This is a genomic window from Streptomyces sp. NPDC002838 (genome assembly GCF_040295365.1).
GTDB lineage: Bacteria > Actinomycetota > Actinomycetes > Streptomycetales > Streptomycetaceae > Streptomyces.
In genome coordinates, this window is the sequence record NZ_JBEOVF010000069.1 from 1 (window position 1) to 44553 (window position 44553).

The 44553-nt window shown below is 70.8% G+C and carries 43 protein-coding genes; 24 read left to right on the forward strand and 19 right to left on the reverse strand.

Features of this window, described 5'->3' with window-relative positions:
- From ABT063_RS45550 to ABT063_RS45570, 5 genes are all read right to left on the reverse strand, one after another.
- Window positions 1–959: nitrate- and nitrite sensing domain-containing protein (locus ABT063_RS45550; RefSeq protein WP_351067012.1), on the reverse strand; the 959-nt coding region annotated here is incomplete at its 3' end.
- 85 nt (window positions 960–1044) lie between these two features.
- Window positions 1045–2058: a sugar ABC transporter substrate-binding protein gene (locus ABT063_RS45555; protein WP_351067013.1), complete on the reverse strand. Its 1014-nt coding sequence runs from the start codon at window positions 2056–2058 to the stop codon at window positions 1045–1047.
- Window positions 2059–2333: 275 nt separating this feature from the next.
- Window positions 2334–3131 carry an SAM-dependent methyltransferase gene (locus ABT063_RS45560; RefSeq protein WP_351067015.1) on the reverse strand — a complete coding sequence of 266 codons (798 nt, stop codon included), beginning with the start codon at window positions 3129–3131 and terminating at the stop codon, window positions 2334–2336.
- Window positions 3132–3276: 145 nt separating this feature from the next.
- Window positions 3277–3741 carry a DUF6114 domain-containing protein gene (locus ABT063_RS45565; protein WP_351067017.1) on the reverse strand — a complete coding sequence of 155 codons (465 nt, stop codon included), beginning with the start codon at window positions 3739–3741 and terminating at the stop codon, window positions 3277–3279.
- Window positions 3741–4421, reverse strand: a complete 681-nt coding sequence (locus ABT063_RS45570; protein ID WP_351067019.1) for a DUF6230 family protein — start codon at window positions 4419–4421, stop codon at window positions 3741–3743. The genes ABT063_RS45565 and ABT063_RS45570 overlap by 1 nt, the downstream gene beginning before the upstream one ends.
- Window positions 4422–5039: 618 nt before the next feature.
- Here ABT063_RS45570 and ABT063_RS45575 point away from each other — a divergent pair.
- On the forward strand, window positions 5040–5693 hold the full coding sequence (locus ABT063_RS45575) for a Tat pathway signal sequence domain protein (RefSeq protein ID WP_351067020.1): 654 nt from the start codon (window positions 5040–5042) through the stop codon (window positions 5691–5693).
- A gap of 18 nt (window positions 5694–5711) precedes the next feature.
- Here the strand turns inward: ABT063_RS45575 and ABT063_RS45580 are convergent, their stop codons facing one another.
- Window positions 5712–6659, reverse strand: coding sequence for a lytic polysaccharide monooxygenase (locus ABT063_RS45580; protein WP_351067022.1), 948 nt, complete (start codon window positions 6657–6659; stop codon window positions 5712–5714).
- A 377-nt stretch (window positions 6660–7036) separates the two neighbouring features.
- On the opposite strand from ABT063_RS45580, the gene ABT063_RS45585 reads away from it, so the two are divergent.
- Window positions 7037–8845 (forward strand): S8 family peptidase, encoded by a 1809-nt coding sequence (locus ABT063_RS45585; RefSeq protein ID WP_351067023.1) that lies wholly within the window; start codon window positions 7037–7039, stop codon window positions 8843–8845.
- A 62-nt stretch (window positions 8846–8907) separates the two neighbouring features.
- Here ABT063_RS45585 and ABT063_RS45590 read toward each other — a convergent pair whose 3' ends face one another.
- Window positions 8908–9759, reverse strand: coding sequence for an NAD(P)H-binding protein (locus ABT063_RS45590; RefSeq protein ID WP_351067025.1), 852 nt, complete (start codon window positions 9757–9759; stop codon window positions 8908–8910).
- Window positions 9756–10397: a ScbR family autoregulator-binding transcription factor gene (locus tag ABT063_RS45595; protein ID WP_351067027.1), complete on the reverse strand. Its 642-nt coding sequence runs from the start codon at window positions 10395–10397 to the stop codon at window positions 9756–9758. Before ABT063_RS45595 ends, ABT063_RS45590 begins: the two co-directional genes overlap by 4 nt.
- Window positions 10398–10578: 181 nt before the next feature.
- Between ABT063_RS45595 and ABT063_RS45600 the strand changes: the two genes are divergently transcribed.
- The 3 genes from ABT063_RS45600 (at window position 10579) to ABT063_RS45610 (ending at window position 13396) form a co-directional block, all read left to right on the forward strand.
- Window positions 10579–11484 (forward strand): ScbA/BarX family gamma-butyrolactone biosynthesis protein, encoded by a 906-nt coding sequence (locus ABT063_RS45600; protein WP_351067028.1) that lies wholly within the window; start codon window positions 10579–10581, stop codon window positions 11482–11484.
- 71 nt (window positions 11485–11555) lie between these two features.
- Window positions 11556–12212 carry a ScbR family autoregulator-binding transcription factor gene (locus ABT063_RS45605; RefSeq protein WP_351067030.1) on the forward strand — a complete coding sequence of 219 codons (657 nt, stop codon included), beginning with the start codon at window positions 11556–11558 and terminating at the stop codon, window positions 12210–12212.
- A 5-nt stretch (window positions 12213–12217) separates the two neighbouring features.
- The gene (locus ABT063_RS45610) at window positions 12218–13396 is read left to right on the forward strand and encodes a damage-control phosphatase ARMT1 family protein (protein WP_351067032.1); all 1179 of its coding nucleotides are present in this window, start codon (window positions 12218–12220) and stop codon (window positions 13394–13396) included.
- Between the two features lie 37 nt (window positions 13397–13433).
- Here the strand turns inward: ABT063_RS45610 and ABT063_RS45615 are convergent, their stop codons facing one another.
- Window positions 13434–14684, reverse strand: a complete 1251-nt coding sequence (locus ABT063_RS45615) for an endonuclease/exonuclease/phosphatase family protein (protein ID WP_351067033.1) — start codon at window positions 14682–14684, stop codon at window positions 13434–13436.
- Between the two features lie 168 nt (window positions 14685–14852).
- Here ABT063_RS45615 and cyc2 point away from each other — a divergent pair, with 168 nt between their 5' ends.
- The gene (cyc2, locus tag ABT063_RS45620; RefSeq protein WP_351067034.1) at window positions 14853–17009 is read left to right on the forward strand and encodes a germacradienol/geosmin synthase Cyc2; all 2157 of its coding nucleotides are present in this window, start codon (window positions 14853–14855) and stop codon (window positions 17007–17009) included.
- Window positions 17010–17028: 19 nt separating this feature from the next.
- On the opposite strand, the gene ABT063_RS45625 is transcribed toward cyc2, so the two are convergent.
- Window positions 17029–17763, reverse strand: coding sequence for a CTP synthase C-terminal region-related (seleno)protein (locus ABT063_RS45625; RefSeq protein ID WP_351067036.1), 735 nt, complete (start codon window positions 17761–17763; stop codon window positions 17029–17031).
- An 87-nt stretch (window positions 17764–17850) separates the two neighbouring features.
- On the opposite strand from ABT063_RS45625, the gene ABT063_RS45630 reads away from it, so the two are divergent.
- From ABT063_RS45630 to ABT063_RS45650, 4 genes are all read left to right on the forward strand, one after another.
- Entirely contained in the window at window positions 17851–18717 is an 867-nt protein-coding gene (locus tag ABT063_RS45630) for a LysR family transcriptional regulator (RefSeq protein ID WP_351067038.1), read from the forward strand.
- Window positions 18718–18859: 142 nt separating this feature from the next.
- The gene (locus ABT063_RS45635; RefSeq protein WP_351067039.1) at window positions 18860–19441 is read left to right on the forward strand and encodes a PDZ domain-containing protein; all 582 of its coding nucleotides are present in this window, start codon (window positions 18860–18862) and stop codon (window positions 19439–19441) included.
- A 608-nt stretch (window positions 19442–20049) separates the two neighbouring features.
- Window positions 20050–21177, forward strand: coding sequence for an aminopeptidase P family protein (locus tag ABT063_RS45645; RefSeq protein WP_351067040.1), 1128 nt, complete (start codon window positions 20050–20052; stop codon window positions 21175–21177).
- 48 nt (window positions 21178–21225) lie between these two features.
- A complete protein-coding gene (locus ABT063_RS45650; protein WP_351067041.1) occupies window positions 21226–22188 on the forward strand; it encodes an aminoglycoside phosphotransferase family protein in 963 nt (320 codons plus the stop codon).
- Window positions 22189–22213: 25 nt separating this feature from the next.
- Here the strand turns inward: ABT063_RS45650 and treZ are convergent, their stop codons facing one another.
- A complete protein-coding gene (gene treZ / locus ABT063_RS45655) occupies window positions 22214–23959 on the reverse strand; it encodes a malto-oligosyltrehalose trehalohydrolase (protein ID WP_351067043.1) in 1746 nt (581 codons plus the stop codon).
- A gap of 173 nt (window positions 23960–24132) precedes the next feature.
- On the opposite strand from treZ, the gene ABT063_RS45660 reads away from it, so the two are divergent.
- The 3 genes from ABT063_RS45660 to ABT063_RS45670 all read left to right on the forward strand — a co-directional run bounded on the left by ABT063_RS45660 (window position 24133) and on the right by ABT063_RS45670 (window position 26648).
- Window positions 24133–24684, forward strand: coding sequence for an FHA domain-containing protein (locus ABT063_RS45660; RefSeq protein WP_351067044.1), 552 nt, complete (start codon window positions 24133–24135; stop codon window positions 24682–24684).
- Window positions 24685–24822: 138 nt separating this feature from the next.
- Window positions 24823–26187, forward strand: a complete 1365-nt coding sequence (locus ABT063_RS45665) for a M14 family zinc carboxypeptidase (RefSeq protein ID WP_351067072.1) — start codon at window positions 24823–24825, stop codon at window positions 26185–26187.
- The gene (locus tag ABT063_RS45670) at window positions 26184–26648 is read left to right on the forward strand and encodes an SSI family serine proteinase inhibitor (RefSeq protein WP_351067046.1); all 465 of its coding nucleotides are present in this window, start codon (window positions 26184–26186) and stop codon (window positions 26646–26648) included. Before ABT063_RS45665 ends, ABT063_RS45670 begins: the two co-directional genes overlap by 4 nt.
- A gap of 129 nt (window positions 26649–26777) precedes the next feature.
- Here ABT063_RS45670 and ABT063_RS45675 read toward each other — a convergent pair whose 3' ends face one another.
- The 3 genes from ABT063_RS45675 to ABT063_RS45685 form a co-directional block, all read right to left on the reverse strand.
- Complete coding sequence (locus ABT063_RS45675; RefSeq protein WP_351067048.1) at window positions 26778–28028, reverse strand: M14 family zinc carboxypeptidase; 1251 nt, start codon at window positions 28026–28028, stop codon at window positions 26778–26780.
- Window positions 28029–28343: 315 nt separating this feature from the next.
- Entirely contained in the window at window positions 28344–28526 is a 183-nt protein-coding gene (locus ABT063_RS45680) for a DUF397 domain-containing protein (RefSeq protein ID WP_351067049.1), read from the reverse strand.
- The gene (locus ABT063_RS45685; RefSeq protein ID WP_351067050.1) at window positions 28523–29365 is read right to left on the reverse strand and encodes a helix-turn-helix domain-containing protein; all 843 of its coding nucleotides are present in this window, start codon (window positions 29363–29365) and stop codon (window positions 28523–28525) included. The genes ABT063_RS45680 and ABT063_RS45685 overlap by 4 nt, the downstream gene beginning before the upstream one ends.
- Window positions 29366–29492: 127 nt before the next feature.
- Between ABT063_RS45685 and ABT063_RS45690 the strand changes: the two genes are divergently transcribed.
- Entirely contained in the window at window positions 29493–29972 is a 480-nt protein-coding gene (locus ABT063_RS45690) for an ATP-binding protein (protein WP_351067052.1), read from the forward strand.
- 177 nt (window positions 29973–30149) lie between these two features.
- Complete coding sequence (locus ABT063_RS45695; protein ID WP_351067053.1) at window positions 30150–30731, forward strand: hypothetical protein; 582 nt, start codon at window positions 30150–30152, stop codon at window positions 30729–30731.
- A 188-nt stretch (window positions 30732–30919) separates the two neighbouring features.
- Here ABT063_RS45695 and ABT063_RS45700 read toward each other — a convergent pair whose 3' ends face one another.
- The 3 genes from ABT063_RS45700 to ABT063_RS45710 form a co-directional block, all read right to left on the reverse strand.
- A complete protein-coding gene (locus ABT063_RS45700) occupies window positions 30920–31423 on the reverse strand; it encodes an SUKH-3 domain-containing protein (protein WP_351067054.1) in 504 nt (167 codons plus the stop codon).
- Window positions 31424–32233: 810 nt separating this feature from the next.
- On the reverse strand, window positions 32234–32521 hold the full coding sequence (locus tag ABT063_RS45705) for a DUF7848 domain-containing protein (RefSeq protein WP_351067055.1): 288 nt from the start codon (window positions 32519–32521) through the stop codon (window positions 32234–32236).
- Complete coding sequence (locus tag ABT063_RS45710) at window positions 32514–32855, reverse strand: hypothetical protein (RefSeq protein ID WP_351067057.1); 342 nt, start codon at window positions 32853–32855, stop codon at window positions 32514–32516. The genes ABT063_RS45705 and ABT063_RS45710 overlap by 8 nt, the downstream gene beginning before the upstream one ends.
- Before the next feature lie 109 nt (window positions 32856–32964).
- On the opposite strand from ABT063_RS45710, the gene ABT063_RS45715 reads away from it, so the two are divergent.
- Together ABT063_RS45715 and ABT063_RS45720 are read left to right on the forward strand one after the other, a co-directional pair.
- Window positions 32965–34167 carry an NsdA family TPR-like regulatory protein gene (locus ABT063_RS45715; protein WP_351067058.1) on the forward strand — a complete coding sequence of 401 codons (1203 nt, stop codon included), beginning with the start codon at window positions 32965–32967 and terminating at the stop codon, window positions 34165–34167.
- A 599-nt stretch (window positions 34168–34766) separates the two neighbouring features.
- Complete coding sequence (locus tag ABT063_RS45720; protein ID WP_502991023.1) at window positions 34767–36587, forward strand: IS481 family transposase; 1821 nt, start codon at window positions 34767–34769, stop codon at window positions 36585–36587.
- A gap of 107 nt (window positions 36588–36694) precedes the next feature.
- On the opposite strand, the gene ABT063_RS45725 is transcribed toward ABT063_RS45720, so the two are convergent.
- Window positions 36695–37561 carry a GntR family transcriptional regulator gene (locus ABT063_RS45725; protein ID WP_351067059.1) on the reverse strand — a complete coding sequence of 289 codons (867 nt, stop codon included), beginning with the start codon at window positions 37559–37561 and terminating at the stop codon, window positions 36695–36697.
- 170 nt (window positions 37562–37731) lie between these two features.
- Here ABT063_RS45725 and ABT063_RS45730 point away from each other — a divergent pair, with 170 nt between their 5' ends.
- The 7 genes from ABT063_RS45730 (at window position 37732) to ABT063_RS45760 (ending at window position 43623) form a co-directional block, all read left to right on the forward strand.
- Complete coding sequence (locus ABT063_RS45730) at window positions 37732–38085, forward strand: SCO3933 family regulatory protein (RefSeq protein ID WP_351067061.1); 354 nt, start codon at window positions 37732–37734, stop codon at window positions 38083–38085.
- On the forward strand, window positions 38082–38273 hold the full coding sequence (locus ABT063_RS45735; RefSeq protein ID WP_351067063.1) for a hypothetical protein: 192 nt from the start codon (window positions 38082–38084) through the stop codon (window positions 38271–38273). The genes ABT063_RS45730 and ABT063_RS45735 overlap by 4 nt, the downstream gene beginning before the upstream one ends.
- A 1-nt stretch (window position 38274) precedes the next feature.
- On the forward strand, window positions 38275–39693 hold the full coding sequence (locus ABT063_RS45740; protein ID WP_351067064.1) for an FtsK/SpoIIIE domain-containing protein: 1419 nt from the start codon (window positions 38275–38277) through the stop codon (window positions 39691–39693).
- A 36-nt stretch (window positions 39694–39729) separates the two neighbouring features.
- Window positions 39730–40497 carry a DUF2637 domain-containing protein gene (locus ABT063_RS45745; RefSeq protein WP_351067066.1) on the forward strand — a complete coding sequence of 256 codons (768 nt, stop codon included), beginning with the start codon at window positions 39730–39732 and terminating at the stop codon, window positions 40495–40497.
- A 149-nt stretch (window positions 40498–40646) separates the two neighbouring features.
- Complete coding sequence (locus ABT063_RS45750; protein WP_351067067.1) at window positions 40647–42092, forward strand: replication initiator; 1446 nt, start codon at window positions 40647–40649, stop codon at window positions 42090–42092.
- Window positions 42092–42316 carry a helix-turn-helix domain-containing protein gene (locus tag ABT063_RS45755; RefSeq protein ID WP_351067069.1) on the forward strand — a complete coding sequence of 75 codons (225 nt, stop codon included), beginning with the start codon at window positions 42092–42094 and terminating at the stop codon, window positions 42314–42316. Before ABT063_RS45750 ends, ABT063_RS45755 begins: the two co-directional genes overlap by 1 nt.
- Window positions 42316–43623: a tyrosine-type recombinase/integrase gene (locus ABT063_RS45760; RefSeq protein ID WP_351067070.1), complete on the forward strand. Its 1308-nt coding sequence runs from the start codon at window positions 42316–42318 to the stop codon at window positions 43621–43623. The genes ABT063_RS45755 and ABT063_RS45760 overlap by 1 nt, the downstream gene beginning before the upstream one ends.
- Before the next feature lie 435 nt (window positions 43624–44058).
- Here ABT063_RS45760 and ABT063_RS45765 read toward each other — a convergent pair.
- A partial coding sequence (locus ABT063_RS45765; protein WP_351067071.1) for a hypothetical protein occupies window positions 44059–44553 on the reverse strand: 495 nt, incomplete at its 5' end.

Consider the following 44553-nt stretch of genomic DNA (forward strand, 5'->3'; position numbering starts at 1 on the left):
TTCAGCCTCCGCCCGGCGGCCCCGTGGGCGCTGCGTGCGAGCAGCGCCGACGTCTGCTGCCGGATCAGGGCCGAGTACTGGGCGGAGACCTTGTCCAGCGCGGCGGTCCACTGCTTGCGGGCGTCGGGCAGGGTGACCCGTCCTGCGTTGCCGGCCGAACGGGCCGCAATCACCTGGTCCTCGATGCTCTGCAGGGTCTGCCAGTCCTTACCCTGCAGGATCCGCTCGGTCTGCGTCTTCACGCTGCCGCGCAGCGAGGGCATGACCTGGTCCTCGACGACCCAGCGTCGCGTGCTCACCATCTCGGCGAACTCTGTCCAGGCCTTCTCGTCGAGGCGCCCGGACGGCCACGCCAGGGTGAGGTGCGTGTCCTCCTGGGCGACCAGCTCCGCCGCGTGCTCCAGCGCGACGAGCGGACCGGCCTGTGAGGTGAGGTCGCCGTCGTCGACCTGGGAGAGCTCCTGGAAGGCGTGGATCTGGTCGTCGATGATCGAGGTGTACTGGTCCAGCGCCTGCTCGGCGGTGATGTCGGTGGGGTTGTCCACCTGGCCCCGGTAGTACTCCAGGCTGCTGACCGACCCGACGACCGAGTACAGCCGGTCCGCGATCCGGTCGGGAGCCTTCTGGATCGCATCGGAACGGCTCGCCAGTTTCGCGACCGCCTGGTCCGTCTCCTCGCGCGCCCGGTCCAGGGCGGCCCGGGAGCCGGGCACCGAGGCCAGCCAGGCCGCCGACAGCCCGCGTTCCTGCTGCAACGCGAGCGTGGCGTCGGTGCCCATGGCGCCGGTCGACTTGCTCAGCTCCGTCTGCGACTTGAGCCGCAGGCCCTCCGAGAACATCTGCGCCGTCGTCACACCCCACATGGCGGCGAGGGTGACGCTCGGGACCAGTGCCAGCAGGATGAGGGAGAGACGTATGGAGCCTAGGCGGCGACGCCGGGCGCGTGTCCGTGGAGACATGGTCGTCCTTGGGCGAGCGGGGGAGCGGGGAGGTTCTTCGAAGAGGTGGCCGGACGTCCGGCGGCGGGGCCCGCCGGAGCCCCGGTCAGCGGGTTCCGGCGGCGGCGAACCGCTCGACCGAGGCGACGTTCGACCGGGTGACGAACGCCGGACCGGTGAGTACGGGAGCCACACCGCCGCCGCTGATGTTGCCGTTGGTCTTGTACAGCCAGAGCGAGTCGACGGCGAGGTAACCCTGCAGATACGGCTGCTGGTCCACCGCGAACTGCACCTTTCCGCTCCGCACGGCGCTGACCATGTCCTTGTTGAGGTCGAAGGTGGCGACCCGGGCCCTGCTGCCCGCCTCCCGCACCGACTCGACGGCGTCGAGCGCGAACTGCGCGCCCAGCGTGACGACTTCGTCGATGGAGGGGTCCTGCCGGAGCCTGGCCGTGACGGCGGCGTGCACCGCGTTGGGGTCGGTGCCCTCCACATAGAGCAGGTCGGTCTGGCCGTCGAACGTCTTCTTCACGCCGGCGCAGCGCGCCTCCAGGCCGACGTTGCCCCGCTCGTGGATGACGCACAGGGTGTGCTTGGCCTTGAGGCCGTCCAGCCTGTCCCCGACGGCGCGGCCCGCGAGGCTCTCGTCCTGGCCGAAGTACTCCAGCAGGCCCTGGGAGCGCCAGGCGTCGATACCGGAGTTGAGCCCGACCACGGGTATGCCCGCCGCTCTGGCCTCGGCGACCGGGCCTTTCATGGCCGCCGGCTTGGCCAGGGTCACCGCGATGCCGTCGACCTTGTCGCTGATCGCGTCGCGGACCAGTGCCGCCTGCTTGGTCGGGTCGGAGTCGTTCCCGTATGTCAGCTCGATGTCGTCCTTGGCGGCCGCCGTCCGGGCGCCCTTCTGCACCAGGTCCCAGAAGGCGTCCCCCTCACCGCCGTGGGTGATCAGGGCGACCTTGATCCGGCCGGTGTCGGCCTTGCCCGCCGTGTCCGCGGCTGAGTCGAGCCGTGCGTCGCCGGAACCGGTGCAGCCGGCGAGAAGCAGACAGGCGGCGACGGCGAGAGCCGCGACGCGGACGGATATGGAGGAGGCCTGAGGTGGGAGGGAAGTGTTCATGAAGTGCGGCACCTCGCTGTGCGGCCGAGCAAGAGGAACGCGAAAGCGCGGCCGGAACATGTGCTGTGCTGCGCCGACCGGGTGACTTCCACTGGCTCGGAGCCAACCGTGTGTGACCGCCGGTAGTCAAGTGATCTGCCCCTGGTAGCCGGGTCTTGCTGCCGCATCGTGATGATCTTTCCGCTGGGAAGTACTTTTCCGGACGCGTACGGCGGCGGCCGCGGCGGACGACGTATTCCGCCGGGCCGTGTCGGATGCCGTATCGCGCCGGGCGGTCAGGGCTTGCGCGCCACCGCCCCGTACATCGCGATGTCCGTGTCCCGGACCACCTCGGTGCCCGTGCCGTCCGGATGCCACTTGTGCACCTGGACGATGCCCGGCTCGACGAGATCGAGCCCCGCGAAGAACTCCTCGGCCTCCCCGAGCGTGCGCAACCGCATCGGCATGCCCCGGGCCGCGTACTCGTGGGCGACCCGGCCGACCTCCTCCGGCGCGAACTCGGCGGTGCCGATGGACATCGCGAGGTAACTCCCCGGGGGGAGCGGGTCGAGGAGACGGCGGACGATGCCGACGGCGTCGTCCTCGTCCATCATGAAGTGCACGATCGCGATGACGGTGAGGGCGACCGGCTGCGCCAGATCGAGCGTCGCCCGCAGTTCGGGAGCGTCAAGGATGCTCGCCGGGTCGCGCATGTCCGCCTCGATGTACGCCGTCCGCCCCTCGGGTGTGCTGTTCAGCAGACCCTGGGAGAGCCTGAGGACGAGCGGGTCGTTGTCGACGTACACGACCCGGGCCCCCGGCGACGCCGACTGGGCGATCTCGTGGATGTTGGGGGAGGTGGGGATGCCGGTACCGATGTCGAGGAACTGGCGTATCCCCGCGCCCTCGGCGAGATGCCGCACCGCGCGGTTCATGAAGTCGCGGTTGGCCCGCATGTGGACGGGCAGCGCGGGCCACTCGCGGCACATGGCGTCGCCGGCCTCCCGGTCCGCCGGGTAGTGGTCCTTGCCGCCGATGATGTAGTCGTAGATCCGCGCCGAGTGCGCGCTCCCGGTGTCGATGTCTTGTTCCATGCACCTCCCTTCCCATGCTCAACTCACGTCTAATCACGTGCAGTTGAGGACGGTGCGGATTCCTTGCCCCGGGGGCCGGTGGCGGGGGCGCGCCCGGGTACGTCAAGGGCCGCCCGATGAGAGCAACGAGCGGCCCGGCCGCGATTCAGGCGGGTTCCCCGGCCTGTCGCTCGAAGGGCTGGGCGAGGGCCTGCCGCTGAACCGCCCTCGCCTCCTTCCGCCGCTGCCGCCGGCTCACCCGCGGATCCTGGTCGGGCAGCCACCCGAAGGCCAGGCAACTGCCCACGGCCCCGAGCACGAGACCGACGAAGAAGCCGCCCAGGTTCGAGGTGACCCAGGAGCCCAGGGACAGCAGGATGCCGACGATCGAGTAGAACAGCCGCTGGGCGGGGTTGAAGAGGATCAGCAGCCCGAGCAGCAGCATCACGGTCGGCACGAGGTAGCCGGCCAGGCCCTGCATGCCGACGTGCACGACGACCTTCATCGACGCCTTCAGGGTGAGCAGGATCTCCGCGCCGCCCAGGGCTAGCAGCAGCCCGCCCCAGAACGGCCGGGCGGCCCGCCAGCGCCGGAAGGCGGACCGCATGCCCTGACGTGGCCCGTCCGACATCAGCAGGCCTTGTCGCTGAAGCCGAGCTTCAGGCCCGGCAGCTTGAACACCCCTGCCGTGGTCGCGTAGTTGGTCTGCCGCAGATCGCCGATGTACACGGTGTCGGACTGCTGGCTGAAGACGCCGATGGGGCCCCGGCCCTTCGGGCCGGCCTTGTTCAGCTCGCTGGCGTCGTTGCCGATCTCGATGTTCGTGAAGGCGGCGTTGCCCGACAACTCGGTCGAGTCGGTGGTCAGGTCGCTCGCCTCGACCTTGTCCTTCCCGGCGCCCGCGGTGATGCGCAGGTTGATGCCGCCCAGATCCACGCTCTGGCACAGCTTGGTGAGCGTCGCGTCCTTGATCACGGAGGTGACGACCAGCACCTGACCGCCGGTGTCGCCCTCGTTGGGGCTGTCCGCGGCCATGTGGTCGAGGCCGCCGAACTGCTCGAATCCGGTGCCCTTCAGCTCGGTCGCGGTGACCGTGAACGGCATGCCGGAGATGGCGAACTGCACGCCCAGCGCCCCTTCGGCGGTCAGGACCAGGAGCCCCGCGGCGATCGCGGTGGCCGGCACCGCCATGATCGCGGCACGGCGCGCCCGGACCCGCCCGCGTCTTTCCGGGCCGTCGGAGATGTCGGGTACTTGGGTTACGGAACCGCTTTCCGGGTTCTCGGGGGTGTTGCCGGCGGACGAGGCCATGTGCTGCTCCCAGTGGGCATGGTCAAAATGCGGTTGGGCCACGTTGTCCTGGCGCGGACAGCGAACTGCGGCGCACGCCTCCTCGCAACTCCCGGCGGATGCAAGGGCTTTCTCGTTACGCATCAGTAGCCGTCGAGGAAGTTACCGGTGGTTACATTAGTGGTCAAGCAAGTTGTGGGAAAAGAGTGTTGATTGTGTGCCGCCTGTGCGTCAGGTGACTTCCCGGGTGCCGACACCACCCCAGTCCGCATACAACTCCCCTACAACACCTTGACGTTGACCGACCCTCAGGTCTACAACTCTCCCTGGCTTCCCCAGATCCGTGGCGCCGGATCCAGCCGCCTTCCCGGACGTTCTGTCCAGTGCGGGCACTTCACCGCCCGCAACCGAACCCTCAAGGCACCCCGCACGGTCGCTCTCCCCCCTGTGACCTTGCCGGGCAGCCCCTCCCGCCCGGCCCGGCCGGAGTCCCTCCCCCATGGGTCTCCGGCCGGTCACCGGCCCGCTGCCGTTGCCGGTCCGTCACGTACGGAGAAGGCGTCACGGGCCGGCGGCGGCGGACACCGAAGCGCCCCTTGGAAACCCCTCACAAACCCCCCTCAGGAAAGAGGCACCCGCATGCGTACGAGATCCCTCCTTGCCGTCGCCGGAGCCGTCGCCGCCCTCACCCTCCCCGCCGTCACCCCCGCGTCGGCGGCCGACAACGCCGTCCTCACCACCGGCAGCGCCGGCGGTACGGCCGTAGCGGTCGGCGACGTCCTCACCGCGCCGCTGGCCGACGGCACCGCCGCCACGCTCTACTCCAGCGCCACCGGCACCAGCGGCATCTCCTGCAAGACCTCGCAGTTCACCGCCACCGTCACCGACAATCCCGCGGCGCCCGGCACGGCCACCGAGTCGCTCGACGCGCACACCTTCGACAGCAGCAGCTGCTCCGCCAACGTCGTCGGCGTGCTCGGCGTCACCAGCATCACGGTCAACAACCTGCCGTACACCACCTCGGTGGCCTCCGACGGCACCGTCACGGTGACCGCCGCGAGCGGCTCCGCCATCCAGACCACGGTCGTGCTGCGCACCCTGCTCGGCAGCATCAACTGCGTCTACCAGACGCCCAGCCTGGTCGGTACCGCGAGCAACGACGACAACAGCATCACCTTCACCAACCAGCAGTTCACCCGGACGTCCGGCTCCTCGCTGTGCTTCGCCAACGGCTACTTCACCGCGAAGTACGCCCCGGTGACCGACGGCGACGCGCTGGTCTACGTCAACTGACGCTCGCGCGCCCGGCGTTCACCGCCGACGCAACCGCAGCGCCAGGGCGGCGCCCCCGGTGAGCACCAGCACCGCGGCGGCGCCGCCCGCGACCATGGGCGCGGACGCACTGGAGCCGCCGTCGGAGGCAGCGGCGACCGGGGTGCTGTCAGCGGCGTCCTGGCGGGGCTCGGCCGTGGACGCCCGTGCCACCGGCGACGGCGTGGCCTGCGGACGGCTGCGCTCCGCCGTCGGCGACGGGCTGCGGCTCGCGGGTTCCTTGCCGCTGCCCGCGCCGGCGTCGCTGTCCGCCGTGGCCGGAGCGGAGGTCTTGTCGCCGGCGCCCTCCGGCTCCGGGAACACCACGTCCGAACACGAGTAGTACGTGTCCGGCGTGCTGCTGTTCTGCCAGACCGTGTACAGCACATGCCGCCCCGTCCGGTCCGACGGCAGCGTCGCCCTGATCCGGTACGCCCCGTCCGTCAGCGCCGGGTCCTTCACCTCCGCGAACGGCCGCTCCGGCAGGTCGGCCCATGTCAACGGCTTCGCCGGGTCGTAGCCGGGCTTGGTGAGGAAGAGACGGAACGTGCCGGTGTGCGGGATCGTCGAGACGTACCGCATGGTCAGTGTCGCGCCCGGGGTCAGCCGGGTCGACGGCCAGTCGGAGCGGGCGAGGTCGAGGCCCCGGTAGGCGGGCAGGCCTGAGCTGCACAGCTTGCCGTCGGGGACAGTCTGCCGGTCCCGGCCGTTCACGTTCGCGATCCGCAGGTTGTCCCAGGCCGTGAAGGGCGCCCCGTTGGCGGCGACGGCCGCCCGGCAGGCCGCGGACCCGGTCGCACCCCCGTCGGGCGAGCAGGCGAACACCCGGCTGACGGGATCCGTCGGAGCACCGTGCGCCTGGGCGGGCGCCGCCGCCCACACGCCCAGCAGCAGAGGGCTCGCGGCGAGAGCCAGGGCGGCGATGCGGTGTGCGGTCATCCGGGGCATCCGGAACGTCTCCTCGGCCGGAACGGGAACGGTCAGTACCCATCCAGTACGGGACACCGGCCCGGTGCGTTCACCGGAACCCCGATGCCTGCAAAGCGGATCAATCCCGGTCAACTCCCTGACATCAAGGGTGGGTTCCCGGCCGGATCGAGGGTTTCCCCTGTATCCGGATGACCTGCTCTTTGCCTATCGTTCGACCACAGCTGACCCACAGGTAACCCCGAACGGGTCGCACCGCGCACCAGGCCGGCCACCGTGCGCCCTCTTCGCACCATCGCCATGCGCGCCTTCGGTTTCACCCCCCCCGCCGCTTCACCGACGAAGCGAATCGACCGCCGCTCCGCGCTGCCCGGAGCTCGGCCACGAAAGGCAAGCCCTTGCGTACCTCCCCTTCGCTCAGACGGAAGCTGATATCCGTCGCCGCCGTCTCCGCCGCCCTGCTGACCACCGGCACGGCCTCCGTCGCCGTCGCCCAGGAAACCGCGCCCCAGGAGACGGCCGCCGTCCCGGCCGCGCTCACCGAGGCCGCCCCCGGCACCCCGGCCGAGCGCCTCATCGTCGGCTACAAGTCCGGCGCCGCCGAGGCCAAGTCGAACGCGGCCGCCGAGGCGGACGCGACGGACAAGGGCAAGGACTCCGGCGAGGACCTCGACTTCCAGCGCCGCCTCGGCACCGGTGCCGCCCTGGTCGACCTGGGCGAGGACCTCACCAATGCCGATGTCGCCGACGTCGTCGCCGAGTTCAAGGCCGACCCGCAGGTCGCCTACGTCGTGCCGGACCGCCTGAACACGCGGAAGGCCGACCCGAACGACACCGAGTACGCCAAGCAGTGGGACCTGTTCGAGTCCACGGCCGGCATGAACGTGCCCGGCGCCTGGAACACCACGACCGGCACCGGCGTCACCGTCGCCGTCATCGACACCGGCTACGTCGCCCACTCCGACCTCGCCGCGAACATCGTCGGCGGCTACGACTTCATCGCCGACACCGCGGTCTCCGTCGACGGCAACGGCCGCGACAGCAACCCGGCCGACCCCGGCGACTGGTACAACGCCAACGAGTGCGGCCCGGGCATCCCGGCCAGCACCTCCTCCTGGCACGGCACCCACGTGGCCGGCACCATCGCCGCCGCCACGAACAACAGCAAGGGTGTCGCGGGCATCGCCTACGGTGCGAAGATCTCCCCGGTGCGCGTGCTCGGCAAGTGCGGCGGCTACGACTCCGACATCATCGACGCCATCACCTGGGCGTCCGGCGGCACCGTCTCCGGTGTGCCCGCCAACTCCAACGTCGCCAAGGTCATCAACATGAGCCTGGGCGGCGACGGCGCCTGCTCCTCGGCGACCCAGAGCGCGATCAACGCGGCCGTGAACCGGGGTACGACGGTCGTCGTGGCCGCGGGCAACGAGAGCGACAACGTCGCCAACCACAGCCCGGGCAACTGCAACAACGTCATCTCGGTCGCCGCGACCAACCGCTCCGGCGCCAAGGCCTCGTACTCCAACTTCGGCTCTCTGATCGACATCGCGGCCCCCGGCGGCCAGACCAGCACCGGCACCGCCAACGGCATCCTGTCCACGCTGAACTCCGGCACGAAGACGCCGACTTCGGAGTCGTACGCCTACTACCAGGGCACCAGCATGGCCACCCCGCACATCGCGGGCCTGGTCGCGCTGATGAAGTCGGCGAACTCCTCGCTGACCCCGGCGCAGATCGAGACCGCCATCAAGAACAACGCCCGTGCCCTGCCGGGCGCCTGCTCCGGCGGCTGTGGCGCGGGTCTGGCGGACGCGGCCAAGACCGTGGCGGCCGTGAGCGGCTCCGGCGGTTCGACCGGCGGCACCACCTTCTCCAGCACCACCGCCGTGTCCATCCCGGACAACGGCTCGGCCGTGGAGTCCTCCATCGCCGTCAGCGGCCGCAGCGGCAGCGCCCCCTCGGCCCTCCAGGTCGGTGTCGACATCACCCACACCTACCGCGGTGACCTGGTCATCGACCTGGTCGCTCCGGACGGTACGGCGTACCGCCTGAAGGCCGCGAGCAGCTCGGACTCCGCGGACAACGTCAGCACCACGTACACCGTGAACGCCTCCTCCGAGACGGCCAACGGCACCTGGAAGCTGCGCGTCCAGGACACCGCCGCCCAGGACACGGGCCGGATCAACGGCTGGAAGCTCACCTTCTGAGCCGACAGCTGAGACGGGCGGGCCGGCCGGTGCGGATGGGGCACCGGCCGGCCCGCCGTACGTCATGCGCGGAACACCGAGAGGTGGTCGACGGCCCAGTCCCGGTAGGTCCGCGCCGGCCGGCCCAGCACCTCGCCGACCGTCGGATCCACGTGTGCCTTCGCCCCGTCCCGCCCGCGTACGGCGCTCTCCACGAGGGCACGGGCCAGCGGCTCCGGATAGCGGGCCAGCAGCCCGGACAGTGCCTGGTCCTGACTCAGCTCGACGAGTTTCAGGGGACGTTCCAGCAACTCCCCGAGGATCTCCGTCTGGTGTACGGCGCTCAGGGCGGCGGGCCCGGTGAGCGCATACCCTCGCCCCACGTGTGCCCCCGGATCCGCCAGGACCCGCACCGCCACGTCGGCGATGTCCCGCGGATCGACGGTCGAGTTCCGTGAGGTGCCGTGGAGCGCCCGGACCACGCCCTCGTCCCGGACGGAGCGGGCCCAGCTCAGGGTGTTGGACATGAAGGCACGCGGCCGCAGGAACGTCCACGGCAGGCCCGACGCGCGCAGCAGTTCCTCGTTGTCGCGCTGCCACCGGGTGATCAGGTCGACGGCCCCGGGATCGGCCACGGCCTGGGCCGACAGTTTCACGACATGACGTACCCCCGCCGTACGGGCGGCCGTCAGGAAGTTCTCGTCCTGGCCGGGCGCCAGCGGGTTCGTGGTGACGAGCAGCGCGGACCGTACGCCGGTCAGCGCCTCGCGCAGGCTGCCGAGGTCGTCGAAGTCCCCGCCCACGGCCTCGGTTCCGGGGCCCGCGAGAGGGGCCCGGCGCGGGTCGCGGGTCAGCAGGCGGAGCGGCCCGGTGCCGGACAGACGCTCGGCCACCAGCCGCCCGACGGTACCGGTGGCCCCCGTCACCAGGATCACGGGACGGGGACCGAGGCGAGGATACGGACGCCGCGGTCTGCTTTGCTGTCCAGGCCGAGCAACAGCCCCGGCACCGCGATGCTGGGCAGAATGTGGGACCACAGGACGGAGATCCGGTACCCGAGGTCCGCCCGGTCGGTCAGCGCCCGCGACATCAGCTGGATGCCCGCGAAGCCCCCCACCAGTAGTTCCACCGTGTCCCGTGGCTTCACCGTGGGCAGCAACTCACCCTGGGCGCCCGCCTGTTCCATGAGCAGCGTCAGCCGCTCCGCCCACTGCCGGAACGGTCCGGTGTGATCGACCCCGGGGGGCGTCGCCTGGTCCACCGTCAGCCGCACGCTGCCCCGCAGCAGGGGATCGCTCAGCAGCCGCTGCCCCACCACGAAGGTCATGTCGATGATCTCCTGCAACTTGCAGGGCTGCGGCGGCACGGCCCCGAACGGCACCTGCTCGTCCAGCACCGCCTGGGCGAGCGACTCCTTGGAAGGGAAGTGGAAATACAGGGCGCCCTTGGTGACTTCGGCCCGCTCGAGGACCATGGCGATCGTCGTGGACGTATAGCCGTTCTCGTCGAAGACCGCGCCCGCCGCTTCCAGGATCGCGCTGCGCGTCCTGATGGCGCGCTCCTGTTGTGCCATAAGAGCCCTCCGCTGCGCCGAGTTGGCCGGTTCCCGCAAATCGTGTGCCGCGTGGGCTCGATCATATGGTGCTACCGACTGATCTCATTGAAAACAAACCGGTCGCCTCGTACTCTAACGCTCACCCGAGTGGGCATTTCACCGTCTGCCACTGGCCTTCGGGGGAACCGTAGGGAGAGACATGCCTCAACCGCGGCAGCTTGCCGAAACGCCGTCCATGACGGCGACCGTTCCCCGCCAACTCGTCCACCGCGCGGCGGTCGCGGAGACCTTCCTCACCGGCTGGAACCGGACCGCGGCCGACCGGTTCTCCGTGTCGGCCCAGTGGCCGCGCGCCCATGGATTACACGTGTCGGCGGACCGGTCCGCCTACGACCCCCTGCTCGTGGTGGAGACCGTGCGGCAGAGCGGAACGCTGATCGCGCACACCGAGTACGACGTCCCGCTGGACCATCACTTCGTGCTCAAGGAGTTCGAAGTCACCACCTCTCCCCAGCACTTGGCCGTGGGAGCGGTCCCGGCCGAGTTGGCCGTCGAGGTCGCCTTCGTCGACGTCCAGTACCGGGGCCGCCGCCCGGTGGGCGCCCGCTACACGGCGGACGTGCTGCGCGGCGGGGAACGCGTGGCCACGGCGTCGAACGTCGTGTTCACCTGCACCGGCGAGCCCGTCTACCGCCGACTGCGTGGCGGCCGTACCCCCGCCACCGTGTCCCCCCTGCCGCTGCCCCCCGCGCTGCCGGCCGCCGTGGTGGGCCGCGCGCTGCCCGCGGACGTCGTCCTCGCCCCGACCGACCGCCCCGACCGGTGGCAACTGCGAGTAGATACCGCGCATCCCGTTTTCTTCGACCATCCGCTGGACCATGTCCCGGGCATGCTGCTCCTCGAGGCCGTCCGCCAGGCCGTACGGGCCCACACCTCCGGCACCCGGTCGGCCGTGGCGTTCCACATCACCTTCCACCGGTACGCCGAACTGGATATGCCCACGTGGATCGAGGTGGCGAGCGAGAACGGCACCGACGTACAAGTCGTCGGAAGACAGGGAGAGTCGGCGGTCTTCGAGTGCGCCGTCGGCACCGCCCGGTGGTGAGCTATCGTGTATAGGGAGTTGGAAACAAACGGCATGACCCGTTGCTTTCCCGTCCCAGGAGTGTCCCGTCGATGCCGAGGCAGTTACGCGCCGAACAGACCCGCGCGACGATCATCACGGCCGCCGCCGACCTGTTCGACCGGCGCGGCTACGAATCGACCAGCCTGAGTGACATCGTCGAGCACGCCCAAGTCACCAAGGGCGCCCTGTACTTCCACTTCGCGGCCAAGGAGGACCTGGCCCACGCGATCCTGGAGCTGCAGTCCCGTGTCTCGCGCCAGATGGCCAGCGAGATGGACGCCCGGGGGTACTCCTCGCTGGAGGCCCTGATGCGCATCACCTTCGGGATAGCGCGTCTGTCCGTCGAGGACCCGATTCCGCGGGCGGGCCTGCGGCTGGCCACCGGGGGAGTGGAGGTGCGTCCGCCGCTGCGGCACCCCTTCACCGAGTGGCTGGACCTGGCCTCCCGCAAGTTCCTCGGCGCGGTCAAGGAGTCCGACCTCCACTCGGACACCGACATCGATGCCGCCGCCCACTCCCTCGTCAGCTCCTTCGTGGGCACGCGTGTCGTGGGGCGCTCCCTCGAACCCGTGGCACGCCAGCCGCGCAGGCTCGCCGAGATCTGGCACTTGATGATCCGGGGCCTGGTGCCGGTACCCCGGCGGGCCCGCTATCTGACGCTGGTGAGCCATCTGGAGGGGGAGATCAGGCGCTGTGACGTACGGTGAGATTCATGCCCGACACGCCGCCCGCACCCGCACCCGTGATCCTCGGCAACGAACCCGGCTCCTTCCCCCACGGCGTGCTCGCCGAGCGGCATCCGGCCATCGTCGGGCAGGTGCGTGAGGCCTTCCCCTACGGCCCTTCGCAGCACCGCGCCCTCGACGTGCTGCTCGCGAGCTGCACCAAGGGCGTGATCGAACCCCTGCCCGCCGAGGCGCACGACCAGGACCGCTGGAAGGCCTGGGGCATCGACGCGTACACGGGCCGGTCCTGGTTCGACGTGCCCTGGCTGTGGTCCGAGAGCCACTTCTACCGCCGACTCCTCGACGCCGTCGGCTACTTCGGCCCCGGTCCCTGGCAGGGCATCGATCCCTTCCGCCCCTTCAAGCTCGCCGAGCTCGACTCCCCCGAGACGGACGAGGAACTGGCCGCGCTCGACGCCCTGGCCGACCGGCCCGCCGACGAACAGGCCGAGGCCCTGCTGCACGGCTCACTGTGGGGCAACCGCGCCGACCTCGGCTTCCGCCTCTCCGACGCCGGCGCCGAGGGCCGGGCCGCCGCCCCGAGCCTGGTCGCCGACGACAGCGCCACCCTCTGGCCGCTCCTCGCGAACACGGGCACGCTCTGCCTGATCGCCGACAACGCGGGCCGCGAGCTGATCCCCGACCTGCTCCTCATCGCCCACCTCCTCGCCCACGGGCACATCGAGCGGGCCGTCCTGCACGTCAAGCCGTACCCGTACTACGTCTCCGACGCCACGACCACCGACGTGGTCGACGCCCTGCGCCGACTGGTCGAAGCGCCGGGGCAGGCCGCCGCATACGGACGGCAGCTGTGGTCCGCGACGGCCGACGGCCGCCTCACCGTCCGCGCCCACCCCTTCTCCTGCGCCCCGCTGCCGTACGCCGAGATGCCCGACGACCTCCGCGCGGAGCTCGCCGCGGCCACACTGACGGTCGTGAAGGGCGACCTCAACTACCGCCGTCTCGTGGGCGACCGCATGTGGCCCCCGACCACGCCGTTCGCCGCCGTCACCGACCATTTCCCCGGCCCGGTCGCCGCACTGCGCACCCTGAAGTCCGACGTGATCACCGGCCTGGACGCCGCGACGGAGACCGCGCTGGTCGCCGCCGAGGAGCAGCGCTGGCGGACCGGCGGGACCCATGCGCTGATCCAGGTCAGGTCCTGAGGAGATGATCGGCGACGACGAGTCGTCGCCGCTTCCTTCACCTGAGGTGTATGTCCTGCCACACCAGCCGGTGGTCCGAGGTCGGCACCGTCGTGCCGTTTCCGACCAGCCGGTACAGCGGGTCGTCCGACGTCGGCCAGAAGACGCCATTGGCGCCCGGTACCAGCCCCTTGGACGGGATGACGTGGTCGACGCGCAGGTTGCCGGGAGCGGAGTCGCCGAAGTCGGACGTGTCGTACGCCGGGTTGCCCTGGTGCGAGGCGTTGGCGCCGCCCTGGAGCCGCGCCGCCTCCACGCCGCCCGCGCTCGCCGGAGGTGTGGCCGGCAGCCGCACCGCCGGGTGGTCCAGCAGCAGCCGTACGGCGTGGTCGTAGCTGTCGCCGTCGTACGGATCGGCGTTCAGGTCGCCCGCGATCACGAACCGCGCCCCCGGCCGCAGCCCGCCGCGCCGCCCCTTGTCGTCGTACAGGTAGGCGCCGCGCCGACGGCCGCCGATGTAGTCGGCCCACAGGCGGATCTCGTCGTGGTTGCGCCGGCCGTTGCGGTCCTCGGGGCCGTCGAAGGTGGGCGGCGTCGGGTGCGACACCAGGAAGTGCACGGTCTCGTGGCCGACGCGCACCGGCACGTCCCAGTGGCTCTTGGAGGACAGCCGCAGGACCGACCGGGCCGCGTCGCCGTAGTAGCCCTCGGGCATCACGTGGTCCGGCATGTCCTTCCACAGGAAGTGCTGGAAGGTGCGCACCGCGCGGGTGTCGATCGGGAACTTGGAGAGCACGAGCATGCCGTACTGGCCGGGGAACCAGCCGTACCCGAAGGCGTCCTGGCCGTACGCGTCCGAACCGGGCGTCGTCACCGCTCCGTTCTTCCCGTCGAGGTCCACACCGGACGCCACGCCCGTGTTCACCGGGCCGGTGAAGTGGTACGGGAAACGGATCGGCTTCGCGCCGTTCTGCCCGACCGCCAGGTAGTCGCGCAGGAACAGGCCCGCCGCGGTGCCGCGGTCGTCGTAGTCGAACTCGTTGACCAACAGGACGTCCGGATCGACGCGTTGGATGGTCTCGGCGACATTGCGCGCCTGGGCGTTGTCCGGGGTGGACAGGTCGGTGATCAGCGCGCCCTGGGTGGAGCGGTTCAGGGACGCGTTGAAGGTGGCGAACCGGACCGTGCGACTGGGCCGGCCGGTCGCCGACGCGGGGAGCGCGGTGGCGCCGGCCAGCGCCGCACCGGCCAGGGCGGCAAGTGCGGTGCGACGGGGGAGGGTTCCGAGGTGGTGGTCCTGATGGTCCATCGGGGCTCCGGGGAGGGAGGGGACACATGAACGGTTGAAGTCTGCGCGCGTAGAGGTGAACGCCACAAGGCCCGGCCAGAACTCCCGGATTCACCCACGATTCACGCGATGGTGTGACCATGTCCCGGCGTGCGGATGCCGCCCGAGGGCCGTGGGTAGGGCCCGGCCATGACGCAGCAGCCCTTCGAACTCCCGCACTTCTACATGCCGTATCCCGCGCGGCTGAACCCACATGTCGACGAGGCCCGCGCCCACTCGACCGCGTGGGCGCGCGACATGGGCATGCTGGAGGGGTCCGGGATCTGGGAGCAGTCCGACCTCGACGCCCACGACTACGGCCTGCTCTGCGCCTACACCCACCCCGACTGCGACGGCCCCGCCCTGTCACTCATCACCGACTGGTACGTGTGGGTCTTCTTCTTCGACGACCACTTCCTGGAGACCTTCAAGCGCACCCAGGACCGCGCCGGCGGCAAGGCCTACCTGGACAGGCTGCCGCTGTTCATGCCGATGGACCTGTCGACCCCGATGCCCGAGCCGGAGAACCCGGTCGAGGCGGGTCTCGCCGACCTGTGGACGCGCACCGTGCCGTCGATGTCCGCCGACTGGCGCCGCCGCTTCGCCGTCGCCACCGAGCACCTGCTCAACGAGTCCCTGTGGGAGCTGTCCAACATCAACGAGGGGCGGATCGCCAACCCCGTCGAGTACATCGAGATGCGCCGCAAGGTGGGCGGCGCGCCCTGGTCGGCCGGCCTGGTGGAGTACGCGACGGCCGAAGTGCCCGCGGCCGTCGCCGGGTCGAGGCCGCTGAGAGTGCTGATGGAGACCTTCTCCGACGCCGTCCACCTGCGCAACGACCTGTTCTCCTACCAGCGGGAGGTCGAGGACGAGGGCGAGCTCAGCAACGGCGTGCTCGTTCTGGAGACCTTCTTCGGCTGCACCACCCAGGAGGCCGCCGACACCGTCAACGACGTCCTCACCTCGCGCCTGCACCAGTTCGAGCACACCGCGTTCACCGAGGTGCCCGCGGTCGCCCTGGAGAACGGCCTCACCCCGGACGAGGTCGCCGCGGTCGCCAAGTACACGCAAGGGCTGCAGGACTGGCAGTCCGGCGGCCACGAATGGCACATGCGCTCCAGCCGGTACATGAACGCGCGGGCCGAGTCGACCAAGCCGTGGCAGGGCCTGGCCGCACGGGGCACCTCCGCCTCCGACGTCGGGGCGCTGCTCGCGGCGGCCGGCGCCGAGCGCCTGCGCGCCTACACGCACGTGCCGTACCAGAAGGTCGGCCCGTCCCTGCTGCCCGACTTCCACATGCCGTTCGAGCTCGAACTCAGCCCGCACCTGGCCGGGACCCGCCCCCGCCTCACCGCCTGGGCGCACCGCATGGGCATCCTCCAGGAGGGCGTCTGGGACGAGGACAAGCTCGCCGCGTACGACCTCCCGCTCTGCTCGGCGGGCCTCGACCCGGACGCGACCCCCGAGGCCCTGGACCTCAGCGCGCAGTGGCTCGCCTGGGGGACGTACGGCGACGACTACTACCCGCTCGTCTTCGGCCACCGCCGCGACCTCGCCGCCGCGCGCGTGACCACGCGGCGGCTGTCGGACTGCATGCCCGTCGCCGGCGAGGAGGTCCCCGTCCCGGTCAACGGCATGGAGCGCGCACTGATCGACCTGTGGGCGCGTACGACGGCGGAGATGACCCCCGAGGCGCGGCGCACCCTGAAGAACGCGGTGAACGTGATGACCGAGAGCTGGGTGTGGGAGCTGTCCAACCAGCTCCAGAACCGCGTCCCCGACCCGGTCGACTACCTGGAGATGCGGCGCCGGACCTTCGGTGCCGACCTCACTCTGAGCCTGTGCCGCATGGGCCACGGCCCCGCCGTCCCCCCGGAGGTGTACCGCAGCGGACCCGTCCGCTCGCTGGAGAACGCCGCCGTGGACTACGCCTGCCTGCTCAACGACGTCTTCTCGTACCAGAAGGAGATCGAGTACGAGGGCGAGATCCACAACGCGATCCTCGTCGTGCAGAACTTCTTCGGCATCGACTACCCGACCGCGCTCGGCGTCGTGGCCGACCTGATGAACCAGCGGATGCAGCAGTTCGAACATGTCGCCGCACACGAACTGCCCGTCGTGTACGAGGACTTCGGGCTGAGTGACGAGGCGCGCGAGATCATGGGCAACTACGTGGTCGACCTCCAGAACTGGATGGCGGGCATCCTGAACTGGCACCGCACGGTCGACCGCTACAAGGCCGACTACCTCGCCCGCCGCGCCCACGGCTTCCTCCCGGACCGGCCTCCGGCGCTGCCGGTCGGCTGACCTCCGCCGGCCCGGCGCGTCACACCGACAGGCCCCGCGACCGCGCCGCGTGCTCCACCGCGGCTCGCGCCAGTGCCCGGACGATCGGGTGCGGGCGCGAGCCGTCGCCGGACAGTTCCGGCTGGAACAGCGAGGCCAGGAAGAAGGGATGGCCGGGGAGTTCGGCGATCCGGACGTGCCCGTCCTCGTCGTGCCCGGAGAAGCGCAGGCCGTGCGCGCGCAGCGTGTCGAGGTGGCGGGAAGGGCCGTACGCGCAGAAGTAACGCTCGACCGTCCGCTCCGAGCCGGTCACGGACTGGGCGAGGGTGCCCGCCTCGATGTGCACCACGGCCTCGTGGCCCACCAGCGAACAGGCCAGCGGCTCGATGAGCGGATCGTCGGCGTCGGGGTCGTTCTCGGCGTGCGCCGCGCGCGTGAGGCCGCAGACGTCACGGGCGTACTCCAGGAGCGCGTGCTGGAACCCGCCGCACGTGCCCAGGAAGGGGATGCCCGCCACGCGCGCGGTGCGGATCGCGGCGAGCACGCCGGCCTCGCTGCGGTACGGACTTCCCGGCACCATCCACACCGCGTCGAACCCGCGCACGGCGTCCTCGTCCCCCGCCTCCTCGGAGGGGATCCAATAGGCGTCGAGGATGATCCGGTCGCGCGCGGCGACGGCGTCGAGAAGCAGTGGGATGCGGGTGTGCGACACGACATTGGGGGAGCGGTCGCCGACCAGGGCGAGCCGGGCGGACCGGGCTGCGGTGTTCGTCATGGCCTCATCTTCAGCGTGGCCGACGGATCGCGTCCAACGATGATTTCTGCACCCTTGATAAGCAGAGCTGATGCGATCCTGCTGTCCATGGACCCGCACCTCCTGCGCACCTACGTCACCGTCGCCCGCCTCGCCTCGTTCTCCGAGGCCGCGCGCGAGCTGGGGTACACCCAGTCGGCGGTGTCCCAGCACATCGCGGCGCTCGAACAGGACCTGGGCGCCCCGCTGCTCACTCGCCGCCCCGTCGCGCCCACGGTGGCCGGCGAGCGGCTGCTGGAACACGCGGGTCCGCTGCTGCTGCGCCTGGACGCGGCCCGCGCGGACGTCGTACGGATGGCTGCCGTGCCCGAGCACGGGCTGACGCTCGCCGCCGCACCGACCGCGCTCGCTCCGCGTGCCCTGACCGCGCTCCCCGCCGCGGGCGCGACGGTGCGGGTACTGGCCCGCGACGAGGTCGCGGCGGCCGTCGCCACCGGCACGGCGGACCTCGGCCTGGTCGACGGCCTGGCCGCCCCCAGCGACCCGCTGCGGCTGCCGGACGTCGCCCCGCTGACCACGCACGGCGTGGCCGAGGAACCCGTGTGCGTCCTCCTGCCCGCCACTCACCCCCTGGCCCGGCGCGCCGGGCTCCGCCTCGGCGACCTCGCCGACGCGCGCTGGCTGGACGCGCCCGACGCGGGCCTGCCGCTGGAGGGGCTGCGTGCCGCACACGGCGGCCACGGCTTCCGCCCGGCCCTGCGCTACGAGGGCACCGACGTGCGCGCACTGACCGCCCTGGCCGCCGCGGGCCACGGCCTGACCCTGCTGCCCCGGTCGGCGGCCACCGGAGTGCCGGGCGCGGTGGCCGTCCCGGTGACCGAGCCGCGGGTCGTGCACCGGGTGGAACTGGTGTACGGCGGCACGCCCCGGGGTGCCGCGGCGGCACTGGTGGACGTGCTGGTCGAGCGCGTGTGACGGCCGGTTCTCCGGGGCGGCCCCGTGGCTCTTCTCCAGGGCGGTCGGTATGTCTTCCCGCCCTTGACCGCGGGTCAGTCTCACTCGTTCGTGGCTCGTTGTGCGTCGGCGCTCCGGGTAGAGCACCTGCCGGAGGCGATCCATGGAACAGACAGCGTTGCGTCCCAAGCCCATGCCCGGTCAGGCACACGGCGGCGGCACCAAGTGCGGCCCCGCCCGGCGCCCGCACGCCGGGCGCCGGCGCGGCCGACGGCTGAGGACCGCGCTGCTCGCCCTGCTCGTCGGGACGCTCCTCGTCCTGTCCGGGGTCGGCCTCGGCACGGTCGGCGCCACGGTGATCGGCATGAGCGGGCTCGCCGAACTCCAGCGGCAGGCGGGGCAGGGAGCGCCGGGTCCGCAAGGGAGCGCGTCCGCCTCGGCGCGCCCCGGCCCTTCCGCGACCCCGTCTCCGGCGCCCGTCGGCGCGACGCTCGGCCTGGAGGTCGTGGACGCCGAGAAGGTGGGCGCGCTCGTCGTGGGGGTCCACGTCCCGGGTCCGGGCTACTCGGCGGGACTCGTCCGGGGCGATGTGCTCCTCGCGTTCGGCCGGACCCGGATCGACTCGGCCACCGACCTCGCACGAGCCGTCGCCGGTGCCCGGCCCGGCACCGAGGTCGTGCTGACGGTACGGCACAAGAGCGGCGGCTATCAGCAGTTGACGGTCGTTCCGGCCGTGGTCACATGACCGTCCGGAAGCGGCTGGTGAGCCGCCCTTGGTCGGCCGGCACGGGGATGGCCGGCCCGACCGGCGCCTCGCGGTCCGCCGCCTGCCCGTCCCTCCCGGGGCCGCCCCGGCGTCCGGGGCACCCACGGCCCGACGACCGGTGGCCGTCCGGCGAAGGCCGTGGCGCCGGGCCGGTGCGCGTGCCCGGTGATCAGCCCGGCGATCTCCGGCGGCCGCTCCAGCAGGTCGGCCGGACGGTCCGGCCGACTCAGCCGGTAGGAGTCGGACTGGGGGAACCTCCCACGCCCTTTGGTCAGTGAGGGAGGAGGGTCCAGTGCCACCGGCGGGTGGTGAAAGGCGAGGATCGAGCACCGGGAACGGCGCGTTGCCGTCGCGCCGCCCGAGGACGCGGACCGCCTCCTCGTACTCTGCCCCCGTGTCGTGGTCCTCGATGTCCCGGTCACCAGTAGCGCGTCCACCCGCCCCGGCGGCCGCCGCGACCGGGTCGCGCATCCACTGCACAAGACTTGCCCCTCGTATCCCGAAAGACGTGACAACCGGCTCGCGCGGGTCCCGCCGTCCGGGCAGGATGCTGCCCGTAGTCCCTTCACCCTCCCAGGGAGGCCCGGATGACCGGCAGCACGCGCGCGCCCTTCACCGCCGACGACTACCGGGCCCGTATGGAGCGCGCCGCGCGGGCGGCCGCCGCCGCGGGGCTCGCCGGGCTCCTGGTGGCACCGGGGCCGGACCTGGTGTGGCTGACCGGCTACGCGCCCACCGCGACCACCGAACGGCTCACCCTGCTCGTCCTCGCCCCCGGACAGGACCCCGTCCTCGTCGTCCCTACCCTCGAGGCCCCGGACGCCGCGCAGGCGCCCGGCGCGCCCGCGCTGACCCTGCGCGACTGGACCGACGGCAAGGACCCCTACGCCGCCACGGCCGCCCTCCTCGACGGCGGCGGCCGCTTCGGCATCAGCGACAACGCCTGGGCCATGCACCTGCTGGCACTGCAGAAGGCCCTGCCCGGCGCCTCCTACGCCTCCCTCACCGAGGCCCTGCCGATGCTCCGGGCCGTCAAGGACGCGGCGGAGCTGGAGCTGTTGGCGGCCGCGGGAGCGGCCGCGGACGCGACGTTCGAGGAGATCCGGAAGGTTCCCTTCGCCGGCCGCAGGGAGTCCGAGGTCGCCGCGGACCTGGCGCGATCGCTGCGCCGCCACGGACACTCCCAGGTCGACTTCACGATCGTCGCCTCCGGCCCCAACGGCGCCAATCCGCACCACGAGGCGGGTGACCGCGTGATCGAGCGCGGCGACATGGTGGTCCTGGACTTCGGCGGCCTCAAGGACGGCTACGGCTCCGACACCTCCCGTACGGTCCACGTCGGCGAGCCCACCGACGAGGAGCGCCGGGTGCACGACCTCGTACGCGAGGCCCAGGAGGCGGGCTTCCGGGCGGTGCGGCCCGGCGTCGCCTGCCAGGAGGTCGACCGGGCCGCCCGCGCGGTCATCGCCGACGCCGGGTACGGCGAGTACTTCATCCACCGCACCGGTCACGGCATCGGCGTCACCACCCACGAGCCGCCGTACATGATCGAGGGCGAACAGCAGCCCCTCGTGCCCGGCATGTGCTTCTCCGTGGAGCCCGGCGTCTATCTGCCCGGCCGTTTCGGGGTACGCATCGAGGACATCGTCACGGTCACCGAAGACGGTGGCCGCCGCCTCAACGACACGAGCCGCGACATGGTCATAGTGGACTGACGCACACCAGGAGCCCTCCACACGATCTCGAACGACAACGGCGCGATCATGACCCAGGCACCGACACCCACCGCGGACACCGTCCGCCGACTGGTCCGTTCCCTGCTCAAGGAGGGCGCGGCCGGTGCGAACGGCAGCACCGGACCCGAGGTCCGGCCCGTCGCCGAGGGCGGCGAGCACTCCACGTGGTGGGTCGGCACGCGCCATGTGCTGCGCCTCGCCCCCGACCGTGAGACCTCCGTCCGCCGGCGCCGCGAGCTGCGCCTGCGCGACCTCGTACGCCCGCACCTGCCGGTCGCCGTGCCCACCAGCGTGGCGCACGGCGAGTGGGCGCCCGGGCTGATGTACACGCTGGACACCAAGGTGCCCGGCGGCTCGGGGGAGGAGCACGACGTGTCCGCCGTCGGCGAGGCCGACCTGGCCGGCCTGCTCGCGGGGCTGCGCGAGGTGCCCATCCGGCAGGCCGAAGTGCTCGGGGTGCCGCGGGCCGCGCCGCGCTCCCTGGAGCGGCTGCGCCGGGAGGCCGTACGCGCCGCCGAACGCCTCGCCGCGGCCGACGAGTTCGACCCGGGCCGCTTCCACCAGTTTCCGATGCCGGCCGCGGTCCAGCTCGCCGCCCAGCCCGCCACGGCGGTCCTCGTCCACCACGGCCTCACGGGCGAACACCTCGTGGTCAGCGCCGACGGCCGGGTACGCGGCGTGCTGGACTGGAGCGAGGCGGTCATCGGCGACCCCGCCGAGGACATCGCCGGCCTCGCCCTCGCCGTCGGATCCCCGGCCGCCGTCCGCGCCGCCACCCTCGCCGGCTACGCCGCCCGCCCCTGCCTGCGCGGCCTCTGGCTCGCCCGCTGCGACGCCGTCATCCACCTCGCCGCCCGCCTGAACGGCCGCGACACCACCCTGCTGCCCCTCCTCAGGACCCGACTGCGACGCGCCTGGGAGGCGATCCTGCTGGAGCGGGTGACAGAGCTGCGGGACGAAGACCCGGACGCCACCGACGACGCCCTGTGAGGGGTGGCCCGGCAGAGCCGGCTTCTCACTCCTGCAGCAGCACCACGCACGACTCCCCGGGCACATGCAGCACCCCGCCCGCGCCCGGGGCCTCGACGGGCTCCCACGCGGCGAGCACGCGCGCGGGGCGGGTGCCCAGCGGGATGGCCGCCGGTTCCTTGGCCAGGTTCACGGCGACCCGGACGTCCCCGCGCCGGAAGGCCAGCCAGCGTTCCCCCTCGTCGTAGGCCACCTTGGTGTCGGCGAGGTCGGGATCGGTGAGGTCCGCCTGTTCGTGCCGCAGGGCGATGAGCCGGCGGTACCAGGCCAGCACGCGCGCGTGGGGCTCGCCTTCGGGCTCGGTCCAGTCCAGGCAGGAGCGGTCGCGGGTCGCCGGGTCCTGTGGGTCGGGGACGTCCTCCTCGGCCCAGCCGTGCGCGGCGAACTCGCGGCGCCTGCCCCGCCGTACGGCCTCCGCGAGCTCGGGATCGGTGTGGTCGGTGAAGAACTGCCACGGCGTGCCCGCCGCCCACTCCTCGCCCATGAACAGCATCGGCGTGAAGGGGGCCGTCAGGGTCAGCGTGGCCGCGCAGGCCAGCAGCCCCTCACAGACCAGGGCCGACAGACGGTCCCCCTGGGCGCGGTTGCCCACCTGGTCGTGGGTCTGGCTGTAGCCGAGGAGCCGGTGCGCCGCCACGCGCGCGCGGTCCAGGGGGCGCCCGTGGTGCCGGCCCCGGAAGCTCGAGTACGTGCCGTCGTGGAAGTAGCCGCCCGTGAGCGTCTTGGCGAGCGCCGCGAAGGGGGCACGCGCGAAATCCGCGTAGTAGCCCTTCGATTCGCCGGTCAGCGCGGTGTGCAGGGCATGGTGGAAGTCGTCGTTCCACTGCGCGTGCAGACCGAGGCCGCCCTCCGGGCGCGGGGTGACCAGACGCGGGTCGTTCAGGTCCGACTCGGCGATCAGGAACAGCGGCCGGCCCAGATCGGCGGCCAGGGCGTCCACGGCCGTCGACAGCTCCTCCAGGAAGGTGCACGCGCGCGTGTCCGCCAGCGCGTGCACCGCGTCCAGCCGCAGCCCGTCGATCCGGTAGTCCCGCAGCCACGCCAGCGCGCTGCCCAACAGGAACGCGCGCACCTCGTCCGAACCGGGCGCGTCCAGGTTCACGGCCGAACCCCAGGGGGTGTGGTGCGTGTCCGTGAAGTACGGGCCGAACTGAGGGAGGTAGTTGCCGGAGGGACCCAGATGGTTGTGCACCACGTCCAGGACCACGCCCAGGCCGAGCTCATGGGCCCGGTCGACGAAGCGTTTCAGCGCCTCGGGGCCGCCGTACGGCTCGTGCACGGCCCACAGCGAGACCCCCTCGTACCCCCAGCCGTGCCGCCCGGGGAAGGGGCACAGCGGCATCAACTGGACGTGCGTGACACCCAGTTCGACGAGGTGCCCGAGCCGCCCGGCGGCCGCGTCCAGAGTGCCCTCAGGCGTGTACGTGCCCACATGGAGCTCGTACAGCACCGCACCCGGCAGCGGACGTCCCGCCCACTCGGTGCGCCACGCGTACCGGTCGTGCTCGACGACCGCGCTGAGCCCGTCCGGGCCGTCCGGCTGCCGGCGCGAGCACGGGTCCGGCAGCACGGGCCCGTCGTCCAGCGCGAAGCCGTACCGCGTGCCGTCCCGCGCCTCGGCCTCTGCCCACCACCATCCCGCGCGTCCCGGATCGCGCTCCATCGCGCGCGTGGCGCCGTCGCACTGGAGCGTGACGCGATCGGCCTGCGGTGCCCACACCTCGAACTGCACGGACGGTTCCCCTTCGTCTGCTCATCGTGATGTAGCCCGTCCATGGTGCTTCAAACGCGATCAATGCGCTTCTGCATCCGTCCCATTGCGGCAGGTGTCGTCCGGTACGCGCGCGTGGCGGCCGTTTCCGCGTCTTCTGGACACCCGGCGTTCACTGCCAGACAATCACGAGCGTGACGTCGTCCTTCGAGTTCAACACGTACCCCGCGCGGCTGTCCGACGCGGAGCGCGACAAGGCGCTGAAGGTGCTTCGTGACGGCGTCGCCATGGGCCGCCTGTCGCACGACACGTTCGTCCGGCGCATGGAGCTGGCGCTCACCGCCCGCCGCCCGGACGAGCTCGCCGCGCTCACCGCCGACCTGCCCAAGGAGAGCCGCGTCTCGCGCCTGGTGTTCGGCACCGTCGAGGCCGTCTCCGGCTTCACCGTACGGCTGCGCAGGGCCTGGCAGGCCGAGCGGCTCCCCAAGCTGCTCCTGCCACATCCCGCCGGCGGCCACTCCCTGCGCATAGGCCGCGACCCCGCCAACGGGCTCCGGCTGACCCACGAGACGGTGTCCCGGGTGCACGCCGAGCTCAGCCGCCAGGGCGGCATGTGGGTGCTGCGGGACCTCGGTTCGACCAACGGCACGACGGTGAACGGGCGGCGGGTCATCGGCGCGGCGGTCGTCCGCGAGGGCGACCAGGTCGGGTTCGGCCGGATGGCGTTCCGGCTCTCGGCCAACTGAGCCGATGCTTGGCTCTGACCCGGGCTTCACCTGCTGGTACAGGCCAAGTCCCCTTTGCCCTTTGTGGTGTTGACGAACCCGTCAAGTCGTGACTGACTGTGCGTACACCATGCACATCAGGTGAACCGACGGCACCACATGTGGAGGTGTGCCCTGCCGCCACTCCTCCGCTACCCGACCGTCGACGAGCTCGACGCCCGGGCGGCCGCGCTCGTCGCGCGCCACCCCAGGGACGCCCGGCTGCGCCGGGTGGGCACCTCCCGCGCGGGCACGCCCCTGTGGCTGCTCTCCGTCGGCCACGGCGGCCATCAGGCCCTCGTCGTCGCAGGTCCGCACGCCAACGAGCCCGTGGGCGGCGCAACCGTCCTGCGGCTGGCCGAGCGGGCGCTCGCCGACCCCACGCTCACCTCCGGCGCCGACGCCACCTGGAACCTGCTGCTGTGCCTCGACCCCGACGGCCTGCGCCGCAACGAGCGCTGGCTGCACGGCCCGTACACCCTCGGCCACTACTTCCGGAACTTCTTCCGGCCCGGCTTCCTGGAACAGCCCGAGTGGCTGCCCGACGGCGCGGCCGGCGCCGTACTGCCGGAGACCCGCACCCTGCTCGAACTCCAGGACGAACTGCGGCCCTTCTTCCAGTGCTCCCTGCACGGCGTCGACGTCGGCGGCGGCTTCGTCGAGCTCACCCGCGACCTGCCCGGCCTCGCCCACCGCGTCGCGCACACCGCGGCCCGCCTCGGCATACCGCGCGAACTCGGCCCGTACGACACCCTGTACTGGCCGAGCCTCGGACCCGCCGTCTACCGCATACCGCCCCCGCGCCCGAGCGGACTGGCCGCCGCCATCACCGAGGCCGCCGTCGAGTCGACGTGGTTCCACCCGCACCGGCACGGCACGGTGACCGCCGTCGTCGAGGCGCCCATGTGGGGCGTGGCCGCGGTGGAGGACGACGGCCCGCCCACCGACGCCGCCGCGGTACTGCGCACCGTCAGCCACACCCTGCGCCACGACTCCCGGCTCCTGGAACGGCTCCTCGCCCGGATCCGGCCCCATGTCTCGGCCACGCCGGAGGCGGCGCGGCTGCTCGCCCCGGTCGAGGACTATTTACTGGTCTGCCCCGGCCTCGCCGACGCGTGGGACCCCGACGTCGCCTCCGGCCCGCGCCCGCTTCCACCCCTGAACACCGCCCACCTGACCGCCCTGCGCATCGCCGGGCGGCGGCTGGCCCTGCGTACGGCGGGCCTGCTGCATCAGCTCGTGACCCGCGCCGGCACCGACCCGGCCGGTGTCCTGCCGGAGCTGGACCGGCTGGTCGACGAGTGGTGTGCCGACTACCACGACGGCTGCCAGGCGCGCTGGATCCCGGTGGCGCGCCAGGTGGAGTACCAGTCGCGGGTGGTGCTCGCCGCGTTCTCACTCGCCGGTCGGTACGCGCCCGCGTGCTCCCGTTCGGGTGAGTCGGGGTGGGGTTCCCAGGCGGCCGTGCCGATGCACCGGGAATGACGTACACCACCACAGTGACAGCGGTACGGGGCGGTCTGCTGGCCGTGGCCGCCCTCCTCCTCGCCACCGCGGCCCCGGCGCTGGCGACGCCTCAGGAGCCCACCGGCGGCAACTGGCTCTTCGTCACCGTCACCCGGGGCGAAGCCCGCTCCGGCGAGGCGCCCGGCACCCTGCTGCTGTGCGACCCGCCCCAGGGCCACGGACGCGCCGCCGAGGCGTGCGCGCAACTCCAGGCCGCCCACGGCGACCTTCACGCCATCACGACGAAGGACACCTACTGCCCGATGATCTACGCCCCGGTGACCGCCCACGCGCGCGGGCGGTGGAACGGACGGCAGGTCGACTACACGGAGACCTTCTCGAACGGGTGTGTGATGGAGGCGCGGACCGGGGCGGTCTTCGCGCTGGACGGCTCTCACACAGCCCGTAGGGGCGGCGCGGCACGCGCGCGTGGGGCGTGAGTTTCCGCGCGGACACTGACGCGGGCGTGGCGCTGGGTTTCGTACGACTGCTTGCGCGCGGGGCGCTGGAGTCCGTACGGCCGCTCCCGCGCGCGGCAGTGGCTTTCATACGGCCGCTGGGCCGACGGCTCATGTCGCTCGATCGCGCGCGTGCAGCGCCGCCGCGACCACCGTGCGGGACTGGTGCTCGACCTGGTGTTCCAGGGGCACCCAGCGGGCCCGGAAACGCTCGGCGAAGGCGTGGCTCCAGGTCGCCACGAGCCGTTCGAGACGCGGCGCCGCACGGTCGTCGGTCTCCTGAAGGACCCGCATCAGCATCGCCGCCGCCCGCAGCGGCAGCCGGCGGCCGAACGCGTCCACGCTGCCGACGTACGCCCTCGAGCCGTTGACGGGCGTGGTGTGCGTCCAGTCCGCGGCCAGCCCCGGCACCAGCTCCAGCCCCCACCGCGCGGCCCGCAGCAGGGGCCCGTCGGTGCCGTCGAGACGGGGCAGCGCGTCGGCGAGGATCCGCTCGACCTCCCGTGTGTTCCGCAGCAGCCGGGCCGCCAGCTGTCGCATCGCCGCGGCCGGGGCCGGGTGCGGCGCCGGATCGTCCACCAGGTCGCTCGCCCACATCGGCACCTCCACGACCGCGGTGAGGCCGCCGTACCGGTGGACGTGGTACCAGGTGCTGCACCGCGCGTCGTCCGGCATGCTCGGGTACGCCGCGCCCGCCCCCGGCGCGGGCATCACGTGCACACCGGGCCCGGAGGCGGGCCAGCCCGCGGCGTCCGAGGAGCCCGTCTCCACCGGAATGTTCAGCTCCGCCGCGGACTTCGCGAACGGCTCGGCGAGGCCCGGGACGTCCTTCGTCAACTGCACCCAGCTGCCGCCCACATCGGTCCCGTGCAGAGTCACCTGGAGGTAGGGGCGCAGTTCGTCGATGATCCCGGTCAGGGCGCGCGTCTCGGGCGGGAGCCGGTCGGGCGGCAGCTCGGACGGCGACCACTCCGGCTGCTCGGGCCCCGGCGGCCGGTAGAAGCCGAGGTGGTAGTCGAACAGACTGCGCGGCGCCGGGGTGACATGCAGACTCGCCCCGTCCGGGTCCGCGCACAGCAGGAAGTGCCAAGACGTGCCGTCCCGCAACTCCCCCTCGTGGAGGACGCGTTCGGCGACCGAGAGGACGGTGGCACCGCCGGTCGGCTCGTTGGCGTGGGCCCCCGCGACGACCAGCACGGCGCGCCGGGCACGGCCCACGGACAGCAGGTGGAGCGGCCTGCCCGCCCGGGAAACTCCGATCTGTCTCAGGGTGCACACGCCGGGCCGTTGAGCGGCCAACGCCCTCGCGGTCACGACGAGTTCGGTCACGGTGGGGTAGCGCAGCTCCGGCAGGAGACTCACCCCCGTCACTTCCGCCCGGCTTCGCACTCCGCAGTACCCCACGCTCTCGTTGACGTGTCAAGGACACGATGGGGAGGCTCCAGGGGGCGCCCGGATGCATTCGCTGCCGGCGGGCAGGGCGGGGAGGTGTATTCCGCGCTGATCTCGTCGCTGCCGAGCACCAGGAAGGGGGCCCGGACGGCCGACGCGAGGAGCGCGTCGCGGTTCGTCACCACGCGCCGGTCGTCCGGCCCGGGCCCGGGGAGTGCGCGCGGGCCCGGGCCGGGCGCCAGGACGATTCCGCGGCGCGCGGTGAAGCCGTCCGCGCCCGTCAGGTCACTTCGCGGCGTACGTGACGAAGTCGGCCCAGGCGGCGGGGGAGAGGGCGAGCCGGGGGCCGTCCTTGTCCTTGGAGTCGCGGACGTGGATTTGGCTGGGGCGGGTGGCGACTTCGATGCAGTCGCCGGAACCGCTGCTGCTGTAGCTGCTCTTGAACCAAGCCAGTTCGGACGTGCTCATAGGTCTCCTCGCATCCGTTGCAACAGGCTCACGGAGTCCTCGATGCTGAGAGCCTGTGAACGCATCCTGGCATACCGGCTCTGAAGCACGCTGATTGCCTTCGCGTCGGAGATGAGCTGCCCGGTTTCCGGGGCCTCCATGTAGGCGAACCACTTGTGCTGCGGGGTCTCCAACAACTGCATCGGCCCGTGCAGTCCGGCATGTGACCTCCGCATCAACGGCATGATTTGGATCTCGACGTTCCGCAACTCCGTGATCGCCAGCAGGTGATCGATGGCGCCCCCGGTGACCTCCACCCCGCCGGTTCCGCGCAGGAGCACATGCTCCTCGATGATGAAGCTGAAGGCGGTGTTCGGCCGCTCCCGTAGCAGCCGCTGACGCTCAGCCCGCGCGGCCCAGTTGGCCTCGATCTGCTCGTCGCTCAGCGGTGGCAGCTCGTCGATGAACAACTGCCGTGCGTAGGCCTCCGTCTGCAACAGGCCCGGGATCATCCGGCACTCGTACGTGTAGAGGGTGATCGCCATTTGTTCCAGCCCGGCCCACCGCCGGAACCAGGACGCCAGCCCTGGCGGCCGCTCCAGATATCCCGCCGCCCTCCGCAAGGCCCCGGTGTTCCCCAACACCTCCTCCGCCGCCTCCACGAAGTCCACGTCCGGCATCCGTCGCCCCAACTCCACGGACGCCACGGTGTGTTTGGAGAACCCCACGCGACTCCCGAACTCCTCCCTGCTCAACTCATGGAACTCGCGCAGTGCCTGGACGACCGCCCCGAACGTCCGCAGACTGTCCGACGACTCCGGCTCACCGCTCCCCGCACGCACCCGTCCGTCGACCACCATTGGTCACCTCCCGCGCACATAGTCACGGGCAGTCACCGGTACTGTCCAGCCCGTAACTGCGTACGCTCGCGCAGCGTACGCGGCTCCCACCTGGAGAAGTGCCCCTCGCACCCGCCACATTGGCGGCATGACAGCACGCCCCACCCCCCAATCCTTGGTTACCGTACGTGTGTTCACCCAGCGCCTCAGTGCCACCCCGCGCGGTGCTCGCCTCGCCCGACACCTCGCCCTGACCCAGTTGCACGCCTGGGGCATCCCGCACGGCACGGAGGTCTCCGACGCGATCGCGGTGATCGTCGCCGAACTGGCCGCCAACGCCGTCACCCACGGGCGCGTACCGGGCCGGGACTTCGAGCTACGGCTCTCGCTCGTGCCGGGCAGTGTCCGCATCGAGGTCAGCGACACCCGTACCGAGCCCCGCCCGCCCGGCCCCGGTGCCGTATCCGCCCCACGCCCGCTCGACGAACCCGGCCGCGGCCTGCTCCTCGTCGACGCGCTGGCCGCCCGCTGGGAGGTGGTGGACCGGGAACCGCCGCCGGGGAAGACCGTACGCGCCGAGGTGGATGTGCCCGGGTGGCTCGGGCTCATCCGGACGGCTCCGGCCTAGTGATGGTTTCAGAATGACTTGGGTGCAGCAGGTTTGAGTAGTTCCGGACGGAGTTGGCCCGGCATCCCCGTACAGGAGTGGGATACGCCATCCACAGCGGTCGCGCCACGGCCGGGGCACGGGCCCGCTGTTCGTCCCGGGCATTACGTGTCAGCGGCACTCGCTATCGTCCACGCCATGACCTCAAGTGGCCATCTGCTCGACCTGATTCAGAACACACCGGACATCCACGGGCTGCTGCGGTCATCCTTCGGCTTCGACGTCGGGCGGAAGGGGTGCGGCGACGGCCTGAGGCTTGCCTCGGGTGCGCCGCTGGAGCCAATTGCCGGGGAGCTTGCCGGTGGTGCGTACTTCCTGTGTGCTGAGGAGGACGGCCGCCGGCCGGTAGTGTTCGCGAGTTCCGAAGGGGAGGGCGGGCTGATCGCCGATGACCTGGCGGACGCACTGGAGATCATCATCGGGCTGGCGTGGCAGGACTGCCTAGGGTTCTCCGGAGGGGGCGACGTGGAGGTCATGCAGGTCTCTGCCCAGCACCTCGAACGGTCCCTGGCCAGGGACAATCCGGAGATCGCCAAGGAACGTGCCCATGTGGCCGCGGCCCTGTCCCTTCGTGTCGTGCCCGTCACCGACCTCGTCATTCGACTGCAGGAAGCCGCCTCAAGGACCGAGCCTGCCTACGTAGTGACTACCGAGGACGGGCAGGCATATGACCCACCGTTCGGCGAGCATTCGGAGCCGCGCCACGGGGGCTGGCGCTGAGCGCACCGGTCTTTGCTCGCCGGTCAGACTGACATCGGCATCTCAGCTGACGCCTGACAACGCGCCAGATCCTTGCTGCCTGTGCCGACGATCGTCGGATGGCTGTCTGGACGGAGGGAGGTCCTTTCTCGCAGCCATATGCTCACGCAGCCCCTGACAGGCATATACCTGACAGAGGCTGCGCTTCGCTAGCGGGAACTTATAGGTGGCCAGGGGTCGAGTCCCGGATCGGAATGCAGGCATATCAAAGGGCGGTCTGCGAAAACCGCCAACTCCAATGCCTCCTCGAAGGTGGGGCCCAACTCCCATATCCACCCCAAGCCCGTGGCGATCACCCTTCCCTCAGATTCCATGAAGACGCTTGAATAGCTGAGCCATTCACCGATGGGGAAATACGTCCCACCCAGAACGCTCTCCACTTCGACGGCCATATCACGCTGGCCCGCTCCAGCCGCAAGAGGGTCAAAAGCGAACGGCTCGTCATTGCTGAAATTCGGGCCGACTCGGTTGGTCGGCTCAATCGTAAGACCTCCCATGGTCGCGAGCACTTCCTCGGCCAACGGGTGGACTCGGTACCCTTCATCGGCCAAGGGTTCTATCCAATGGCTGATGGAGACGCACCTGTGCGGTCTCCACCCAGACACGCTGAGCGCCGCCAGCGTGTCTGGGCGAAGCGATTCGAATCGAACCATGGAGATCAGTCGATATCAAAATCGTCCAGTAGTCGCTTACAGCGACCACAGGGGGTAGCTGGTTCGCCATGCCCAGCTGTATTTGAGGTCGGCATGGAATTGTTCCGTGATTTCACCGTTCGCATTTTGCCTCCCCTGATGGCGGCAAGTCCCTCGGTCACCTGCGCTTGATGTCTTCCTTCACTCGGACTCTTCAGGGAATGGCGAAGCTCCTGGCTGACTGGCTTGCGGCCGGGAGCTTTGTTTCTCTGTTCTCGGCCAGCGCCTCCACAGGGCGGACCACACCGGTGCTGAGCGTGTGGGGGAGCTTTTTGAGAGGCTGCCGGTGGGGCGCGAATGTCATCCACGTCCATTTGCATGGCACCTCGGAAGTCGCCAGCATCTATCAGCTCCTTCTGTCTCATCCGCCACGCCTTCGAGGCGAGGGATGATCCAGTGCTGTAAACCGCTCGATGGTCGGCGTAATCCATCCGAATCGACGGTCCGCTGTACATACTGAGGGGACTGGATGAATTGGCAGGGATATGGTTGATCTCATTTCCTGCACCAGCAGGTTGCAGATCGCCGTACTTTCCGCCATTCGCGACACCACAATTGTGCGTGAGGACCGACGCAGCGCCCGCCACCACATAGTACGTGTGCTACGCGGTACCCCTCTACCTGCTTCTCCGCAGGTCAGCACGTGATTTGCGTTCCGCTGGTGTCCGCGGTCGTGCGGGGGAATCCGTGGGTGTTGCCGTCACTACTGCCGTCAGGGGCGCGGGGTGCGCGGTGGTGCTGCCGCTGACGCGGTGTCAGCGCAGGGGGACTTTACTGCCATGCTCCGGGCTCAGCACGGAGCATGGCTCGGACGGTCTGCTCGTAGTCCTGGTGGCCGGTGGCGGCGCAGTGTCCGGCGATCCAGCGGGTCAGCTCGTCCGGTGTGTGCAGGGTGCCGGATGTGGCGCCGCAGTTGCGTTCCTCGCCGGTGACGCAGAGCGCCGTGAAGGCCGGCAGAGCCAGGGGGTCGGGGACGGTGGTCACGTGGTACTCGCGGAATCGGTAGCGCCCTCGCGCACCATCACGGGACTGCGCGTCGGTGTTCATGGAGTCAGGCATCCTTGGTCACCTCTTCCGGGTCGGGGAGGCGTTGACCTCGCGAGTCGGCCACCCTGAGCGCGTCGGAGAGGGCTTCGGTCAGCCGGCGGGCCAGCCAGCGGTATTCGGTCGCCGACAAGACCTTCGCGTCAGGGCCCACGGCGTCGCGGGCGTACTCCAACAGGTCCTCGCCCATGCCCAGCTGTATGGCTTCGATGTTGTCGGCGAGGTTGGCGAGGTAGCCCTGGCCGTCGGTGCTCAGGTAACAGGGGTGCCCGTCCTGGGTGGTCCACGGCAGCAGTCGCGGTCCTTCTGCCCTGGTACCTCCGGGCCGTTGTGTTGCTCGCTCGGCCATCCTGATTCCCTCTCCTCGGTTCGGCTCGGGGCTACTGATCACCGTCTCGCTGGTGTGAGCCCTTGGGAGTAGCCAGCGTGTCTGCCTTGCTGTCTGCCAAGCTGGTGGAGTGCGGGAGACGATCGGGGAACTGGTCAGGCGGCTGCGCCTGGCGCGTGGGTGGAGTCAGGGGCGGCTCGCCGAGGCTCTGGCTGAGGCTGCTCCTGGTCGCGTTCCGCCAACGCGAAATGACGTGTCCCGTTGGGAGATCGGGACGAGGTCTCCTCGGGAGTGGCTGCCGTTCCTTGCGCGGGTGCTGGAGGTGCCGCGCGATGTGCTGGAGGCGGCGAAGGCCGTTCAGTCTGTCGGGTCCGCGCCGCGTGTCCGGTCCGTGGCGGACTTCCTGCCCGAGGGCGACCCATTGGCCCCGCTGCGTGCTCGTACGGGTCGCCGGATCGGGGCCGGACAGGTGGCCGATCTGGCCCAGCGGGTCCACGGCCTGCGGCTGGCCGATGACGTGGTGTACGGCAAAGACTTGATCGGGCCCGCCCTGCGCGAGCTGGAAGCGGCGGTGAAGCTCTACCGCGAGGGCACACACACCGAAGGGGTGGGGCGCGAACTTCTGCGGGCGATCGGGGAGCTGGCGCAGATCGCCGGGTGGGTCGCTTCCGATGCCGGGGAGCACGCCGAGGCGGAGCGCATCTACCGGCTCGGCATGAGCGCCGCGCGGGCCGCCGGGGACGGCGTGCTGTCAGGGAACGTGGCAGGCTCGCTGGCCTACCAGTGGAGCAACACCGGCCGGACAGCGGACGCAGTGGGACTGGCCCGTGCCGCGCTGGAGGACGCGGGCCCGGACGCCCCGGCGAAGGCTCGCGCGCTGTACCTGGACCGTGTCGCCTGGGCGCATACCCGTGCCGGGCAGGACCGCCCGGCGATGACAGCCCTCGGGGAAGCGGCCGAGGCTCTGTCCGAGGACTCGGCCGGCACCGAATCTCCGTCGTACCTGTACTGGATGGGCGCCGGGGAATTGCAGGTCATGGAGGCCCGCGTCTACACCGAACTGCGGCGCCCGCTCCGGGCCGTGCCGCTGCTGACGGACGTGCTCGGACGCTACGACGCCAGCCACGCCCGGGAGTTGGCGCTGTACCTTTCCTGGCTGGCGGTGGCCTACGCCGACGCCAACGAGCCCGAGGCCGCAGCGGGAACAGCGGGTCGGATGCTCGCCCTCGGGCAAAGCGGCAGCGAACGCACGGCAGAACGCACGAGGATCGTGCTCGATCGACTACGGGCCTATCGCGACGTGCCCGAGGTCGCCGAACTTCTGGCGTCCTGAGCGCCCTCGGAGTTGGCCGTCCGCCGGCCGGAGTCAGCCCCCGGCAGATTCCGGGTCAGAGCGGGTGGGGGTCCCTCGTCGGTCGGGCAGCTTCGCCGTGCCAGGGTTCTCCGGGGGCCGCCAAGGCTCACTTCGTGACGCGTGCGCTCGGCCTTGGCGGCCCCCGGGGGTTCCTGGTACGCCCCCGGTGACCGGGCGACGAGGGACCCCCACCCGCGCCCCCGACCCACACCACGACGAAGCCGCACTCGTAAGTCGGCCCCCAGCCCCTCGGAGGGAGGGCCGGGGTCTGGGTCGGAGCCCCGGAAGTGGTTCGCTGTACGGCTGTTGCGCGCCCGGACCGGCGGGGACGTCGGCGAGCGGGGCGGAGACAGGAGCGGGCGGCGGCCCTGCAGGGCCGGGCGCGCGCGGGCCGCGCCAGCGGACCGCCTTGAATCAAGTAAAGAAACTCTGAACAGCTCTCCACAGGTAGCGCATGTCCGGTCCCGGTAGATGCTTGACACTTCGGTCCCAGCTGATGGTTGACAGTGGCCGTGTTCGGCTTTTCTGTGCGCGTCGTTGCGGCGTGTGGCAGGAGGCCGGGGTTGGCGCTGGTGGAGTTGTCGGTTGTAGAGCAGAGATACCGGGCTGTGCTTGCGGTGCTGGCGGGTGGGACGGTGACGGAGGTCGCCGCGTCGTTGGGTGTGTCGCGGCAGACGGTGAGCGGGTGGAAGTCCCGGTATGAGGCTTCGGGGCTGGCGGGGCTGGTGGACCGGTCGCGGAGGCCGGTCTCGTGTCCGCATCAGGCTTCTGCGGAGGTGGAGGCGGCGGTGTGTGAGCTGCGGCGTAAGCATCCTCGGTGGGGTCCGCGGCGGATTGCTCATGTGCTGGAGAGGTCCGGGGCGGTGGCGCCGGTGCCGTCGCGGATGACGGTGTATCGGATCCTGGTGCGGCATGGGCTGGTGGAGCCGGGGGTTCGGCGTCGGAAGCGGTCGGATTACAGGCGCTGGCAGCGTGACCGTGCGATGCAGTTGTGGCAGATGGACATCGTCGGCGGGGTGATGCTGGTCGACCCGGTCACCGGTGAGCTGTCCGAGGCGAAGATCGTGACCGGTGTGGACGATCATTCCCGGTATTGCGTGATCGCGTCGGTGGTGGAGCGGGCGACGGGGCGGGCGGTCTGTGCGGCGTTCGCCCGGGCTATGCAGAGGTTCGGGGTGCCGGAGGAGGTGCTGACGGACAACGGCAAGCAGTTCACCGACCGGTTCGGGCAGGGTGGTGAGGTGTTGTTCGACCGGATCTGTCGGGAGAACGGGATTGCGCACCGGCTGACCCAGCCGGCGTCGCCGACCACGACGGGCAAGATCGAGCGGTTCCACCAGACGCTGCGGCGTGAACTCCTCGACGACTGTGGTCCGTTCGAGAGTGTTGAGGCGGCTCAGCAGGCGCTGGATGCGTGGGTGGAGGAGTACAACTTTTCGCGTCCGCATCAGGCGCTGGAGACGCAGAGCCCGTCGGATCGGTTCACGCCTGTTCCGGAGCAGGAGCGGGATGTGCTCGGCCTGAAGGTGCCAGGGGTCCTCGCGCTCGTCCCGCAGCAGTGGACGGCCCCGGCGGAGGTGGCCCCGGCCGGGGAGTCGGCTGAGCCGGTCGCGGCCATGCCCGAGCTGCCGGATCAGGAGCCGGTTGGCCACCTGCCGGTGGAGCATGGCGGGCCGGTGGAGTTCGAGCGGGTGGTGCCGGCGAGTGGGAATCTCCAGGTCGCCGGCAAGCAGTTCTGGCTCGGCCCGGCCCGCTCGGGGCTGACGGTGACGTTCTGGGCCGACACGCAAGTGATTCATCTACTGATCGCCGGAGCGCGGATCAAGTCAGTGCGGTCGCATCTGTCGGTGGCGGATCTGGCGCAGCTGGCGGCTCGCGGTGGGCGTGTGGCGGGGCCGTCGCCGCTGCCGGTCGGTGACGGGGCCGCGTTCGAGGTGGACCGGGCCGTGAACAACAGCGGGCTGGTGGGCCTGGCCGGTCACCAGGTCCTGGCGGCGGAGATCCTGGGCGGGCGGCAGGTGAGCATTCGTATCGACGAGGCCACGCTGTCGTTCTTCGACCCGTCATCGCGGGAGCTGCTGCGGGTGCGGCCCAACCCGCTCACCCCCGGTGAGGTGCAGCGGTTGCGTGGGCTGCGGCCTGCGGGCCCGCCGCCTCGGCCCCGGGCGGAGCCGGTCCGTGTCCAGCGGCGGGTCAGCGCGGTCGGCACGGTCATGATCTGCCGCCAGGTCGTCTCGCTCGGCCGCCCGTACGCGGGCCGGACCGTGACCGTCCACGTAGCGGACTCGACCCTCACGGTCGAGCTGGACGGCCAGGTCCGCGTCATCCAGCGCACCACCGACATCCCCGTCCGCCACGTGAAGGCGAACAAGCCCCACAAGGTTTCCGATGTTGTCTAGGCCCACCGTCAAGCATCAGCTGGGACCAGAACGTCAAACATCACCTGGGACTAGACATCCACAGGTAGCGCAGAGGGCGCCTCGTGCGCTGCTGCGTCGGGCTGGGGTCAGCGTCGGCGCTTGCCTTCGGCCAGGCGGTCGAGGAGGCGTTGGGCCTTGGCGGCGTTCTCCTCGGGCGTGTAGTTGCCGCTGAGCCGCTTGCGCTGTTCCATGACCGCTCGCATGACGTCGCGGTGGATGGTCGCGGCTTCGAATTCTGCGCTGGCCTTCGCGAATCGCACTTCGGCGGCCTCCAGTTCGGCGGCTACCTCGTCGTCGGTCTTGCCACTGAGCCGTACGGCTTCCTCGTCCGCCCGGCGCTGGGCCGCCATCTCCTCCAGCGACTCGTTGTAGCGCTTGAGGACCTGCTCGCGCGGGCTGGGCCGGCGGACGAACACTCCCCTGCCCTGGACCGAGTAGATCAGCCCCTCGTCCTTGAGTAGCCGCAGGGCGTTCTGCGCGGTGGAGTTGGCGATGCCGAACTGTTCTTGCAGTTCACGAGCTGAGGGAAGCTTGGCGCCTGGCGCCAGCCGGCCGTCCTGGATCTGCTTGCGGAGCGCGTCCGCAGTCTGCACGTACGGGGGACGGGGGTCGTCGCTGGGTGCCACCTGCCATCCCCGCCGAAGGTCACCGAGCCCAACGTACGCGGGGTCCGACTCGTCTGCGGCGGACTCTTCCTCTTCCCGCTCGGTCTCGCTGTCCTGGGCGCGCACGTAGCTGCCCCGCCCCAGGACGGAGTAGATCAGCCCCTCCTCTTTGAGTAGGCGCAGGGCGTTCTGGACCGTCGAACTCGCGATCCCGAAACGCCGTTGCAGCTCGCGTGCGGAGGGCAGTCGCTCGCCCGGACGCAGCTCGCCGTCACGGATGGCGGCGCGTAGGACGTCGGCGGCCTGCACGTACGGCGGCCGGGGGTCCTGGTCCAAGGGCAGCGTCATGACACGAGGGTAGCGGCGGACCGGCACCCACGGCATACCCGGCCGCCCCTGCGTCCGAGACGCGCAGGTGTATCGATACGAATCGAGTGTTGCGGGTGTAGCGGGCGTGCGGTTATGGTCGTGTCGAGTCGATCAAGCGGCTCCATCTCGAACGAAGAGGATGTGATGGCATGGCCATGTCTCGAATCCGTGTTGCTCTGCTGCCGTCGGCGGTGTGCATCGCGGGCACCGAGCCGGTGCTGAAGATCAAGGACCAGCAGACCGGGGAGGTCGCCACCGACCGGGAGACCGGCGCGTCGCTGTACACCGTGACCGTGATGCTCATGGAGGACGGTCGGGCCGAGGTCCTGAAGATCACGGTCCCGGAGACGGGCCTCGCGGCCGGACTGAAGCCGGGCGTGATGGTCCGGCCGGTGGAGCTGGTCGCCACCCCGTGGGCGCGGATCTTCAACGGGCAGCTCTCCGACGGCGTCGCCTACCGCGCCGCCCGCCTGGAGCTGGTAGCGGCGGAGGCGGCCCAGTGACCGGCCCCGACAGCCAGGGGCCGCAGCGGAGGCTGCACGCGCTGCGCCCCTTGCCGGGCACCGAGGGCAAGGCGACGTTCGCCGCCTCCGGCGCTGTGCTCGCCCGGCTCGGCCTGACCCCGGCGGAAGCGGCCGGGATGGACCTGGCCGACATGCTCCGCCTGATATCCGAGACCGAGGGGGACTGACGTGGAGGACCTGACCGACCGTGCGCCGCAGGTGCTGCTGATCGTGGCCGTGCTGGCGGGCGCGTGGCTGCTGTGGACGATGGTGCGCTATATCCGTGCCGACCGGGGCACGCGGGTCAGTATGCGGCAGGCCGTCCGGGTGCGCTGGGGCTGGGTGCGCCTCGCGCGGATGGCGGGGCTGACGGTCACCGACAAGACCCCGGGCCTGCTCGCGCAGCTCACCACCCAGAAGGACGGCCCTGCCCCCGCGCCTCGGTTGCTGACTCCCAGGATCAAGGTCAAGCCCGACCGGTTCGGAGTGATCGTGCGGGCCAGGACGCTGCCGCAGGTCGGACTGGACGAGTACCAGAAGGCGGCTCGGTTCCTGGCCGACGCCTGGCGGTGCGCCCGGGTCTCCGTCCTGCCGGACGGCCCTGGTCGGGTGGTGATCCGGGGTGTGCGCTCCGATCCTTTGACCACGCCGACCGAGCACCGGCCCACCGGCCGCCCGCTTCAGGACGTGGCGCGCTGGGAGCTGGGGGTGGACGAGTACGCCGCGCGGGTGTCCGTGTCCTTGGCGAATGTGCCGGGGGTGACCGTGGCCGGCACCCCAGGTGCGGGCAAGACCTCGGCGGTGAACAAGTTCGTCTGTGACCTCGCGCCGTCGGCGGCCGTGCAGATCGTGGGCTTCGACGGGAAGGTGTCGCGGGCCGAGGAAGGCGACTACGCGGACCTGGTCAAGCGGATGTTCGCGTTCTGCGGTGACGACCTGGACGATGCCAACGCGCTGTTCAAGCGCCTGGTAGAGCTGCGTCGGCGGCGGTCGTCGGTGATCCGTGACGTGCTGGGCGTGAAGAACATGTGGCACGTCGGCCCCTCGCGGCTCTGGCCGCTCACGGTGGTGCTCGTCGACGAGGCGCACACGTTCTTCCGTGAGTACAAGGGCAGCGACGCTGAGACGAAACGTTTGGCCACGCTGACGGCGGAGAACGCCCGCCTGGTGGAGGACCTGGTCAAGAAGGGCCGCAGCGTCGGCATCCTGACCATCCTGATCAGCCAGAAGACCACCGGGGATGCCATCCCGACCTTCATCCGCGACGTGTGCCCGGTCGGGCTGTCGTTCGCGCAGAAGACGGTGGAAGCCGCGGTGGCCGCGCTGGGCGACGACATCCGCAACTGGCCCGATGCCAGCCCGGTCACCTTGCAGGACCCCGCCTATGTCGGGGTCGCGGTGATGGCGATGCAGGGCCGCCCCGGCTTCACCCGCATCCGCACCCCGTATGTCTCCGACGCCGATGCCGCCCGTATCGCGGAAGCCACCTCGCACCTGACCGTCGACCCCGCCCTGTGCCTGGACGCCCTCCTCGACACCACCAGCCACACGAACCCCGGCGACGACGACGGGCCGGACGGTCCGGCCGTCTCCCTGTCCAAGTCCTGAACGCCCTGACCCCACGCCTTGAGAGGAGGTTCCCGCATGGCGGAGGAACGATTCACCCGGCGCACCGTGACCGTGGTGATGGCCGTGATCGCGGCCCTGGCCTTCGTCTTCTCCTTCGGTAATGTCTGGGCGCTCGCCCTGCGGCTCGGCGTCCCCCGCCCTATCGCGCCGCTGATCGCGCCCATGGTGGACCTGTCCGTGGTCGGGCTCCTGGTCGCGCTGCGGTTCCTGGCCCTGCGCGGTGTGTCCAAGGCGGAGCTGAAGGCCGGCACCCGGCTGCTGCACTTGTGCGGGCTGCTCACCCTCGCGCTGAACACCGCCGAATCCCTGCTGACCGGACGCTACGGCCGGGCCTGCCTGGACACCGTCGCCCCGCTCCTGCTCCTGGGCTGGGGCCACGTCGGCCCCGTCTTCCTCGCCCACTTCCACACCACTGCACACCTGGAGGGCGCCAACACAGCTTCCCCAGCCCCCGCGCCCATCGCTAAGCCAGTGCCCACTTCGGCGCCCGTTTCCGAGACTGCGGCCCCGGCCCCTGAGCCGGTCCCCGCCACAACACCTGCGCCACCTTCGGCCGAAGTGCCTCCCGTGATCGAGGTGCCGGACTCCGTGCCCGCCCCGGCTGTCGCCAAGGCGCCTGCCACCGGCTCCCGCCCGGCCCTGCCCGCCGCACTGCTGAGTGCGGCCCGGCGCATCGCGGATACCCACCACGCCGAGCACGGAACACCGGTCACCGCCGCCCAGCTCGCAACCCGCATGGGCGTTGCCCTTCCGGTGGCCACCGCCGCCCTCGCTCAGCTCTGAGCCACCCCGGCCACCGGCCGGATCATCCCTCCCTGAAATCCACGCCCGCCCATGGGCCTGGTTCGTCATGCCCCGAGCAGCACCAACACGCCCACAACCATGGCAGGTTGCTGCTCGGGGCCCTACCCCGACAGAAGGGAACGCCCCGAATGGTCACCCTGGACCTGCGCCACGTGGCAAGCCCCGCCGTGCGGGACCTGCTCCACCTGGTCAACCACCCCGACTTCGACCGCGCACAGCAGCAGATCGAACGCCTCGGCGGCTGTACCGAACCCGTCCGCCTGACCGGCCGCACCGCCACGGTCAACACCACAACCGGCGAGGTCCTGCGCTCCTACACCTCCTCCGAGGAGCCCACGGGCAGCCTGCTCAGCGCGTGCGGCAACCGCCGCGCCTCCCGCTGCCCGGCCTGCTCCCGCCTCTACGCAGCCGACACCTACCACCTCATCCGCGCCGGCCTGTCCGGCGGCAAGACCGTGCCCGACACCGTCCGCACCCATCCCCGCGTCTTCGTCACCCTCACCCCGCCGTCCTTCGGTCCCGTCCACAACCGCCTCACCACGCCCGGCGGCGGCATCCGTCCCTGCCGCTGCCGCAAGCTCCACGAACCCACGGACCCCCTGATCGGTACGCCGCTGAATCCGGCGACGTACGACTACGCGGGCGCGGTCCTGTTCAACGCCCACGCCGGAGCCTTGTGGGCCCGCTTCACCACCTACCTGCGCCGCGAGATCGCCGCCCGACTTGGCATGACCCAGAAGGCCGCCCATGCGGTCCTGCGGGTCTCCTTTGCGAAGGTCGCCGAGTACCAGCAGCGCGGCCTGGTCCACTTCCACGCCGTCATCCGACTCGACGGCCCCGCCGGCAGCAACCAGCCCCCACCGCCGTACGCCACCATCACCGTGCTCACCGAGGCCGCCCGCGCCGCCGCCGCACGGGTCCGCGTCACGGTCGCCTCGGACGCGGTCGGGGAACGCGAACTCGCCTGGGGCGAACAGTTCGACGTACGCGAGATCACAGCCTTCGGCACCGACGCCGAATTCACCGACCAGGCCGTGGCCGCCTACGTGGCCAAGTACGCCACCAAGTCCGCCGACGCCTCCGGCACCCTCGACCGAGCCCTGTTCTGCCGCCCCTGCCAGGGACGCGGAGCCACCCTCCTGCCCCACGGGATTCCTCTCCCGTGCACCGCCTGTGGGGGCACCGGGCAGGCCCGGCCGCTGCCCCGGCTCGCCGTCGCCCGCCACGTCCGGCAGATGATCCGCACCTGCTGGGAGCTGGGCAGCCTGCCTGAGTTCGCCGACCTCAAGCTCCGGAAGTGGGCGCACATGCTCGGCTTCCGGGGCCACTTCTCCACCAAGTCCCGCGCCTACTCCACCACCCTCGGCGCGCTGCGCGACGCCCGCCGCGCCTGGCGCACCGAACAGGCCCGCGCCCACGCCGGCCTGCCCGACCTCGACCCGGACACCACCCTCGTCATCAGCCGCTGGGACTACCTCGGCTCGGGCTACAGCCCCGGCGCCGCACTCCTCGCCGCCCACGTCCGGCACCGCAGGGAACTGGAACGGCAGTTCACGGCCGAAGGGGGCTGCTGATGACCTCGCCCCCGCCCGCCGTCCTCCACGCAGAGGCGGCACCGGCGCTGGATCTGCTCACGGTGCCCCAGGTGATGGCCCGCCTCCAGCTCGGCCGCTCCGCCGTCTACGACCTCCTCCGCACCGGCCAACTCGCCTCCATCACCCTCGGCCGCGCCCGCCGCATCCCCACACACGCGCTCACCGACTTCATCCGCACCCGCATCGACCAGGAAGCCGCCTGATGACCACGCCCCGAGATAGCGTCCCCTCCCGCCGCGTGCGTGCCAACGGCGACGGAACCGTCTACCAGCGCACGGACGGCCGCTGGGAAGCCGCCGGATACGTCCTTGCCCCCGGCAACACCCGCAAGCGCGTCCGCGTCTACGGCACCACCCGCAAAGACGCCCTGGCCAAGCTCACCGAGAAGATCGCCGCCAGCAACCGCGGCCTCCCCGTCCCGTCGGCACAGGGCAGTCTGGCCGCGTACCTGACGTACTGGCTGGAGAACGTCGCCGTCCACCACCTGCGCGAAACCACCCACACCCGCTACACCACCTGTGTCAACCGCTACCTCATCCCCGGCCTCGGCAAGAAGAAGCTCACCAAACTCACCGCCAAGGACGTCCGCACCTGGCTCAACCAGCTCCGCACCGCGTGCCAGTGCTGCACGCGCAGCCTCGACGCCCAGCGCGACCAGCCCCGCTGCTGCGCCGCCGGCCAGTGCTGCCACAAGCTGCTCTCGCCGCTGACGCTCACCTACATCCACTCCATCCTCAAGTCGGCCCTGGAGCACGCCGTCCGCGAAGAGGAGATCCCGCGCAACGTCGCCCGCAACGTCCGCACCGGCACCCCACGGCCCCGACGCTTCGAACCACTCACCGCCGACGAAGCCCGCCAGTTCCTCGTGGCCACGCGCGGACACCGGTTGCACGCACTGTTCGAACTCGCCCTCCACACCGGACTCCGCAAAGGAGAACTCCTCGGACTGCGCTGGGAAGACAGCGACCTCGACGCGGGCACCGCCGCGATCCGCCGAACCTTGCAGCGCACCAGCACCGGCGGGCTCACCACGCTGCCCACCAAGACGCGGGCCTCCGAGCGCCGCATCGCCCTTCCCACCCGCTGCGTCCAGTCGCTGAAGCTCCACCACGAACAGCAGAAGACCGAGCGTGAGGCCGCGGGCACCGCGTGGCAGCACGACGGGCACGTGTTCACCACCGCGCAGGGCCGACCGATCGACCCGACCAACCTCACCCGCGCCTTCATCACGCTCCTCCGCAAGGCCGGCCTCCGCCGCATCCGCTTCCACGACCTCCGGCACTCCACCGCCACCCTGCTCCTGGAACACGGCGTCGAACTCGTCGTCATCAAGGAACTCCTCGGCCACGCCCACATCGGCGTCACCGCCACCGTCTACGCCCACGTCAGGCTCCGCCTCCAGCGCGACGCCATCGACACCCTCAGCACCGCGCTCGGCAGCTCGGCGAGCAGCCATGCAGCCGTGGACGAAGGCAACGAACCGCCACCCTGCGCTGCCCCCGTCCGCTGACGTTGCCGTCAACTACTGCCGTCAAACACAACGGGAGCCCCCTTAAGGGGGCTCCCGCTTTGCTATGGCAGATTGCAGCCGGCGCCATGGCGTCGATTCAACTGCACGCTACTCCCGGTTTCCTCTCGCGGCTTCGACGCGAGCGGTGAGCAATTGGACCCACAGGCTTTCGACGTTCCGTGAGTAGCTCGCACTCTGAGCACCCGGTGCTGTTTCGATCAGATGCAGCAAGGTCCACGAAAGGCCGTAACAGTTGTCGGGGCCGAAGCACGCCGATAGTGCCTGCGCCTCTTCATCTGAGACCGGTGCCGTGATGTTTTCGAGAAGTCGCTGAGCCTCAGCGATTTCCTCCTCGGAAGCATCCTCCGAGGGGAGCGGTCCCGCGCCAATCAGGTCCTCTACCTCACGCCGAACTGGCATCCTGCACTTTCCTTTCTAGAGTTTACCGATGCTCCGGTAGTAGGCGAGTAGATCCTGGATTCCCTTGTTGTAGTAGCCGGGATCGCCATATTGCTGTTGCCCTATTCGGCGCAGATCCCAAATATCTCTGGCGAGTACAGTCCGGAATGGAAGCCCAGCCTCCGCAGCCTTGGTAGCCCTGCCGCGAGCGCCATAGGTGCGAGTAAGGGCATGGTCCGCATGCGTCATCACGATCGCGCCCCCATCGTTTCTGGGCAGGTGCCCAAGCGCATCCTGAGGCATGTGATGGGGCGTAAGTCCGTCACCTGGCACACCGGGATCCATATCGCCAAACCGTCCAGCCTGGTTCTCGACGACGACCTTGCAGTTTGCGTTATGAACTAGTACCGGTGTGGCCCCGGCCAGCACATAGTACGTGTGGGTGTCGGTGACGGTGAGGTTGTGGACTGTTGCCTGTCGGGCTGTCCATGCCTGGATGGCGCTGATCTGGGTCCAGGTGCCTGAGGAGGT

Coding starts and splice junctions, on each gene's coding strand:
- ABT063_RS45555 (WP_351067013.1), bottom strand. CDS start 2,058: ATGAACACTTCCCTCCCACCTCAGGCCTCCTCCATATCCGTCCGCGTC.
- ABT063_RS45560 (WP_351067015.1), bottom strand. CDS start 3,131: ATGGAACAAGACATCGACACCGGGAGCGCGCACTCGGCGCGGATCTAC.
- ABT063_RS45565 (WP_351067017.1), bottom strand. CDS start 3,741: ATGTCGGACGGGCCACGTCAGGGCATGCGGTCCGCCTTCCGGCGCTGG.
- ABT063_RS45570 (WP_351067019.1), bottom strand. CDS start 4,421: ATGGCCTCGTCCGCCGGCAACACCCCCGAGAACCCGGAAAGCGGTTCC.
- ABT063_RS45575 (WP_351067020.1), top strand. CDS start 5,040: ATGCGTACGAGATCCCTCCTTGCCGTCGCCGGAGCCGTCGCCGCCCTC.
- ABT063_RS45580 (WP_351067022.1), bottom strand. CDS start 6,659: ATGCCCCGGATGACCGCACACCGCATCGCCGCCCTGGCTCTCGCCGCG.
- ABT063_RS45595 (WP_351067027.1), bottom strand. CDS start 10,397: ATGGCACAACAGGAGCGCGCCATCAGGACGCGCAGCGCGATCCTGGAA.
- ABT063_RS45600 (WP_351067028.1), top strand. CDS start 10,579: ATGCCTCAACCGCGGCAGCTTGCCGAAACGCCGTCCATGACGGCGACC.
- ABT063_RS45605 (WP_351067030.1), top strand. CDS start 11,556: ATGCCGAGGCAGTTACGCGCCGAACAGACCCGCGCGACGATCATCACG.
- ABT063_RS45610 (WP_351067032.1), top strand. CDS start 12,218: ATGCCCGACACGCCGCCCGCACCCGCACCCGTGATCCTCGGCAACGAA.
- ABT063_RS45615 (WP_351067033.1), bottom strand. CDS start 14,684: ATGGACCATCAGGACCACCACCTCGGAACCCTCCCCCGTCGCACCGCA.
- cyc2 (WP_351067034.1), top strand. CDS start 14,853: ATGACGCAGCAGCCCTTCGAACTCCCGCACTTCTACATGCCGTATCCC.
- ABT063_RS45625 (WP_351067036.1), bottom strand. CDS start 17,763: ATGACGAACACCGCAGCCCGGTCCGCCCGGCTCGCCCTGGTCGGCGAC.
- ABT063_RS45630 (WP_351067038.1), top strand. CDS start 17,851: ATGGACCCGCACCTCCTGCGCACCTACGTCACCGTCGCCCGCCTCGCC.
- ABT063_RS45635 (WP_351067039.1), top strand. CDS start 18,860: ATGGAACAGACAGCGTTGCGTCCCAAGCCCATGCCCGGTCAGGCACAC.
- ABT063_RS45645 (WP_351067040.1), top strand. CDS start 20,050: ATGACCGGCAGCACGCGCGCGCCCTTCACCGCCGACGACTACCGGGCC.
- ABT063_RS45650 (WP_351067041.1), top strand. CDS start 21,226: ATGACCCAGGCACCGACACCCACCGCGGACACCGTCCGCCGACTGGTC.
- ABT063_RS45665 (WP_351067072.1), top strand. CDS start 24,823: ATGTGGAGGTGTGCCCTGCCGCCACTCCTCCGCTACCCGACCGTCGAC.
- ABT063_RS45670 (WP_351067046.1), top strand. CDS start 26,184: ATGACGTACACCACCACAGTGACAGCGGTACGGGGCGGTCTGCTGGCC.
- ABT063_RS45680 (WP_351067049.1), bottom strand. CDS start 28,526: ATGAGCACGTCCGAACTGGCTTGGTTCAAGAGCAGCTACAGCAGCAGC.
- ABT063_RS45685 (WP_351067050.1), bottom strand. CDS start 29,365: ATGGTGGTCGACGGACGGGTGCGTGCGGGGAGCGGTGAGCCGGAGTCG.
- ABT063_RS45690 (WP_351067052.1), top strand. CDS start 29,493: ATGACAGCACGCCCCACCCCCCAATCCTTGGTTACCGTACGTGTGTTC.
- ABT063_RS45695 (WP_351067053.1), top strand. CDS start 30,150: ATGACCTCAAGTGGCCATCTGCTCGACCTGATTCAGAACACACCGGAC.
- ABT063_RS45700 (WP_351067054.1), bottom strand. CDS start 31,423: ATGGTTCGATTCGAATCGCTTCGCCCAGACACGCTGGCGGCGCTCAGC.
- ABT063_RS45705 (WP_351067055.1), bottom strand. CDS start 32,521: ATGCCTGACTCCATGAACACCGACGCGCAGTCCCGTGATGGTGCGCGA.
- ABT063_RS45710 (WP_351067057.1), bottom strand. CDS start 32,855: ATGGCCGAGCGAGCAACACAACGGCCCGGAGGTACCAGGGCAGAAGGA.
- ABT063_RS45725 (WP_351067059.1), bottom strand. CDS start 37,561: ATGACGCTGCCCTTGGACCAGGACCCCCGGCCGCCGTACGTGCAGGCC.
- ABT063_RS45730 (WP_351067061.1), top strand. CDS start 37,732: ATGGCCATGTCTCGAATCCGTGTTGCTCTGCTGCCGTCGGCGGTGTGC.
- ABT063_RS45745 (WP_351067066.1), top strand. CDS start 39,730: ATGGCGGAGGAACGATTCACCCGGCGCACCGTGACCGTGGTGATGGCC.
- ABT063_RS45750 (WP_351067067.1), top strand. CDS start 40,647: ATGGTCACCCTGGACCTGCGCCACGTGGCAAGCCCCGCCGTGCGGGAC.
- ABT063_RS45755 (WP_351067069.1), top strand. CDS start 42,092: ATGACCTCGCCCCCGCCCGCCGTCCTCCACGCAGAGGCGGCACCGGCG.
- ABT063_RS45760 (WP_351067070.1), top strand. CDS start 42,316: ATGACCACGCCCCGAGATAGCGTCCCCTCCCGCCGCGTGCGTGCCAAC.